At 57.9% G+C, this 57,671-nt stretch carries 48 protein-coding genes and 2 pseudogenes (2 of these 50 cut by a window edge); 11 read left to right on the top strand and 39 right to left on the bottom strand.

Annotated elements, in window-relative coordinates; translation table 11 throughout:
• From AB0P14_RS04595 to AB0P14_RS04520, 16 genes and pseudogenes are all read right to left on the bottom strand, one after another.
• Positions 1 to 770, bottom strand: the 5' portion of a protein-coding gene (locus tag AB0P14_RS04595) for a glycoside hydrolase family 3 N-terminal domain-containing protein (RefSeq protein ID WP_363838419.1). It extends 514 nt beyond the left edge of the window; 770 of the gene's 1,284 nt are visible here — the first part of the coding sequence; the start codon lies at positions 768 to 770; the stop codon falls past the left edge of the window.
• A 112-nt stretch (positions 771 to 882) separates the two neighbouring features.
• Positions 883 to 1,359 carry an SsrA-binding protein SmpB gene (gene smpB, locus AB0P14_RS04590; RefSeq protein WP_363838416.1) on the bottom strand — a complete coding sequence of 159 codons (477 nt, stop codon included), beginning with the start codon at positions 1,357 to 1,359 and terminating at the stop codon, positions 883 to 885.
• Between the two features lie 186 nt (positions 1,360 to 1,545).
• Positions 1,546 to 2,973 carry a peptidoglycan DD-metalloendopeptidase family protein gene (locus tag AB0P14_RS04585; RefSeq protein WP_363839338.1) on the bottom strand — a complete coding sequence of 476 codons (1,428 nt, stop codon included), beginning with the start codon at positions 2,971 to 2,973 and terminating at the stop codon, positions 1,546 to 1,548.
• A 136-nt stretch (positions 2,974 to 3,109) separates the two neighbouring features.
• A complete protein-coding gene (gene ftsX / locus AB0P14_RS04580) occupies positions 3,110 to 4,024 on the bottom strand; it encodes a permease-like cell division protein FtsX (protein ID WP_363838413.1) in 915 nt (304 codons plus the stop codon).
• Positions 4,021 to 4,932, bottom strand: coding sequence for a cell division ATP-binding protein FtsE (gene ftsE / locus AB0P14_RS04575; RefSeq protein ID WP_363838410.1), 912 nt, complete (start codon positions 4,930 to 4,932; stop codon positions 4,021 to 4,023). Before ftsE ends, ftsX begins: the two co-directional genes overlap by 4 nt.
• A gap of 396 nt (positions 4,933 to 5,328) precedes the next feature.
• Positions 5,329 to 5,769 carry a hypothetical protein gene (locus AB0P14_RS04570; RefSeq protein WP_363839396.1) on the bottom strand — a complete coding sequence of 147 codons (441 nt, stop codon included), beginning with the start codon at positions 5,767 to 5,769 and terminating at the stop codon, positions 5,329 to 5,331.
• A gap of 42 nt (positions 5,770 to 5,811) precedes the next feature.
• Positions 5,812 to 6,021 (bottom strand): annotated as a pseudogene (locus tag AB0P14_RS04565) (Fic family protein); the annotation flags it as partial.
• A 60-nt stretch (positions 6,022 to 6,081) separates the two neighbouring features.
• Positions 6,082 to 7,200 (bottom strand): peptide chain release factor 2, encoded by a 1,119-nt coding sequence (gene prfB / locus AB0P14_RS04560; RefSeq protein WP_363838407.1) that lies wholly within the window; start codon positions 7,198 to 7,200, stop codon positions 6,082 to 6,084.
• 56 nt (positions 7,201 to 7,256) lie between these two features.
• The gene (locus AB0P14_RS04555; RefSeq protein ID WP_363838404.1) at positions 7,257 to 7,697 is read right to left on the bottom strand and encodes a pilus assembly protein TadG-related protein; all 441 of its coding nucleotides are present in this window, start codon (positions 7,695 to 7,697) and stop codon (positions 7,257 to 7,259) included.
• On the bottom strand, positions 7,694 to 8,179 hold the full coding sequence (locus tag AB0P14_RS04550) for a hypothetical protein (RefSeq protein ID WP_363838401.1): 486 nt from the start codon (positions 8,177 to 8,179) through the stop codon (positions 7,694 to 7,696). The genes AB0P14_RS04555 and AB0P14_RS04550 overlap by 4 nt, the downstream gene beginning before the upstream one ends.
• A complete protein-coding gene (locus tag AB0P14_RS04545) occupies positions 8,160 to 8,594 on the bottom strand; it encodes a TadE/TadG family type IV pilus assembly protein (protein WP_363838399.1) in 435 nt (144 codons plus the stop codon). The genes AB0P14_RS04550 and AB0P14_RS04545 overlap by 20 nt, the downstream gene beginning before the upstream one ends.
• Positions 8,595 to 9,002: 408 nt before the next feature.
• On the bottom strand, positions 9,003 to 9,941 hold the full coding sequence (locus tag AB0P14_RS04540) for a type II secretion system F family protein (protein WP_363838396.1): 939 nt from the start codon (positions 9,939 to 9,941) through the stop codon (positions 9,003 to 9,005).
• On the bottom strand, positions 9,938 to 10,792 hold the full coding sequence (locus AB0P14_RS04535) for a type II secretion system F family protein (protein WP_363838393.1): 855 nt from the start codon (positions 10,790 to 10,792) through the stop codon (positions 9,938 to 9,940). Before AB0P14_RS04535 ends, AB0P14_RS04540 begins: the two co-directional genes overlap by 4 nt.
• On the bottom strand, positions 10,792 to 12,015 hold the full coding sequence (locus AB0P14_RS04530) for an ATPase, T2SS/T4P/T4SS family (RefSeq protein WP_363838390.1): 1,224 nt from the start codon (positions 12,013 to 12,015) through the stop codon (positions 10,792 to 10,794). The genes AB0P14_RS04535 and AB0P14_RS04530 overlap by 1 nt, the downstream gene beginning before the upstream one ends.
• A gap of 128 nt (positions 12,016 to 12,143) precedes the next feature.
• Entirely contained in the window at positions 12,144 to 13,508 is a 1,365-nt protein-coding gene (locus AB0P14_RS04525) for an acyltransferase family protein (protein ID WP_363838388.1), read from the bottom strand.
• The gene (locus tag AB0P14_RS04520) at positions 13,486 to 14,151 is read right to left on the bottom strand and encodes an acyltransferase (protein ID WP_363838387.1); all 666 of its coding nucleotides are present in this window, start codon (positions 14,149 to 14,151) and stop codon (positions 13,486 to 13,488) included. The genes AB0P14_RS04525 and AB0P14_RS04520 overlap by 23 nt, the downstream gene beginning before the upstream one ends.
• Before the next feature lie 422 nt (positions 14,152 to 14,573).
• Between AB0P14_RS04520 and AB0P14_RS04515 the strand changes: the two genes are divergently transcribed.
• The 4 genes from AB0P14_RS04515 to AB0P14_RS04500 all read left to right on the top strand — a co-directional run bounded on the left by AB0P14_RS04515 (position 14,574) and on the right by AB0P14_RS04500 (position 19,945).
• Complete coding sequence (locus AB0P14_RS04515; protein ID WP_363839335.1) at positions 14,574 to 15,881, top strand: bifunctional cytidylyltransferase/SDR family oxidoreductase; 1,308 nt, start codon at positions 14,574 to 14,576, stop codon at positions 15,879 to 15,881.
• A 549-nt stretch (positions 15,882 to 16,430) separates the two neighbouring features.
• Complete coding sequence (locus tag AB0P14_RS04510; RefSeq protein ID WP_363838385.1) at positions 16,431 to 17,516, top strand: methyltransferase domain-containing protein; 1,086 nt, start codon at positions 16,431 to 16,433, stop codon at positions 17,514 to 17,516.
• A 107-nt stretch (positions 17,517 to 17,623) separates the two neighbouring features.
• Positions 17,624 to 17,887, top strand: coding sequence for a hypothetical protein (locus AB0P14_RS04505; RefSeq protein WP_363838383.1), 264 nt, complete (start codon positions 17,624 to 17,626; stop codon positions 17,885 to 17,887).
• 54 nt (positions 17,888 to 17,941) lie between these two features.
• Positions 17,942 to 19,945 carry a DUF6541 family protein gene (locus AB0P14_RS04500; RefSeq protein WP_363838381.1) on the top strand — a complete coding sequence of 668 codons (2,004 nt, stop codon included), beginning with the start codon at positions 17,942 to 17,944 and terminating at the stop codon, positions 19,943 to 19,945.
• 170 nt (positions 19,946 to 20,115) lie between these two features.
• On the opposite strand, the pseudogene AB0P14_RS04495 reads toward AB0P14_RS04500, so the two are convergent.
• From AB0P14_RS04495 to galE, 3 genes and pseudogenes are all read right to left on the bottom strand, one after another.
• Positions 20,116 to 20,958, bottom strand: a pseudogene (locus tag AB0P14_RS04495) (IS5/IS1182 family transposase).
• Positions 20,959 to 20,970: 12 nt separating this feature from the next.
• Positions 20,971 to 21,357 carry a hypothetical protein gene (locus AB0P14_RS04490; protein WP_363838379.1) on the bottom strand — a complete coding sequence of 129 codons (387 nt, stop codon included), beginning with the start codon at positions 21,355 to 21,357 and terminating at the stop codon, positions 20,971 to 20,973.
• Positions 21,358 to 21,439: 82 nt separating this feature from the next.
• Entirely contained in the window at positions 21,440 to 22,456 is a 1,017-nt protein-coding gene (gene galE, locus AB0P14_RS04485; RefSeq protein ID WP_363839332.1) for a UDP-glucose 4-epimerase GalE, read from the bottom strand.
• A 771-nt stretch (positions 22,457 to 23,227) separates the two neighbouring features.
• Between galE and AB0P14_RS04480 the strand changes: the two genes are divergently transcribed.
• From AB0P14_RS04480 to pseI, 4 genes are all read left to right on the top strand, one after another.
• Entirely contained in the window at positions 23,228 to 25,387 is a 2,160-nt protein-coding gene (locus tag AB0P14_RS04480; protein WP_363838377.1) for a GH25 family lysozyme, read from the top strand.
• 374 nt (positions 25,388 to 25,761) lie between these two features.
• Positions 25,762 to 26,520, top strand: a complete 759-nt coding sequence (locus AB0P14_RS04475) for a hypothetical protein (protein WP_363838375.1) — start codon at positions 25,762 to 25,764, stop codon at positions 26,518 to 26,520.
• Between the two features lie 74 nt (positions 26,521 to 26,594).
• Positions 26,595 to 27,974 carry an oligosaccharide flippase family protein gene (locus AB0P14_RS04470; RefSeq protein WP_363839329.1) on the top strand — a complete coding sequence of 460 codons (1,380 nt, stop codon included), beginning with the start codon at positions 26,595 to 26,597 and terminating at the stop codon, positions 27,972 to 27,974.
• Positions 27,971 to 29,026, top strand: a complete 1,056-nt coding sequence (gene pseI, locus AB0P14_RS04465; protein WP_363838373.1) for a pseudaminic acid synthase — start codon at positions 27,971 to 27,973, stop codon at positions 29,024 to 29,026. The genes AB0P14_RS04470 and pseI overlap by 4 nt, the downstream gene beginning before the upstream one ends.
• A 167-nt stretch (positions 29,027 to 29,193) precedes the next feature.
• On the opposite strand, the gene AB0P14_RS04460 is transcribed toward pseI, so the two are convergent.
• From AB0P14_RS04460 to AB0P14_RS04425, 8 genes are all read right to left on the bottom strand, one after another.
• Positions 29,194 to 30,672: a GNAT family N-acetyltransferase gene (locus tag AB0P14_RS04460; RefSeq protein ID WP_363838371.1), complete on the bottom strand. Its 1,479-nt coding sequence runs from the start codon at positions 30,670 to 30,672 to the stop codon at positions 29,194 to 29,196.
• Between the two features lies 1 nt (position 30,673).
• On the bottom strand, positions 30,674 to 31,417 hold the full coding sequence (locus AB0P14_RS04455; protein WP_363838368.1) for a glycosyltransferase family protein: 744 nt from the start codon (positions 31,415 to 31,417) through the stop codon (positions 30,674 to 30,676).
• Positions 31,418 to 31,421: 4 nt separating this feature from the next.
• A complete protein-coding gene (locus AB0P14_RS04450; protein WP_363838365.1) occupies positions 31,422 to 32,549 on the bottom strand; it encodes an aminotransferase class V-fold PLP-dependent enzyme in 1,128 nt (375 codons plus the stop codon).
• 4 nt (positions 32,550 to 32,553) lie between these two features.
• Positions 32,554 to 33,540 carry a UDP-N-acetylglucosamine 4,6-dehydratase (inverting) gene (pseB, locus tag AB0P14_RS04445; RefSeq protein WP_363838362.1) on the bottom strand — a complete coding sequence of 329 codons (987 nt, stop codon included), beginning with the start codon at positions 33,538 to 33,540 and terminating at the stop codon, positions 32,554 to 32,556.
• Positions 33,541 to 33,712: 172 nt separating this feature from the next.
• Positions 33,713 to 34,498: a glycosyltransferase gene (locus AB0P14_RS04440; protein ID WP_363839326.1), complete on the bottom strand. Its 786-nt coding sequence runs from the start codon at positions 34,496 to 34,498 to the stop codon at positions 33,713 to 33,715.
• A 40-nt stretch (positions 34,499 to 34,538) separates the two neighbouring features.
• On the bottom strand, positions 34,539 to 34,892 hold the full coding sequence (locus AB0P14_RS04435) for a DUF2304 domain-containing protein (RefSeq protein WP_363838360.1): 354 nt from the start codon (positions 34,890 to 34,892) through the stop codon (positions 34,539 to 34,541).
• Entirely contained in the window at positions 34,889 to 35,560 is a 672-nt protein-coding gene (locus AB0P14_RS04430; RefSeq protein ID WP_363838357.1) for a glycosyltransferase family 2 protein, read from the bottom strand. The genes AB0P14_RS04435 and AB0P14_RS04430 overlap by 4 nt, the downstream gene beginning before the upstream one ends.
• A 748-nt stretch (positions 35,561 to 36,308) precedes the next feature.
• Positions 36,309 to 37,214 carry a glycosyltransferase family A protein gene (locus AB0P14_RS04425; protein WP_363839323.1) on the bottom strand — a complete coding sequence of 302 codons (906 nt, stop codon included), beginning with the start codon at positions 37,212 to 37,214 and terminating at the stop codon, positions 36,309 to 36,311.
• Between the two features lie 377 nt (positions 37,215 to 37,591).
• On the opposite strand from AB0P14_RS04425, the gene AB0P14_RS04420 reads away from it, so the two are divergent.
• Positions 37,592 to 38,755, top strand: coding sequence for a hypothetical protein (locus tag AB0P14_RS04420; protein ID WP_363838354.1), 1,164 nt, complete (start codon positions 37,592 to 37,594; stop codon positions 38,753 to 38,755).
• Here the strand turns inward: AB0P14_RS04420 and AB0P14_RS04415 are convergent.
• From AB0P14_RS04415 to AB0P14_RS04385, 7 genes are all read right to left on the bottom strand, one after another.
• On the bottom strand, positions 38,734 to 39,861 hold the full coding sequence (locus AB0P14_RS04415) for a glycosyltransferase (protein ID WP_363838352.1): 1,128 nt from the start codon (positions 39,859 to 39,861) through the stop codon (positions 38,734 to 38,736). The two genes, AB0P14_RS04420 and AB0P14_RS04415, sit on opposite strands and share 22 nt — an antisense overlap.
• On the bottom strand, positions 39,858 to 41,315 hold the full coding sequence (locus tag AB0P14_RS04410) for a lipopolysaccharide biosynthesis protein (protein WP_363838349.1): 1,458 nt from the start codon (positions 41,313 to 41,315) through the stop codon (positions 39,858 to 39,860). The genes AB0P14_RS04415 and AB0P14_RS04410 overlap by 4 nt, the downstream gene beginning before the upstream one ends.
• A gap of 118 nt (positions 41,316 to 41,433) precedes the next feature.
• Positions 41,434 to 42,555, bottom strand: coding sequence for a glycosyltransferase (locus AB0P14_RS04405; protein ID WP_363839320.1), 1,122 nt, complete (start codon positions 42,553 to 42,555; stop codon positions 41,434 to 41,436).
• A gap of 53 nt (positions 42,556 to 42,608) precedes the next feature.
• A complete protein-coding gene (locus AB0P14_RS04400) occupies positions 42,609 to 43,604 on the bottom strand; it encodes a Gfo/Idh/MocA family oxidoreductase (protein ID WP_363838347.1) in 996 nt (331 codons plus the stop codon).
• Positions 43,605 to 43,606: 2 nt separating this feature from the next.
• Positions 43,607 to 44,698, bottom strand: coding sequence for a DegT/DnrJ/EryC1/StrS family aminotransferase (locus AB0P14_RS04395; protein WP_363838344.1), 1,092 nt, complete (start codon positions 44,696 to 44,698; stop codon positions 43,607 to 43,609).
• Entirely contained in the window at positions 44,695 to 45,291 is a 597-nt protein-coding gene (locus AB0P14_RS04390) for an acyltransferase (RefSeq protein WP_363838342.1), read from the bottom strand. The genes AB0P14_RS04395 and AB0P14_RS04390 overlap by 4 nt, the downstream gene beginning before the upstream one ends.
• A gap of 36 nt (positions 45,292 to 45,327) precedes the next feature.
• On the bottom strand, positions 45,328 to 46,617 hold the full coding sequence (locus tag AB0P14_RS04385) for a nucleotide sugar dehydrogenase (protein WP_363838339.1): 1,290 nt from the start codon (positions 46,615 to 46,617) through the stop codon (positions 45,328 to 45,330).
• Between the two features lie 189 nt (positions 46,618 to 46,806).
• Between AB0P14_RS04385 and AB0P14_RS04380 the strand changes: the two genes are divergently transcribed.
• Positions 46,807 to 48,885 carry a DUF6541 family protein gene (locus AB0P14_RS04380; protein WP_363838336.1) on the top strand — a complete coding sequence of 693 codons (2,079 nt, stop codon included), beginning with the start codon at positions 46,807 to 46,809 and terminating at the stop codon, positions 48,883 to 48,885.
• Between the two features lie 102 nt (positions 48,886 to 48,987).
• Here the strand turns inward: AB0P14_RS04380 and AB0P14_RS04375 are convergent, their stop codons facing one another.
• The 5 genes from AB0P14_RS04375 to glf all read right to left on the bottom strand — a co-directional run bounded on the left by AB0P14_RS04375 (position 48,988) and on the right by glf (position 55,978).
• Entirely contained in the window at positions 48,988 to 51,099 is a 2,112-nt protein-coding gene (locus AB0P14_RS04375; protein WP_363838333.1) for an acyltransferase family protein, read from the bottom strand.
• 67 nt (positions 51,100 to 51,166) lie between these two features.
• Entirely contained in the window at positions 51,167 to 51,895 is a 729-nt protein-coding gene (locus AB0P14_RS04370; protein ID WP_363838331.1) for an ABC transporter ATP-binding protein, read from the bottom strand.
• A gap of 1 nt (position 51,896) precedes the next feature.
• Complete coding sequence (locus AB0P14_RS04365; RefSeq protein ID WP_363838328.1) at positions 51,897 to 52,775, bottom strand: ABC transporter permease; 879 nt, start codon at positions 52,773 to 52,775, stop codon at positions 51,897 to 51,899.
• A 6-nt stretch (positions 52,776 to 52,781) separates the two neighbouring features.
• A complete protein-coding gene (locus tag AB0P14_RS04360) occupies positions 52,782 to 54,779 on the bottom strand; it encodes a glycosyltransferase (RefSeq protein WP_363839318.1) in 1,998 nt (665 codons plus the stop codon).
• Between the two features lie 14 nt (positions 54,780 to 54,793).
• Positions 54,794 to 55,978, bottom strand: coding sequence for a UDP-galactopyranose mutase (gene glf / locus AB0P14_RS04355; RefSeq protein ID WP_363838325.1), 1,185 nt, complete (start codon positions 55,976 to 55,978; stop codon positions 54,794 to 54,796).
• A 276-nt stretch (positions 55,979 to 56,254) separates the two neighbouring features.
• Between glf and AB0P14_RS04350 the strand changes: the two genes are divergently transcribed.
• A protein-coding gene (locus AB0P14_RS04350) for an FtsK/SpoIIIE domain-containing protein (RefSeq protein ID WP_363838323.1) crosses the window boundary here: on the top strand, positions 56,255 to 57,671 show its beginning. 2,837 nt of this gene lie beyond the right edge of the window; 1,417 of the gene's 4,254 nt are visible here — the first part of the coding sequence; it begins with the start codon at positions 56,255 to 56,257; the stop codon falls past the right edge of the window.

Below are 57,671 nucleotides of genomic sequence, written 5' to 3'. Positions count from 1 at the left end.
CCTTGAGCGAACGCCAGCCCGTGACTCGAGACGGCGGCTGGCGTGTAACCAAATTCCCGGCCGAAGGTGCCAATAGGTGCATTCTGCGGGGCAAACTCCGCACTAGGCACGGTGTCCAGCACCGGAGCTAGGTTGACGTTGACGCCCACGGACGCCAGTTGCTGCCCCCAACGGGTCGACTCACTGAGCAACTCTGCTGGCGAAAGCTGCCCCTGTTCAATGGCCTGAGGCATTTCATCGAACCCGGGGCCACGCATGATCTGGACAAAGCCGCCTTCTTGATCGGTCGCCACAAACGGCCTCACCCCCACGGTGCGCGATCCGGAAATATGGGCCGTAATTGCAGCCACTTCCGCCCCGATCCCGGCTTGGCCGGCGGTGCTACGCCCCTTCATGAAAACATTTCCGACAAAGAGGGTGTCCAGCGCGTACAGCGAATTCTGATCCGCTCCGGTCACGGATGAGGAGACCATCAGTACCTGGCCCACTCTTTGTTCTAGGGTCATGGCGGCCAATTTTTCCGCAGCCAATCCCTTCACTCCAGAGGAAGGTGACGCACTGGAAGACGCTGACGCGGACGACGTCGGAGCCGAGGTGGCGCTGGAAGGCGGTGCCGACGTCGTGCTTGAAGATGGAGACGAGGGCGCCGAAGAGGAGCCAGCTAGGGGCGCATTGCCGCCGAAAATCTGCACCATGGCGACGGCGATCAGTGCCGCCGCTGCCAAGCAGGCTCCCACGATCCACCAGCGTTTACCACTCACCGCAGCCACGATCCGCCTTTCAGCCTTCAATTTCTCGGCTTCCCTTGCTTTAGCTGCCAGCTTAGGACACAGCTCTGACAAAGTGACAGGGACAGAGCTAAAAGGTACAAGAGAAGAAAATCTAGGCGGTGCCGCGGTTCTTTTCACGCATGGCACGCAGCGCCTCGCGGTTGTCCTGCTGCTCACGCAGTGTGTGGCGTTTGTCGTAATCCTTCTTACCGCGGGCAATGGCGATCTCTACCTTGGCGCGGCTGTCCTTGAAGTACAGCTGCAAGGGCACAATGGTGAAACCGGATTCGCGGGTCTTACGCTCAATTTTTTCCAGCTCTTCGCGGTGCAGCAGGAGCTTGCGGCGGCGGCGAGCCGTATGGTTGGTCCAGCTGCCGTTGAGGTATTCGGGGATGTAGACGCCTTCGAGCCACAGCTCATCGTTGTAGAACGTGGCGAAGCCGTCCACCAATGAGGCGCGGCCTTCACGCAGCGATTTCACTTCGGTTCCCATCAAGACCAGACCGGCCTCAAAGGTATCCATGATGTGGTAATCATGCCGGGCCTTGCGATTGGTGGCCACTACCTTCAGGCCACTTTCCTTAGGCACAGCAGGCTCCTTCTCGGATGGTTGGACGCACCAGCGGTGGCGCGAGGTTCAAGTCTAGCAACGTTCAGTCGCTAGCAAGGTTCTAGCAAGGTTAGAGTCTAGCAACGACAGGCCCGGCAACGGTCTTAGAACCGTCGGCCGAGCCTGGCGTGTGGTGCGGTAAGTAGTACTGAAAACAGATTCTAGCTAGAGCAGCGTCATGGGATCCACGGCTACGCCGTTGAGCCACGTTTCAAAGTGAGCGTGGCAGCCGGTGGAGTTACCCGTGCCGCCGGAGATCGCGATCAACTGGCCGCGGGTGACCTGCTGGCCTTGGGAGACCTGAACACTGGTGTTGTGATAGTACGCCGTCAACAAGGCGTTGCCCTGGATGACGCCGTGGCTGATCTTCACGCCGTTACCGCCGCCCCATACATCCCAGCCGGCGAAAATTACGGTGCCGGAGGCCGCCGCGTAAACGGGGGTGCCACACCAGGCGCCGAAGTCGATCCCGGTGTGAACGTAGCCGCCGGTGCCGTTGAAGTCGATGGTACCGGCAGGGGTCTGCCGCCAGCCGAAGCCGGAGGTGATGGGAACGTTGACGGCGAACGGGTGCTGCAAACCAAATGCGGACGGGTTTCCCGGCGCCGGCGGCACATAAGCCGGTGGTACATAGGGCGGCGGCACATAGTTACTGCCATTGTTCTTGGCAGCCTCAGCCGCGGCGGCTGCGGCGGCTGCGGCGGCGGCAGCCTGTTCCCGGGCAATCCGTTCAGCCTCGGCCTTTGCCGCGGCTGCAGCAGCCTCGCGTTCCTTACGCTGAATCTCTGCGATTTCGGCGGCAACAGCAGACTTTTGCGCCTGTACTTCCTTGAGCTTGGCCTGGATCCGCGGCTTTTCAGCTTCGAGTTTGGCGTTCAAGGTTGCAGAATCGCTGATGAGCTTATCAACGGTGGCTTTTTGCGTGGCGGCAGCATCGCGCGCCGCTTGCTCAGCGGCCAGCGCAGCCTCCGCCTGAGTCTTCAGGTCCGTGATCTCAGCTTCCACAGCCACCAGCCGCGCCTGAGCGTTTTGGTTAGTAGCTTTTTGTGCCGTTAGCTGTTCCAGCGCAGCGGTCTGGCTGCGCAGGGCCTGCTCGGCCAAATCAATGGAGCTGGCCAAGTCTGTGCCGGAGTCTGTGCCGAGGATCAAAGTCAGGCTCGGCGACAGTCCGCCGGCCTTGTAGGACTGGGCGGCAATCTGGCCGATCATTTCCTTGGTCTCGGTGGCTTTTTTGGCATCAGCAGCAATTTGGGTGGTGATCTTGTCTTTGTTCTGCTGGGCGATGTCGATCCGGGCTGCAAGCGAATTGACCGTGGCGGTTGCAGCGCTGACGCGACCTTGGGCCTCGGTCAACGCTTGCTGAGCTCCGGGTAGTTGCCCCTGATACAGCACCAGGTCTGCGGCTGACTTTGCCAGGCCGGAATCCACAAACTCCAACGACGCCTGAACGTCATGGGCCTGCTGCTCCAAGGCGTTGGCCTTGTCATTGAGATCGTCTGCCTGGGCTGGCGGCACAAGGCCCAACAGTCCCACGGCAAGGAGGCCAACCACAACAGCACCGACGCGGTGACGCAGTTGACGGACGCCGGGCATGCTACGCCCAAGCCGGGGGGATTTCACGGTTCCAATTCCCCCGCTTGATTTCGAATTCATGCCTCGAGCTCCTTGAAGATTGACATCAATAACACCAGTCACATAGGCATCTTGAGTAACAAGACCCCTACCTACCTTACACTTTCAGGTTTTTGCGCAGGGAAACGGCCGATGATACTCCGGCCAACACCACACCGAGCAGGATCAGCACGGGGTAAATCACAAAGGCATCGCCCGTGGAGATAAACGGAGTTCCCGTGTTGGAGGACGCCAGATAACCGTTGAAGACGAAGATCACAATGGAGAAGACCGCCCCCGATGCCAACAGCGCACCGATCGTGGCGGCAATGACACCTTCGAGCACGAACGGCAGCTGAATCACGGTTCGAGACGCGCCCACCAGGCGCATGATTTCAATCTCCCGAGTGCGGGATTGGGCCGAGAGTCTGATGGTGGTGGCAATGAGCAAGGCTGCGCAGACAGTCATGAGCCCGGCAACACCCACCGCAACAAGGGTGGCTATGTTCATATAGGAGAACAGCTTGTCCAGCACCTTGCGTTGATCCACCACCGAGTCCACTCCCGGAGTTGCCGCGAAGGTCTCGTTGATGATCTGGTATTTCGTCGGATCGGTCAGCTTGATGCGGTACGAGGACGGCAGGTTGGCAGCCTCGACCGAATCCACCATGGGCGAATTCGCGAACTGTTCCTTGAAGTGCCCCAGAGCATCGTCTTGGGATTCAAAAGTCCACGTCTCCACGTAGGGCTTCACGGCCGGCGAGGACAGCAGGCCCTCGATAGCCACCTTTTGCTCATCCGTGACTGGCCCGGAAACACAGTTGGTGTTGGCGGGGACATCGGTGCACAGGTAAATGGTCACCTGAACCTTGTCATACCAAAATCCCTTGAGCTGGCCGATCTGCATCTGCAACAGCCCGGCGGTGCCCACAAATGTCAGGGACACAAAGGTCACCAGAATAACTGAAATGACCATCGTCAGGTTGCGGCGCAGGCCGCTTCCCAACTCGCTCATAATGAAGGCAAGTCTCACTTTTTGTTCCCGTCGTGCTGGTCTTCGCCCTTGGTTGCGGCCGCATCCCCCAGCGGCGTCCCCAATTTGCGTTCAAGTCTTGGCGGCATGGCATCCTCCGCGGCGGAGTCGTCACCTGCCGTGGTGGCACTGGCTGCACGACGGCGGCGGGTCATGGGTTCGGCGTCGTCCGTCTTGGGAAGAACGACGGCGGGGAGCGCACCTGCCGCCGACACCACGGGGATCGCAGAGGTGTACAGCGCGGTGGCCTCATCACGAACCACTTGGCCGTGGCGCAGCTCTATGACGCGCTTGCGCATGGTGTTGACGATGTCGTCGTCGTGCGTGGCCATGACCACCGTGGTGCCGTTTTGGTTGATCCGGTCCAGGATGTCCATGATGCCGGCACTGGTGATGGGGTCAAGGTTTCCCGTGGGCTCATCGGCCAGCAGGATACCGGGCTGGTTCACAATGGCGCGGGCAATGGCCACACGCTGCTGCTCACCGCCGGAAAGTTCTGTGGGGGTACGGTGGCCCTTGTCTTCCAGGCCCACCAGTTCCAGTACGCGCGGGACCTCGGACTTGATGGCCGCACGGTTCTTGCCTAGCACCTGCATGGCGTAGGCGACGTTGGCGAAAACCGTCTTGGTCTGGATGAGGCGGAAGTCTTGGAACACCACGCCGATGCCGCGCCGGAATTTGGGCACGCGCCAGCTAGGCACATTGGCCACGTTCTGTCCGGCGACGTAGATCTGCCCGTGCGGGGTCCGGTATTCGCGCAGGATCAAGCGCAGCAGCGTTGACTTGCCCGAGCCGGAGGAACCTACGAGGAACACGAATTCGCCGCGTTCAACATCAAAGGAGACGTCGTCGAGCGCAGGCTTGTCCTTGCGATCGTAAGCAATGCTCACATTTTCAAAACGAATCATGACTTTTCGTTGCCCGGCCAGCGGATTCCACTGGCATGCTGACGGCCGGGCAGTTGTTTGGGGGAAGAAACCGCCAGCTTAATGACTATAGGCGGGCTGCAGGGTGAAAGCTGGTTCCGCCCCGGTGTGTCGGTGTGGGTGCTTGCTGTGAATGTGCCGGATTGGTAGCGGTTTGCTTGCGGGCCTGCTTGTTTGCGGGCTGTTTGATTGCTAGGCGTTGGGTTGTTGCGGGTTGCTTGGCGCTTGACTGCTGCGGGCTGTTCGGGCCCGGCGGTACCGGGCAGCGCGAACTTGGGCTGACGTTAGCCCCGAGATCGGTAGTTACACCGCACAATTGGTGGCTAAGTACCGATCTCGGCGCACCGTGACGGCCAATGACGGCCAATGGATAGATGCTTAGGATTTCTGCCGATGGCCAGCGCGCTTGGCAAACTGATCGATTGCTCCCAGAATTTCATCGCTACGCCAGAACGGCCGAAGGTTGTGTTCGGCCTTGGAGCTCAGGATTCCGGCGTCCACTAAGGCTTTCAGCGGAGGGTAAACGTTGGGTTGCTTCACCCCAAGCTCGAGAGCTGCCGTAGCCGAATCGATCACCGGGCGCTGAGCAGTGAGATCCAGAATTCGCCAAGCATTACTGCTCTTGCGCGCCATGAGCTTGTGGTTCCACGACTCCACCATGGTTTCAATTTCCTCGACCAGTTGCCGGGTGTTGGATACAGCACGTAGCGCAGCGTTCGCAAACGCCCTAACAATTGGGCTGACGTCCCCGGCCCTGTATGCCGTGAGTGCAGCGCAGTAGCCGTCGATGTCTGCCAGCAATCTTGCAGATACCGGCACTGCCACATTTCTCGTCACTCCTCGGAAACGGAGGATCGATTGTGCCAGAGCACGGCCTGTTCGTCCGTTCCCGTCTGCAAAAGGATGGATCGTCTCAAACTGGGCATGAGCTACCGCCACAAATACCAGAGACGGCACATCATACCGGGATGCGAAAGTCACAAGATCGTCAACCAGTGCAGGTACTCGGCTGTGGTGTGGTGCCGCGAAATCCGCGCCGCCGGGGCTAACACCTCGGGTGCCGATCCACACCGGCAGCTGACCGAGGCGGTGGAGACGTAACGCCGCCGAAAGCCAGAAATCCCCTAACGCTTAGTGCTTCTCGGCGTTCCGGTTGTCGGCACGCCAGCGGATACCGGCGTCGATGAAGTCATCAATTTCGCCATCCAGCACGGCACCGGCATTGCCAACTTCGTGTTCGGTGCGCAGATCCTTGACCATTTGGTACGGGTTGAGCACGTAGGAGCGCATCTGGTCACCCCACGATGCCTTGACATCTCCTGCCATGGCCTTCTTCTGCGCGTTCTCCTCAGCCTGCTTGAGCAACAGCAGGCGCGATTGCAGCACGCGCATGGCCGCTGCACGGTTTTGAATCTGTGACTTCTCGTTCTGCATCGACACCACAGTCCCGGTAGGAATGTGAGTCATGCGCACGGCTGAGTCGGTAGTGTTCACGGACTGTCCGCCGGGGCCCGATGAGCGGAACACGTCGACGCGGATGTCATTGTCCGGGATGTCGATGCTGTCCGTGGACTCAATGAGCGGGATGACTTCCACGGCAGCAAAGGAGGTTTGGCGGCGGCCCTGGTTATCGAACGGGCTGATGCGCACCAGGCGATGAGTGCCAGCCTCAACGCTCAGTGTGCCGAAGGCGTAAGGTGCTTTGACTTCAAAGGTGGCCGATTTCAGGCCGGCCTCTTCAGCGTAAGAGGTGTCCAGAACGGCGGTGGGATAGCCGTGACGTTCGGCCCATCGCAGGTACATGCGCAGCAGCATTTCGGCGAAGTCGGCAGCATCCACTCCCCCTGCACCGGAGCGAATGGTGATCACAGCTTCACGCTCATCGTATTCACCGGCCAGCAGCGTCACGATTTCCAGGTCAGCCAACGACTTCTGCAGCGCTGTCAGGTCCTTGGCCGCTTCGGCGAGGGAATCGGCGTCGCCCTCGTCTTGGGCCAACTCCACCAAGACCTCGAGGTCATCGATTCGGGCTTCCAACGTCCGCAGCTTTTCCAGCTTGGACTGGGCGTGACTGAGCTTGGAAGTGACCTTCTGCGCGGCGGCGGGATCGTCCCACAGATTGGGTGAACCTGCCTGATCCGACAAATCCTCAATGTCCTCCAAAAGCTTCTCCACTTCGGAGACCTGCTCGATGGAGGTGTAGGTCGCGCGTAGCGCCTTGAGTTCTGCGGGAAAGTCAATCTCTGCCATGATATTCAAGCCTACGGCATTTGCGGCCATGCGTTGATCGGGCGCGTGCGGGGCCGTCATAGGGCCAGATTGGCGCGCGCCGTGCTCCGCACGCTGATACTGATGCCTTCGGGCACCAGAAAGTTGATGAACAGTGGATGTACGACGGCGCTCATCCCCACCACCGCGGTCCTCCCGTCCCCGGCTCCCGTGGCGGAGTCCAGGACAATGTTGCCCAGTCCCTCCGGTGCATCGATTCCGGAAAGATAATTCTGGGCGGCCCCGTGGACACCTTGGGCGGTCAGCAGGGTGCCCGGGTCGCTGGAGGCACTGCCGCCGCTGAGTTCAAAGGTATCGGCGGCTGCGAGCGCAGCACCGTCGGCAAGGGACAGCAGCCTCTTGTGCCCTAAGTAAATGCTGCCTGCCGCTGCCACAACGGTGATGACCAACAGGGTGATCAACACATAACCGATCAGCAGGACCATGACCTGACCGGTCTCCTCGTCGTGCGTTTTCATTTGAACCGGCCCACTTTTTGCATGGCGCTGGACTCCACGGTTGCGGCCGTGAGGTTGACTCCTGGCACCGCGCCCACCACAGGGAGCTCTACTCTGAGCTGAACACGTGCGCGGACTATGGCACCAGCGGTGGAACAGCCGGGGTCGCAGCTGATGGACAAGGTGGCGGCCTCGGGATCAAAGCCCATGTCCTGAACAGCCAGCCGCACAGCATGCTCAGCTGCCTGCTGCGCTGAAGGGAGGTCTCGGTGCAGCACGAATACTTTGGCTGCCTGATCTGCCGCACCCACGGCAGCGTATGCTCCACCTTGGACTTGGCCCACGGTCAGGATCAAGTAGACCACCGGGACCATCAGCAGCACCGCCAGAAAGATGAACTCCACAATGGCGCTACCCTCTTCAGAACCGCCCGTCGCGGAGCCGTCGGTGGCTGTCAGTCCACCGACACTCCGGGGTGGGTGTTCATCGGGTGATGACGGCATGACCGCTCATCTCCAACGACCGCGCAGGGCCAAACAGTCCAATGAGTGGCATCGGGGCATTGATGGAGACTTCCAAAATGTCCAAACCGTCCTGCGTTTGAACGCTGACGGAGACGTCCTGAATGTAGTCCGGTCCCAGCGCCGCATCCACAAGGAAGATGGCCCGATCCCGAGCGTCGTCGGCGGACCTATCCCCCAATGCTCCATACCGGGCAGCAGAGGACGCGGCATCAGCCACGGTGTTGCGCACGTGCAGCACTAACGCCAACTGAAGCAGCGCCACAAAGATCACCGTCACCAACGCGCCCACGAGAACAAAGTCGACGACGGCAGCCCCGCCCTCACGAGGCTGGCCCCGGCGAGCTGGCCGAGGCTGCGGCAGACCAGCGGCCTGCACCCGCAGAGAAGCGCGCAACCGAGCTACGGCTGGACTTGTTCCATGGCTTGATTGAATAGCCCTTGTAGCGCGGGTCCGGCGATGGCCAGCAGCCCGGCCACCAGGACGGCACTCATCAATGTGATTAAAACCCAGCCAGGGACATCTGCTCGGCTTCGCCCCGTTGCCGGCCGCCAGTTCATGAATGGTCGTCGGTGTGGCCCCACCTCCTGCAGTTCTCCGCTCTGCTGGCCTCTGGGAACTCCCTGAGCTCCCTGATACCGCTGATACCTCTGATCCAACCGGTGCATCCATCCTGTGAACAGCACCGTTGCCGTTCCCACCGCTTTGTCGATGACGCGCATGATGATTCCTTTTCTTTTGTTGCTTCTCTTGTCCGCGTGAAGTTCCCTGCGAAGTCCTGCGTGCTGTTCCGTATCTGCCCATTTAGAAGCCCAACTGCAGCAGGGCCAGGCCGGGGAACACGGCGAAGACAACCGTCAGCGGCAACACGCCAAAAATTAAGGGCACCATCATGCCAATTTCCTTGCGGCCCGCCGATTCCATGAGTTCACGCTTGGCAACGTCTCGCACGTCCTGAGCTTGGGCACGCAGAACATCTGCCAGCGGCGTGCCTCGGTTAATGGCCACACTGATGCCATCTACGAATCGGGCCAGGGCCGGCACATTCACCCTGGCCGAGAATTGGTTCAGAGCCTCTACCAACGGCATTCCCGTACGAGTTTGTGCCAGCACGGTCCCAAATTCGGCCGAGAGCACCCCGGAGGACGACCGCGCGACCCGGTCCAAGGCACTCGCTGCGCTCTCCCCCGCACCCACAGCCAAGGCCATGAGCTCAGCAAGAGCCGGGAATTCGGCAAGCATCCGTGCCTGCCGGCGTTGGATTCTGGCGCTGAGCAGGTAGTCGTACAGCAGGTAGCCACCCAGCATGGGGCCCAACGTCAGGAACACAGCACCCATGAGGTTGAGGTTCCCTTGCCACAACAGAAACAGGGAGAGCAACACCCCGGCCACCAGCCCGGCCCCGGCAAAGAGCAGTTGGGCTGCCCGAAACTCCAAATCAGTCTCTTGCCGGCCAGCCTGGGCTAGGCGGGCACTGAGCCCGTGGACACTGATATTGATACGACCCAGCCGCTGCACGGCGTCCTTCATGACCAGCCGTGCTATGCGTTCCAGAGGCCCAAAGAGTGGACCAGGGCCCTCGTTGTCCAGAAGTCTGGAGTGGCTTGCGGCCGTGAGTAGTTGGGGTTCTACGCGTTGGGTGAAGCTTGGCTGTCGCATGGCTGGAAGTCTCACCATGATCAGCCAGAGCCCAGCCCCCAAGACAAGCCCGACGCCGGCCACCATCAGCAGGTGCCCCGTCATTGCAGCACCCTCTGTTCTTCCGGCAGCGCTCCAATGCGCAGCATGATGCGGTAACAGAAGACTGAGAGCGCCAAGCCGCCACCCAGCACAGCCCAGCCGGCCGCAGAGTTGTAGGCTGCAATGGCTTCCGGCCGGGTAGCCATGAGCATCAGGACAATCCAGGGAGCCGCAACGGCCAGCCGGGCAGCATTGACAGTCCACGATTGCCGGGCTTCCAATTCGCTGCGAGTTCTGGCATGGTCACGTAGGAATTCTGAGAGGGTGCCCAGCAGCTTGCCCAAGTCTGAGCCGCCCACATCACGAGTGAGCCGCAACGCCTCAATGATTCTGTCGGCAACCGGATCAGCCAATGTTGTTTTGAGTTTTTGCAGGGCGCCTTCGAAATGGCCGGTGGCCCGGTAGTCGGCCGCAAAGATCTTGAATTCCTCGCGGAGTTCAACCGGGCCTTTGCTGCCCAACTGGACCAAGGCTTCCGGAAGTGAGAGCCCGGCCCTGATGGCTGAGCGCAAGTGGTCCACCACATCAGGCCAGAGATCGCGCATGACTGCTGCCCGGCGTCGTGCTCTCATCTGTAACAGCGCAAACGGGAGGTAGGCGCTGAACAAGCCGAAGCACACGGCTATGGCCGGCGCCCCTGTCAGCGCAAAGACCAGGAGCACCACCAGCACGGCAAGCACCGCCGTGCTGGTGATCAGGGAGGCAGGGCTGACTTGGGGAACTCCGGCTTGGTGGAGTAAACGGGCCACCCTCTTGCGCTGGCCTGGCATGGCGCTGCGGGCGGGGGTGCTCCAACAGGCGGTCCAGATCAGGAACATGCCCAGACCAACGAGTAGGCCCAGTACCGCGGACATCAGTGCTCGCCCATCAGGGAGGCCACGTTGTAACCGGAGGCGGCAAATTTTTCCGGGGAGGGCATGGCGGTTTCTGATGCTTGCAGCTGCCCGTTGACGGTGTCGAAGACCAAGCTGGATTCGATGATGCCGTTTTCCACGCGGCGGCCCAAGGCGAGAATTTGGCCTACGGAGCGCCGGCCGTTGGGGGCACGGACGCAGTGCACCACCAGGTCGATGCAGGCAGCCACTGTGGGCAGTACGAAGGCGGCGGTGATGTTTTCTCCCGCCAATAGCGGCAGTGTACAAATCTTAACTACGGCGTCATGGGCAGAGTTTGCATGCACTGACGCCATCCCGGGAAGCCCACTATTGAGCGCGATCAGCATGTCTAGGCTTTCGGCCTCGCGCACCTCGCCCACAATAAGCCGGTCCGGGCGCATGCGAAGTGCTTCTTTGACGAGGCGGCGCAGCGGGATCTCGCCCATGCCTTCGAGGTTTGGTTGGCGGCATTGCAGGCCTACCACGTCTGTGAGGGGCAGTTTCAGCTCGAAGATCTCCTCCACGGTGACTACGCGTTCGCGGGAGCCGATGCCGGCGGCGAGGCAGTTGAGCATGGTGGTCTTGCCCGCTTGTGTGGCGCCGGAGACCAGAATGTTCAGTCCGCTACTGACGGCTGCACCCAGAAACCGTGCCGCCTGTGGCGTGAGGGAGCCCAGTTCCACCAGATGGTCCAGGCGGCTGGCGCGGGCTGTGAACTTGCGGATGTTCACGGCCCAGTGAGTCTGGGTAATGTCCGGGATCACCACGTGCAGGCGGCTGCCGTCAGGAAGTGCGGCATCCACAAAAGGGCTACTCAAATCCAGACGCCGGCCCGAACTCTTGAGCATGCGCTCCACCAGATCGCTCACTTGCTGGGCGGTGAAACGCAGATCGGTCAGTTCCGATTCACCTTGCCTAGCCACAAACACTTGGTGGGGCGCGTTGATCCAGATTTCCTCAATGTCCGGGTCATCCAGGAGCGGCTGCAGGGCACCGAAACCGGCGACGGCGTTGAACACGGTTCGTTTGGCGTCGGCAGCTTGAGTGAGGGCCGGGACTGCACCGAGGAGGGATCGTTCGCCGTAGTCGTTGACGGCTGCGTCAACCAAGGCGCGGACCTCAGTGCCTTGGCGCTGCGGGTCAAGGCCTTTGCGGCGGATGAGTTCACGGACTTCATCCTCAACTTGCGCCAGCGCATCCACTCAGACCACTCCCGCCCCTTTGCGGTGTTCGCACGTGCCAATGGTCAGGAGCCTAGACCAGAATTCCGACGCCACGCCAGAAGCACTTTTGGGGCTGTGGACAACGCGGTGCTTGCGGGCACTGTGAACTATTTGACGTCCCAACCTGTGGAGGCGGCAATGCGCTGGCCCAGGGCCGGGGCCATGGTCCGGGTGTAGTCCAACGTGAGGTGATTGTCGTCCAAGTAAACGAGAACATTTCCGGCCACGGCGAAGCAGGTTCCGTCCTTGCAGTATTGGTTGGTGAGGTCGATCATGTGGGCGCCGTCGATCCGGTTCAGCGACTCGGCGGGGTCGCTCGGGGCAAGATGATTGGCTTGTTCAAAGACGCAGGCATAGGCACCAGAATCACCGACACAGGTGGCCTTGTTTTTCGTGAACCGCGGGTTGTCACACACTCCGATAACTTTGATGCCGGCATCAAAAAATGTTCGAACGGCCGATTCGTAGCCCCGAATCACTGTCTCTGCCGACGAATCAGGAACCGCGTCAGTCGCAATTGTAAATACAGCATCGGGCTTCAACTTCAACACATAGTCCATGGCAGCCTTGTTAAAGTCTTGACACTCCGACTCTCGGCCTGTTGGTGAAGTTTCGCTGCCAAAGTCGCATCCGCCCAAAAGTAGCGAGACGAGCTGCCAGTTGCTCTGCTCTGCAACAGGCACTAGTGCCCCTGCAAATTGTTCGGCATGGGAATCGCCAACAACGACGATCGTCTTCTTAGGCTTGGACACAGCAGCGGACTGGTTGCACCTGCCCTCGAGCATTTTTTCATTGGGGAGGAACGCATCTTTACAAGCTTCACCTACTGAAACCCATTGCTGGTCCAATGCTGTCAATGCAGGCCTCATCGAAAGATCGGGGTCAGCGGCGTCAACAAAACAGGGCTGCAACGAAAGAGCTCCTAGATGGTTGCGGAGGACTTCAGCTTGTGCCGCTTGTTCCTGTGCCTGTATGGCTTGCTCATCTAGATGGACCTTCCACTGCCAAGCGCTCAAGGTTGCAGTACCTACGGCAATGCAAATGGCAATGGCCAATAGGGCCCGGCGCCGTTTCTGCTCTGTCCACTTGCTGCGACGGATCGGGGTGTCCACAAGTTTCGTGGCGATAATCGCACCCAGAATTGAAATAGGGATGATCGCAGTGCCAGCTCGAGGACCGGCCTGTTCACGCTCTGCGTAAACAAGAATGAAGACCAGCAAGGGCCAATGGAACAAGTACAGGGCATAGGAGCTGTCGCCAAACTTGACCGGCGGTTTCCAGCTCAGAAACCGGTCTGCCCCGAATTTGCGGTCCGTGAGGCCTGCCACTAAGACAAATGCGGCGGCGGGCGTAGGCCAGAGCGCCATGTATCCGGGAAATTGCTGGCCAACTTGCAGGATGATTCCACACGAAAGCATGGCAATGATGCCCACCCAGCCCACAAGAATCCTAGCTGGCCGGTTGAAGGTCAAGTAGGGCAGGGCTAAGGCAAGGAGAGAGCCAAGTGCAAATTCCCACGGTCATGTGCGGGTGTCGAAGTAGGCGAAGGCCTGGTTGCAATTTGTCGTAATGATGGAGAACACCAGGGAGACAGTGAAGATCGCCCCGAACATGTAGATGAGCAAGGGACGAATGCGCAGCTTTCCAACACGCGATACCTCCAGCCACAGCAAAAATCAACGGCCACAAGATAAAGATTTGGCCTTGAATGGATGGCGACCAGAGGTGCTGTAGCGGGCTCGCCGCGCTATGGTCCGTGGCGTAGTAGTCCACCGATTCCGCAGCAAGGCACCAGTTTTGATAGTAGAGAAGGGAAGCCCAAGTTTGTCCAAACATGCTGATCCAAACCGTTTGGGGCAAGAGCAGGTAAACGCCGATCAATGTCGCAAGGAGGGTCAAGACGATCATCGGCAACAGCCGTTTGAACAGGTGCGACCAGTATTTGAAGAGCTCTGGGGCTCGTCCACTCTCCAACTTGCGGGTGAATTGTCCGGTCAGCAAGAACGATGAAATCAGCAGGAAGATGTCAACTCCGCCGGAGATCCGACCGAACCACACATGATAGGTCACCACCATGAGAACAGCTACAGCCCGCAACCCTTGAACTTCAGGCAAAAATTTACGCTGGTCACTCCGTGGAGCGAGTTTTCTTTCGACGTCGGAGCGGAGTCGGCCCCGAGCACTAAGTTCAGCTCCCGTGACAAGCGACAGTCCAGACAACACCTAACGATTGGCAGCATCCGAAGCTGGACGCCGCAATAAACCCCCCGAAAAAGCCTACCTGCCATATCCGCCATACTCATTTTCTCTAGCTTTCGAGTGACCAAACGCACGCCATCCACCGCTGCGTTCTCTTGCCCGTCCTGCTAACTCGCAAACTCCAGAGTGGATTACTCTTGCAACTCGTGGCGCAGTTAACACAGCAGTGTTTACCCACTGTTCTCCCAATTTTCAGGTACCTCCCAGCTAAGCTTGGGGACGTACTCGGACAGGTCCCAGAGAAGGGCCCCGCAGGACTTGAGAGTGGTTCATTGCGCGTGGATTCTGTTATTCAAAGGCCAATTGAAGGCGTAGTCGCCGTAATCCTCGCCGGAGGCATCGGCGCCCGAGTTGGACTGCCGATCCCAAAACAGCTCATCCCGCTTGCAGGCCGAACCTCACTGGAACACACCCTTGCTGTTTTCGACAGCGCTCCGGGCATCGATTCCATAATCATCATGAGGGAAGAAAACCATCTTGGCGAGGCCGCTAAACTGCTGGGCTCAGGGCGCTTTGCCAAGCTGAAGCTTGTCCTCCCTAGCGGGATCACCCGCAATGACACCAGCCGGGCGGTCCTGGCTGCGATCACGGATATCAACGCTAAGGTTCTCTTCCACGATGCGGTTCACCCGCTGGTGGACCATAGAATCCTCCAGGACTGCATCGGCGCACTGGACAGCTATGACGCCGTCGACACCGCCATTGCATCAGCGGACACCATCATCGAGGTCAACTCGGAGAGCTGTATCTCAGCCGTCCCCCGCCGCAGTACTCTGCGCAGAGGGCAAACACCTCAAGCATTCCGGCGAGGTGTTCTGGAGCGGGCATATCGACTCGCTGCCAGCGACGCAAAATTTGAGGCCACCGACGATTGCTCAGTCGTCCTGAACTACCTCCCGAAGACTCCAATATTTGTGGTCAACGGCAGTGAAGCCAACATCAAGATCACAGAGCCCGTCGACATTCACATCGCGGACAAACTTTTCCAACTGCGAGGATTCTCCCATCCGGGGAGAAACATTTCCCATGGCAGCCTTGCAGGCAAGTCCATAGTGATCTTTGGCGCTAGCTACGGCATCGGCCGCGATCTTGCAGACATCCTGTCGGGAGTGGGTGCGGTAGTGCACAGCTTCAGCCGCACCACCACAGGCACGGACATCCGCCGCCGCGAAGCCATCACGACTGCTCTGAATCACGCCATGGCGACAAGCGGCCGCATTGATCACGTGGTGCTGACTGCCGGCATTCTCCATATGGGTCCGCTGACTCAACTGCCCGAAGACGAATTGGCAGAATCCATCGACACCAATCTTGGCGCACCCATCCGCATTGCCCAGGCAAGTCACCCTCACCTGAAGAATTCCGGCGGATCACTCCTGTTCTACACGTCAAGCTCGTACACTCGCGGACGAGCCAACTACGGGGTGGATTCAGCGACGAAGGCTGCCATCGTCAACCTGACACAGGCCCTCGCTGATGAATGGGCGGCGGACGGCGTGCGGGTCAACTGCATCAACCCGTCCAGAACGTCCCCACCCCCATGCGCACGGAGGCCTTCGGCCAGGAGGACCCCGGCACCCTGCTGAACAGCACTTTCGTGGCTCAAGCCAGCGCCACCGTTCTGGCCTCCACCGATTCCGGCCATATCTTTGACCCGCGCCTGCCAGAAAACGATCCCACCCAAACCTTCCAGGATGCCTTGCCGTGACCAACGAGACGCTCACGTCCGGTACTCTGACCGCGACCGCCGCCCGGATGCGGGCAAACTTTCCCGTATCCGGTGACCTATCCCTCATTGGCTCCTTGGCCTATGTGTTCCTGGGCGGCCGACGAATCTGGACATTCCGCATTGATGAGGAAAAGTGGGCGCCGGCGACTAACACCCTCGAGGTCGAATGGCCGGCCGCCCTGCTCCCGCACCTCTCCGGTGTGGCCACGGTGCGCTTCGAAGCATACGCTGGGCCCAACCACCCAGCCAGCCAGCCAGCCATCTGGCACAGGACGTACTGGATTTTGGTGGTGAAGGAGGCAAGCTTCAGCTCGTCGATCCACTCACGGGCGACGATCTGGTCGTCAACACCTAGGACCGGCTGGCGAAATCCTTTGAATCAGCTAACGAGGAAATGCAGAGGGAGGTGCTTCAGTCGGCTCACAGTCTGATTGCGCTACTCAAGAAATCACTCGGCCTGGAGCTCTTCATTACGGGAGGAACCCTCCTCGGCCTGGTGCGCGACGGAAAACTGATCGATAGTGTCGACGACGCCGATCTCGCCTACGTCAGCAAGCATGAAAACCCCAGTGACATTGCCCTTGGGTCGTACGAGGTGGAGCGGCTGCTGGCTGGGAACGGTTTCCAGACTGTCAGGCATTCCAGCGGCCACTTGCAGGTCATGTTTGGAGGAACGGCCTACACCGACGGCTATTACGTGGACATCTTCACCTATTTTAAGATTGATGGCTGGTTCTACGGCACCTTCCATGCTCGCGAAAAGACTGAAGACCTCACGGTTTGTCCACTCGGAAGGCTGGAGCACAATGGCTTGGAACTCACCATTCCGGCCAACGCTGGTCAGATGCTTGCTGCCATCTATGGTCCGAATTGGCTGACTCTCGATCCCGCGTTCACATTTGTCACGCCCGAGTCGGCAGGACGCCGCTTCTACTGGCGACTCAACCGCTATCACCCGTTCCGCGAGGATTGGGAGGACTATCATCGAGGCCTGATCAGCGCCGATACCCAAACAGAACCGTCAGCGCTGGCTAGTTGGCTAACTTCCAACCTGGAACCTGAGGCAGCTGTGCTGGAGCTCGGTTGCGGACTCGGCACCGATGCTCTGGCCCTCGCTGGATCGGGGCACCAGGTACTGGCGGTGGACTACAGCCGGTCTGCCATCGTCCGTGCCATCTCCAAGAACAACGCCGCCCCCGTTACGCCAAGCGGTAAATCACGCTTTGAGGTGAGAAACGTGAACTCGATTCGAGACATGGCAGCCGTTGTGACGAGCGCCGCCCGTCTCGCGGGTCCGGGGGCACCAGTTACGGTTATTTCTCGGAACCTATTTGACAACCTGCACTTCTTAGGACGTGACAACGCACTCCTGGACATTGCCCACCTGCTCAACCGCGGTGGCAGCGCGTATCTGCAAATGCGCAATCCCAAGGTGGGTAGCAAGCCCAGAGATAGGCACGAGCCCGATGGCGAAAACATTTTCGATCCGTAGTAATTCAGCGGTCATTTAGCTTACTAGGGTCTGGAAATTACGGCAACCAATTTTGTTCGGGAACCCGGTTCTTCTCTCAGCTACATTCATCGAAAGGTTCGCCAGCAATGAGCGTCTTCAACGTCCCCAAACAGATCGTCATGAAGTTTGTTGGCACCATCAGCCCAGACTTCGCGGACGATATTCGCACTCTTGCACATCAGCCCCAGGAAAATGAAGCCCTGCGTCAACGCCTCGACAAGCTTGAAGGTGACGTCAGGGAACTCCGAGGAACAGTCGATACCCTGAACCGGGACCTTGATGATTCCCGCCGCCTAAACTTGCGCGCGGCCGAGCTCATGGACATCGCCTTCAACGAACTGGCAAAGTAGCGGCAAGTCGGGTTGTTAGAATAATCTTCGACTTCTAACGAATGGAATACCTTAATGACGTGGTGGCAAGCGCTACCGGCCGTTTGTACTGCCGCCGCACTACTTTTCATCCCTGGCTTCATTTTGTCCCGCGGACTTGGTGCCAAGGGATTCTCCAGTTTCGCTTTTGCACCCTTGGCATCCTGCGGACTGGTCGGCGTGGCCGGCATTATTGGCGGAATTACAGGCATTCCTTGGTCAGTTTGGTTACTGGCCGGAGTTACCCTCTTGGCAGCTGCCGTTGGGTGGGGGATACATTACCTGCTGCGCACCCGGCTGACCCCAGTGGCGGCTTCCGCTGAGCCAAGGGCTTTGTCTTGGATAGCATTGCCCGTAATCATGCTGTCTTCAGCCCTGCTTGTGGCAAAAAAACTCTTGCCGGCCATGGGATCTCCAGATTCATTCGCGCAGGTCTACGACAATGTTTTCCATCTCAACGCCATCCGATACATTTTGGAGACCGGCAACGCATCAACTCTGGCATTGGACAGCATGCGGACAGGAAGTTCTGGCCTGAGCATTTACCCGTCAGTCTGGCATTCCTTTGCGGCATTGACATCGCAACTCACCTCTGTGAATGTTTTTGTCGCCGAAAACTCGCTGACTATCGCCGTCTCAGCCTTGGTGTGGCCGTTTGCTTGCATCGCGTTGGTAAGGAGCGTCCTCGGGCTGAAGATCGTGGCCATAACTGTTGCCGGCATTCTGTCTGCTGGCTTCTGGGTATTCCCCTACCAAACCATCCAGTGGGGACCGCTGTTTCCCAACACATTGGCTTACAGTGTCCTCCCCATTGCCGTTTTGATTGTAGCTGCACTGTTTGGCCTGACTAAGGAGAGAATCGCTAACAACTTCACCCTCATCGCGAGTTTGCTGGTGGGAGTAGCTGCCATGTTCCTGACCCAACCAAACGGTTTCAGCGCACTCTTGGCTTTCACCCTTCCAATGGCCGCCGGACTGGCTCTGAAAACTCTGCGGCGGGCTTGGGCCAATGACCGCCGGCTGCGCAGCGTAATCATTGCCGTAGCGTGGATTGGCGCCGCGCTGCTGGTATTTGTGGCGATCTGGACGGCCTTGCTCCTTAGCTACGACGACTGGAAACCGTCCAGAACATTCGCGGAAGCTGTCAAGGATGTTCTTACCGGGGGTCTTTTGGGGCGGAATTTCACCTGGTTGGCTTCCATGCTGGCAGCCTTAGGATTGGTGACCATCCTCGTACGTCGCCGCGGCGGGTGGATGATCGGCTGCATGGCGGTGGCTGGCGTCCTCTATGTGGTGGCTGCCTGGGCGCAGCCAGGCCCTTTGCGCCATCTCATCACGGGCAGCTGGTACCAAGACCCCTACCGACTCGCCGCTCTTGTGCCTCTTTTCACCATAGTTTTGGCAGCATGCGGAGCGGATGGAATAATCACTACTCTGAAACAAGCGGTTGGTAAGTTGATTCAAGACGGCCAGCGCTGGCCAAAATACTTTCGTGATTCACCGACGGCACGGCAACGCACGATCGGCGGTGTAGTAGTACTTGCCCTGACTCTTGCCGCCTTCGTTCCCCTTTCCCTTCAAGCCAATCATAAAGGCATGAATATGGTCACGAAGAAGATCTCGCAGTCTTGGTCGTACAATCCAGGCTGGATCGTTTCGTCCCCTGAATACAAATTAATGTCCCGTCTTGACGCGTCGGTCCCATCCGATGCCATCATTGCAGTAGACCCCTTCAATGGCGGTTCGTTGGCCTACGCAATTTCCGGACGCAGGGTCACCCAATACCACCTCAATCCTCCCCCCAGCAAAGACTTGGCACTCATTGCCGAAGATCTCGACACTGCCAAGCGCGGTTCTGAGACATGCCGCTTGGTCAACGAGGAAAATATCCGCTTCGTGCTGGACTTCGGTTCGTTCTATATGCTGGACGTTGCTGCAGCAAAGAAATATCCGGGTTTCGTAGAGATCAAGGACTCTCCAACGCTCAAGTTGATTGACCAACAGGATCATGCGAAGTTGTATCAAGTAGTTGGTTGTTAAATTAGCAGGAGCACCCTATCCAAACTCACGTTCCATACTTCTGCGGGCGCATATATCCGGGATTAATCTGGATCTTTTGACACTTCCTGGAGCATGATCTGTGCGCCTTAAAGCCCTCGCGCTACTTCCTGTCTAGGACCATTGACTGGCTAAGAAGCTGCGCGAATGGGTTAGGGCTGGCGTGTCGGGCGTGTGTCCCAATTGCGGATCGTCGACGCTTCGCGGATGAGTCGATGGGTGACGATGAGGGCGTTGGCTAGGGCGATGAAGGCCTCGACCACGATGGCGCGTTTTCGGTGCAAATGGCGAGTTTCCGGAATCCGCATGTGCTAGGAATTGGTGCGTTCAACGACCCCGGGGAGGTGTTCTGGATCGCTGTCGGGATACCCTGGTCGCGATGTGCCCCTCACTGCCGGGCGCCTCGAGGCGGTCCATGGTTTTTTGAGTCGCACCCTGCATCCAGGTACACTCGGATCACCTCGGCCAGGCCCTATCCGGACTGAGAGAGCGTATCGAAGTTAGTCCGTAGCAGTGGCGAGGCATGGCGATTCGCACCGGCGATCTCGGCTCCGAGCGAGGATACCCCTAGCCACGACCAGCACCGTGCTCTTGGTGCCCGGCTTGCCGCGGTCCGCCGGGATCTGGGACCGGCCTGATGCTTCACCGCCGCAAGGGGTCTTGGTGAGGCGCCCGTCCACCGCCAGGTCCTACAGCGCCAGGTGGACGATGCAGTAGTCGTAGGGCTCTAGTGCGATCTGCTCCAGCGCTGTGATTATGCTGACGTTGCTCCACGCATCGCGGCGGTGTCCGGATGTTCATGGCCGAGCAGTTAGAGCCGGATATTCTCTCGTAGGCAGATCCAAGAACGAGGACCTTGACGAGCTTTTCGAAGACAATCCGGGCCGGTAGCCGGGCCAATGGCAGACCAGCGGATGCTGGTCCACAACTGACGGGAGCAGCGCCTCGAATTGACTCCATAGCGGTTGGATGAGGAACGATGGTAAGGCAGGCACAGCGCTCCTACCTCACACGTTATCTTGGGCGAAAGCATGTTTATCAGACGCCGTGCCTGCCTTGCTCGATAATGACGTCGACTGCCCGATTAAATAGGCCACCAAACTGATCACCAGCTCCACAAGGAGGCGGTGATCGGCGCAATCTCTCAGCTGCAATCCTTGGTTGGCGGCTATCGGCGCACACAAAAAACCACCAGCCAGCGGCTTGGACGCACCAATGCGAAGCGCAAATACCAGCGCCGTCCGGCGTTGAAAGCCTGTCCGCCTTGAGACGCCGAACATGCCGGTGGCGTTAGGTAGCAGTGACTCCACGGTTTTTCGGCAATTGCTCGGACGCGGGCGGCGGCTACCAAGGAAATTAGCACCAGTGCCCGCAATGCCCGTGTCCGATGACATTCCGCAGCCCAACGTTGGCAATTACGGCTACTCAGTTTTCTGGATCAGGCCCTGACGGTCCCGAAGCAGTATTGCCGCGACCTTAAGACGTACGATATCCAAGCGGGTTGTTAAACTGCCAGCGCCAGTGGTCTTCGCACATTTGTGCCAGGTTTCGATGTGCCGACCAACCCAGATCAGCAAGAGCTGCCGAGGGATCAGCGTAGCTGACCGCCGCATCACCTGGCCTGCGCGGGGCGAACTCAAATGGGATTGGCTTGCCAGCTGCATCACCGAAAGCTTGGATAACTTCCAGCACGGAGGAACCGTTGCCTGTGCCCAAGTTCCAGCGGTACACGCCCTGATGAGTGGGCAGGAAATTCAAAGCTGCCAAGTGACCGGCAGCAAGGTCCATCACATGGATGTAGTCACGCACTCCAGTGCCGTCGGGCGTCGGATAATCGTTGCCAAACACCATTACCTTGTCACGGCGCCCAACCGCCACCTGGGCCACAAACGGTAACAGGTTGTTGGGGATGCCGCTGGGGTCCTCGCCGATGCGGCCTGACTCGTGAGCACCCACCGGATTAAAGTAGCGCAACAGCGCCACGCGCCATGTTGGGTCCGCGTGTCCCAAATCAGAGAGAATGTCCTCGATTTGCTCCTTGGTTCGCCCGTAGGGGTTAGTGGCATCTAACGGCATCTTTTCAATGAGCGGCACTTCCTCGCTGGCACCGTAAACGGTGGCGGAGGAGCTAAAAACCAGCGTTCTGACTCCATGTTTGTCCATGGAATCAAGCAAGTTCAGAGTGCCTACGATGTTGTTTTGGTAGTACATGAGCGGTTTGGCCACGGATTCACCCACGGCCTTGAGACCGGCAAAGTGGATGACCGCATCAAAGCTGCCTGTCGCGAAGAGTTCGTCAACCCCGTGAGCGTCCAGTAAATCCAGCTCAACAAACTCAGGGTGCTTGGCAGTGAGTTCTTCAACCCGGCGGAGTGACTCCGCCGATGAGTTTGCCAGGTTGTCCAAGACGACGACGTCGTGCCCAGCCTCCAATAGGCAAAGTACTGTGTGTGAACCTATATATCCGGCGCCGCCGGTGACCAAAACTTTCATGATTTCAACCATATACGCACGTCTCCAGATGTCGGTTGCAAACGTGTCTCATGACACGCGGCGGTCCAGGTCAAGCTCGGATGGTCACTGGCGGTGCCTCAGTGCTCACTGGATGACAGAATTAGGACTCAGGTGAATACGGGACGGGACGGCACAAACAACCAAGTAGCCGCTCAGCACTCACCGCGTTTGAATGAGATGGCGCCCGATCTGTCACCTCGAACATCGCGATGCAACACCATTCATACAGATCGTGTCGGCACGATACCGTGGATGTAGGCTGGCTGAAACCCCTATTCAATTTTCGGCCGTTGCTTCGGCATCGAACAACCATGGGAGAAGTCAATGCCTTCGAAACCGACGCGGCGCAATACCGTTGCCCGGAAACATTCAACTGTACGTACAGCGCCGCTATTAGTAGCTTTGGCCGTTGCCCTGGGCATGACTGTCGGATTGTGTACAGTTCCAGCCATGGCATCGGATACACCTAGTTATTCTCCACCACCGGCCGCCGCACCTGTCTCGACGCCATCCGAATTCCCAGCGGATGAACCTTCACTTGCAGCTGCAACGACAGCAACTCCAGCGATGGAAACTACAGCAGAGTCGAGTTCCGAAGCCAAGGACTTGGAAGAGCTGATCACCCAAAACGGTGCGTTTATGGGCCAGGGTCTTGCGAAGATGGAGCATGGTGCGAGCCCCCAATCTTCCCTAAGTGACGTCCCCTCGATGGCCAGGACTCTCTCGGCTCCGGCCTCACCGGGCGCCCCCTTGGCCACCACTTTGCCGTCGGGCATACTTGGTCTAGACGTCAGCGGATGGCAAGGCAACGTGGACTGGCCCGCGCAGAGCAAACTTGGCGCCAAGTTCGCCTACGTGAAGGCCTCCGAAGGTACCTACATGGTCAGTTCCCATTTTCAGCAGCAATACACCGGCGCCCACAAGGCAGGACTGATCCGCGGTGCGTATCACTTCGCCATACCAAATCAAGCAACCGCACGTAGCCAAGCAGACTTTTTCGTCAAAAACGGAGGTGGCTGGTCAGCAGACGGCATGACTCTCCCGCCCTTGCTCGACATAGAATACAACCCTTACTTGAGCACGGGCAATATTTGTTATGACCTGTCTGCAACAGAAATGACTAAATGGATCAAGACCTTTTCAGATCGGGTCCAAGCCCTTACCGGTAGGCTGCCCATGATCTACACGACCACTGATTGGTGGATGCAGTGCACAGGAAACTCCAAGGCTTTCGGTGCGAACCCGCTCCACATAGCGGCCTACAATAACAAGGGACCGGGGCAGATCCCCGCCAGTTGGACCAGCCATTCCATGTGGCAATTCAGCGACAACGGCCCGTTCGTTGGGGACTCCAACCTATGGCACGGCAGCCTTGCCACGCTAAAGTCTTTCGCAACCGACTCGAACTCCCACACCTCGATTTCCATGATCGCTGGAGATTTGACCACGGATGGACGAGCCGATCTAGTTACGCGCCGCCCCGACGGCAAGCTCATGCTGCAACCGGGCCTGGCCAACGGAACCTTCGGGGCTGAGTCCCAGATAGGAAGCGGCTGGGGCATCTATAATCTGGTTACGGCGAGTAGGGACTTCAATCGTGACGGCATTGGCGACATCTTCGCAAGGGATAACTCCGGCGCATTCTGGTTCTATGCAGGAACCGGGCAGGGCGGAGTACGCCCGCGAGTCCAAATTGGCGCAGGATGGAACATTTTCGACAAGGTCACACCTATTGGAGATTTCGACGGCGACGGACGCAGCGACATCGTGGCTTCAAAGATTGACGGCACCTTGATGCTTTATCGTGGCGATGGGCGCGGTGGCGTAGTTGCAGGAACTGCTGTCGGGGCGGGCTGGAATGCGATGGATACGATCGAATACTCCGAGAACATGAAGGGCAGCCGCAAATCGGAAATCTTGGGAAGGACAGACGACGGACGTTTGTACCTTTATACACTCACCGGGCATGGTGGCTTTGCGGACAAAAAACTCATCGGCCAGGGATGGGGCGTCTTCACCGATATCCTTGGTGGCTATGACCTGAACAAGGATGGGAAAACTGACATCGCGGTTAGGACCTCTGGCGGGGATCTCCAAAATTATCTTGGTGACGGCCAGGGCGGGTTCCTGTCCAGACTTCAGGTCGGCGCCGGCTGGGGAGCATTTTCAAAAGTTTGGGAGGCCGGAGACTTTGATGGTGATGGCAAGCCCGATGTTCTGGCCGCCGCCCATGGCGGTCAGCTGTACCTTTACCCCGGAAATGGTAAAGGGGGCTGGCTCCCCAGACGTCAAATTGGCAACGGCTGGCAGGTTTTCACCGCCATTGTCACCGTCGGAGACTTCAATTCCGATGGCAAGCAGGATATAGTTGCCCGGGCCGCCAGCGGAGACTTGTACCTATACCCGACCGACGGCAAGGGGAACTTCTCCCCACGCGTCCTCATCGGCCGTGGATGGGACATCTTCAATGCATTAGTTGCCCCTGGGGACTGGAACGGCGATGGGAAACCCGATCTGCTGGCGCGATCCAGCAATGGCCAATTGTGGTTGTACCCCGGCAATGGCAGCAAGGGGTTCCTTCCACGCAGCGTAATCGGCAACGGCTGGCAGGTCTTTGACTCTGTGGTTTCGGCCGATGACCTCGACGGCAATGGAACGGCAGACTTATTTGCACGCGGAACCGACGGCGTGCTCTGGTTCTATCCGGGCAAGGGGAACGGCGGATTCGGAACAAGATCCGCCATTGGCGCAGGATGGGGAGTTTTCCAGTCGTTCTCCGTTGTTGGGGATTTCTCCGGGAGCGGAAGAACAGCCATTTTATCCCGCAAGACAGATGGAACAATGTGGTTGTATTCGGTTGGAAAGAAGCCTTCATTCGGAAACGTGATTCTCAACGCAGGCCCCAATTGACGCCCATTGTCAGCCGCTAAGTAGCGTATCCTGAACCATGGCGCCCGCTGGAAAACGGGCGCCATTCAACACTCGAGTGAATCACAGGAAGTTTCCCTGCATTGGACATTCAAAACCATTTCTATGGACATTCCGCCGTCTACGCCGGGTACACGGGTTTGGCTGGGCCGCATCACGTGCCCGGACTAATCCAGCACGGCTGGACGCCTGTCTCCCCCATCAGCACCCACTTTGCAGATCTTGCTGGCAGCGCGCCGGCCGGTAACTTGTTTGTCTGGACACACGCGAGCCGGGGATGGTCGGAACAAGATGCCAAGTCGGAAACCGGATTCGCAACCACTCCCATCGGATCACCCGCACTGTACCTACTGGACATGATCCGGAACTCCGGTACAACACCAAAAGTCACCTTGCCTACGGTGGTTTTCCCGTTTCACGGCACCCGGCTCTTATCGGTTGACGGAGATCAGGCCGCATACGCCAAGGAGATTCTTGAACGGGAGGGCCCGTCCATTATCTGCATGCATGTAGACGACCTTCAAAGACCAGAGCTCGTCAAGGCCTGGTCGGATTCCGGACATAGGCTCGTTACGGCCGGTGAGCGGCGGGACCCTGATTTCCTGGCCCGCATCATGTGGCTGGTATTGAGCGCAGAGAAGGTGGTGTCAAACAGACTTGCAACGGCCCTTTTTTATGCGGCAGCTGCGGGTACGCGAGTGTCCATCTATGGACCACACTTCCAAATTTCCGGCATCACCGAAACGTCATCGGAAGAGTATCTTCGCAGGCTATGGCCTGAATTCTATGACCCGGAGCCTACAGACGCCGTCCAACTGCAAATCGCCAATGACGAGCTGGGCCGGGACTTCATGCTGTCGCCGGAGCAGCTCACGCAAACATTCGACTGGACAGTACGTTCACCAAAGCCATTCCTGCAATATTGGCTCCAGGCGCCGCTATCGAAGGCCCAGGCAGTCCTGGGCATTCGATCCAGGGACGTGCAGGAGGTTGTCAACGAAGTGAAATTGTCGCCTTGGCACTTCCTCAGGAACCCTTTCGAGCACTTGCCGAAGCCGTTGCCGCGGACTTCGAGTACCCGAGCGGTCGAACCCAACTTCATTGAGACCAAGTGACTCGCTCCCCCCATAAACAGCTATCCCATGGCAAGCAATCCCTCCTTTACCTTGGCGGAGCAGCTTTGCAGGGGATGGGTTCCCTCTTTATACAACCGTTCTCCATTCGTATTCTGGACGCAACTGAGTGGGGCAAGGTTGGGCTCGCTACCGTGATTCTCCAGGTAGGACAGGTCATTCTTTCGGCCGGTCTCCCATTGGCCATCACCAAGGCATATTACACCCCGGTTTCCGGGCACCTTCATGCCCGAGCAATCGCCGGAGCCAACTACATCGTCAGTCTGCTGATTGCAATCATCGCAGCCATCGCACTGGCTGGTTCACTCACCCCCGACAGCGGTGGGTATGGGTTTGTCTGGGCTATCCTCGCAGTCGGACTGCTCAGCACCGTTGTCGGCGCACAGGCCGTCCTGCGGGCTCAGGAGCGGCCGCTTGCGTTCATTCTGCTAAGCGGCGGGGCCTCACTTGGATCCCATTTGCTGGGTCTTTCTGCGATTCTTGTTTTTGGACACTCTGCCTCCATTTATCTAGCAGCGTTCGCCATCGGTATGTTAGCAACAGCCAGTGTCGGATTCTGGCTAACACGTCCAGCATGGCCGTCCGCGGCCTGGAAACAGGTGAAAATTGCCTTTCGACTTGGACTTCCCGTCATGCCGCACAGCCTCGCCATCATTTTACTTATGCAGGGAGATTCTTTCCTCCTCCAAGTGAATCAGGGCAATGAATCAGTTGGCAGATACGTAGCTGCTGCAGCCTTTGCCCTGGGACCGTTCGCAGTTTTGGCCGGGCTGAACAACGTTTGGATGGCCCGCATCATGCAGGCAAGCCAGGGCAGGAACTTCCAAGAAGTGGTTTCGAGCGTGGCCAAGGAAGGTGCATGGATTAGCTGCATTGTCGCAGTAGCCGCTTCATCGGCGGCTACATTGGGCATTCACATTCTGAAGGGTGACGACAACACTGTCATGCAGCTTGCAAAAGTGCTGCCCTTGGCCACTGTCGGCTATGCCCTATACCTAGTTTGTATGTCTGTACTCTTCGCGATGCACAAGACTGGTTCATTTGCCATAGCATCCCCACTGCTGGCCGTTATTGCTGGTTTTGCCGCTTTGTATCCCGCCCGCACCAACGACCTTGTGCTCTTGGGCCTGGTCAAAGGGCTGGCTTTCGTCGGACTCGGATTGATATTTCTGTGGCTTGTCCGGAGAGCTAACGGACCCCGCGTCCAAACCAAGTTCTTCATGGCTGCTTTGGTCACCAGCGGCACCGCAACTGGCCTGTTGTTTCTTCTGCCAGATAGTCTATTGGTTGGAGTAGCGACGGTCGTGATCGCAGGACTCATTGCAGCACTGTTTGGTGCGATTTACATGAAACGCAACAAACGCATGACTGCTTTCCCCGGTGGGACACCCACCCCAAGCAACTTCAGTACTTCGAACAGAAAGCAAGGGAAATGAAGACTAGAGAGTACAAGGTTGAGAATCACACGATCGGGCAGACCTCCCGTCCGTTCATTATTGCCGAGGTCTCCGGAAACCATAACGGAGATTTGCGGCGGGCTCTCGACATCGTAGACATGGTCGCAGAGAGTGGGGCACAGGCAGTGAAGCTGCAGACCTACACTGCGGATACAATCACTATCAATTCGAACCGCCCTGAGTTCATGATCTCGAAGGATCACCCCTTGTGGGGCGGGAAGAACTTGTACCAGCTCTATGAGGAGGCACACACTCCGTGGGAGTGGCACGAGGAAATCTTCTCCCGGGCCCGTTCCAAGGGTCTAGTTCCGTTCTCCAGCCCTTTTGATTCCACTGCCATCGAATTGCTTGAGTCGCTGGATGCGCCGTTGTATAAGGTTGCATCCTTGGAAATCGGTGACCTCCCGCTCCTGCGCCGCATTGCCCGCACTGGCAAGCCTGTCATTTTATCAAATGGCGCGGCCAGCATGACAGACATGGACAGGGCAATACGCACCATCAGGGAAGAGGGCAACGACCAGATTGTACTTCTGGCCTGCACCTCGTCGTACCCCGCCTCGCCTAGTGAATCGAACCTCAGGACTATTCCGGTGCTGGCCAACGCTTTTGACATCCAGATTGGCCTGTCAGATCACACCATGGGCATTGGAGCCGCAATTGCGGCCGTTGCCATGGGAGCGACAGTCATCGAAAAGCATGTCACGCTGAGCAGGGCCGACGGCGGCGTGGACTCGGACTTCTCACTGGAACCGCATGAACTCAGTGCACTCGTGACCGAGAGCGAGGTTGCCTGGCTTTCAATGGGATCGCCCAGCCTGAAGGTGACAGATGGGGAATCCGAAAGCCTGCGGTTGCGCAGGTCTCTGTACGTCGTAGAACCCGTCAAGAAGGGCGATCTCGTCACGGCGTCCAACGTTCGTTCCATCCGCCCGGCAGGCGGCTTGGAACCAGACATGTTTGACACGGTGGTTGGCCGACCATTCACCGCCGATTGCCAGCCAGGTACTCCTCTGACGTGGGCTGTAGTCTAGCAATCCTCGGAAACAATGGGTGGGCTGACGGGATCACAAGCATCCCGATAGCCCACCTGGCTTGCAGCATCGCGTGTCTGCATTAAGGCGCGCTGACTAAACGTCGAATTGGGCGACGTCCCCCTACAACTGCTGGTCCCGATCAACAGTGAGGTCCAGTTCCCTGACTACGGCATGCGCTTGTCCAAGGAGTGCCACGGCAGACCCTCGACAACTTTCATTGATCCGCTGTAGCCGGCGGCTTTGAACAGACGATAGGAAGCCACATTCGTCTCCAGCATTTCTGCGAACAGCCGGGCATCCGGATGAGTGGAAAACATCGATTTCTCTCCCGCTGAGAGAACCACCTTCCCCATTCCACGGCCCCGTACATGCGGTGAGACTGTGATGGACACTTCCCAACGCCCATCTTCTGGGGTCTGGGCATCGAATCGCACTGTCCCGATCGGTGCTAAATTGTCCTCGACAATGAACAGCAGCCTGGTGGGATTATTCAGAACGCCTTCCAGCCACGCAACATGGCCTGCCCACGAGAGTTCGCCCGTATTCCGCGATACATCTCTGACACTGGCATCGTTGCGCCACTCAAAAAGGGTTGAGGCATCATCGATTGTGGCAATTCGGGCAACAGGACCGTCCACTGATTTCACTAACAGGGACCACTGCTCCACAATATTACGACTGCCGGAACCGTCAATCAGACTCCGTGCCCGTTGCGCCCTCGCATCACGAACAGACCCCGATGATCCGGCTTCAACCAGCATACGAACAATCGTTTGTCTGTCCAGCTGCCCTTCAACAAAGGTTCCAAGGCCGACAGACATTCCATTGGATGTGGCATATAGGTAGTTCTCACGTTGATTCTCAACAACTTGAAGAATAGCCATCGCCGTCCCGAGATAGGCCAGTTCCCAGATGGTGGTGCCAGACGCAGTGATAACAAGGTCCATCTCGGGGAACAACTCGGGTATGTTGGGACCCGGTGAATGAACCAACACATCCTGCACCAACTCGGGATCCCATGAGGCGACCGTTTCAGGATCTGCGACAACGTTGCATTCCGCACCCAACCCAGTCTCAAGCCAGCATTCAAGCATGAACATAGTAAGGTCGCTCGCGTCGGTACCGCCCATGATAATCATGATGCGCCGTACACGGCCCTCAAATGCGGCTTGTGGGGCGTGTGCAAGGCCAAGAATGGATTGCCGTAACGGAATGGCCTTGCGGCCCCGGTAAAGCCGCATACTGCCGTCAAAAGGCCGTAGTGAGAGTTCACTGCCTGGCGAGGGGTCAACCACCAAATCGGCAGCGCGTCGACCGTTGCTGCCATCTTCCATGGAAGACAGCAATATCCCCGCCGAACCCAACGCATCGCGCAAGTTGCCCTGCTCGGCGTATGTGTCGACGTGAACAATGTCAGCCTTTCGACAAACAGCCAAGTCTGCAAGATCAGCCGGGTGCCGGGGAGCTGGACGAATAGTGTAGCCCCTGGTACCAATCATTTTCAGCCCAGCCGGGTTGTCGATGTCTCCACAGACCTCGATCTGCCAACCACTGGCGATAGCCGCATCGGCCAAGGCCAGTGATCTGACTAGATGCCCCAGTCCTTGGTTCTTGGATGCATCAAATCGCAGGATTGCCAGCATGTCAGCCTTCAGTCAGAGTCTTCTGTTCAACATGGGCATTCAAGGAAACAATGTCCGGGAAATCCTCAAGTACGGTCACCACATCCTGCCACGAAGGAGGTACAACACTCAGGTGCGGAACGAGGGCGTCAAGAAGGGCTGCGTCCTCGTCAGTGTCAAGAGTCACGCGATACTGTGAGCTTCCCGGCGTGAACTGGAGTGAAGCCAGCCTGAAGCCGGCACCTTCCTCGTATATCGCACTGGTGACGTGTGCTCGATGGTGTTTTTCTGTCCGAACATCCACTGCCTGCAATGCCTTCGCCGTCGCCAGTTCAACGTCCAGTCCCCGAGGCAGGGAACGATTCTGGGTGGTCGAGACATAATCCAGGAGGTCCGGATCATTGCGCCAAAGAGACACAACTTGCGAAATAACCCGTGGATCCAACAATGGGCAGTCGGCAGTCAAACGGACAACAGCATCAGCGTTGGTCTGTTCGGCAGCAAGGAGGTACCTGCTGAGCACGTCGTCTTCGCTGCCCCTCACAACCTTAACGCCCTGCGACAGGGCAAAGTCGGCGATTCTATCGTCTTCAACGGACACCGATGTAGCGATGACAATCTCATCAATGCCGACAGACTCACGTGCTGCCCTGACAACCCAGCCCAGAACAGGCGTTCCCGCTAAATCTCGCAGTACCTTGCCTGGCAACCGATTGGAACCCATCCTTGCCTGGATGACCGCGACTACCCGTGGAGAGATATCCATGACTCTAGTCGCCCATGATCTCGAGCAGGTTTTCAATGACCATGTGTACCTGATCGTCTTCAAGCCCCGCGAAAACCGGAAGCGAGAGCTCTTCGCTGTAGTATTTCTCAGAGTTTGGACACATACCGCGCTTGTAGCCCAAGTCCTCAAAAACCGGATGCCAATACGCCGGTATGTAGTTCACTTGAACACCGATACCCCGTTCCCGAAGTTTCAGGAACACCTCTTTGCGGCGATCCGCAGGAACTCGGAGCGGATAAAGGTGCCAGGCTGGCTCGGCACCCTCAACAACACCCGGAAGCGTCAATTGATCATGGCCTGCAAAAGCAGCGTTGTAAAGATTGTGGATCTCTTGGCGACGGGCACGGAAGGCCCCCAAACGTGAAATTTGGCTGAGTCCAAGAGCGCACAGAACATCTGGAAGCCGATAGTTGAGACCGAACTCATGAACTTCCTGGTGCCAAGGTCCCTCGTCGGGATAGCGCAGGAGTTCTTGCTCCCGGATCAGACCCTGCCCCTTGAACCGACGAGCACGGAGTTCAAGCTCCCGGCTGCCCGTCACCACTGCTCCACCTTCGGCAGTGGTCATGTTCTTGGTCGGGAAGAATGAGAATGTAGTCAGATCAGCGTTCAACCCAACAGGTTCACCGTTGAGCGATGATCCGATTGCATGGGCCGCATCTTCTAAGAACAGGGCACCATGGGAGTGCGCCAACGACTTGAACGCATGACCATCGACCGGCAAACCGGCATAGTCGACGGCTGCAATAACCTTCGTCCGTTCCGTGATGGCCTCTTCCGCCGCCTGCAGGGAAAGGTTACCGGTGGATTCCTCGATGTCTGCAAAGACCACTTTGGCACCCATTAGCGCCGCAGCGGCTGCTGTGGCCACAAAGGTCAACGGCGTAGTGACCACTTCGTCACCGGGCTTAATGCCGGCCGCGGCGTAGGCCACGTGCAGGGCGGCCGTGCCTGAGGTCACTGTTACGGCAGCTGTGCCCCCCGCGACTTCAGAAATCGCAGTTTCAAATTGGTCGACGAGCGGTCCTGTTGTCAGCCAGTCGCTGTGGAGCGACGCGGCGACAGCCGCGATGTCTGCTTCGTCAATGGATTGGCGACCATACGGCAGCACTGGCTTAGAACCCTTCCGCAGTGATCATGTCCTGAAGTTCTGGCACGCTGAGGAATACATCGTTTCCGTCTGACTGGTAGCTCCAGCCGTCTTCCACACCCTCGGCATCCGCGGGCACTTCATAGCCCCACCCGCCAAGATGCGGCATGACAATATAGCGGTCACCCACAGAGACAGTGCGCCTGGAATCATCCGCAGCAATCATTTCCTCATGCAGCTTTTCGCCGGGTCGGATGCCAATTTCGTGGGTCGCCGCGTTGGCGTCCACGGCCTGGGCCAACTCGACAATCCTGACCGAAGGGATCTTGGGCACATAAAGCTCCCCACCCTGCATCAGTTCGAATGAATCAAGGACAAATTTCACAGCCTGGCTAATCGTGATCCAGAACCGGGTCATGCGGTTGTCAGTAACAGGCAGAGACTCACCCTTTTTTGCCATCTCTTCCCAGATGGGAACAATGGACCCACGCGATCCCATCACGTTGCCGTAGCGGACAACACAGAAGCGTGTGTCGTAGGCAGCCGCATAGTGGTTGCCTGAAATGAAGAGCCGGTCGGCACAAAGCTTCGTTGCTCCGTACAGATTCACAGGACTGGAAGCCTTATCAGTCGACAAGGCAACGACCTTCTTGACTCCCGAGTCAATGGCCGCATCAATAACATTTTGGGATCCCTGGACGTTCGTCTTCACGAACTCAAACGGGTTGTATTCCGCCGTGTCAACCTGCTTCAATGCCGCAGCATGAATAACGTAGTCAACTCTGTGGAACGCGCGCTGCAGCCGGTCCTTGTCGCGCACATCTCCGATGAACCAGCGCAACCTGGGGTCATCATTGAACATGCGCCGGCACTCGAGCTGCTTTAGCTCATCACGACTAAAGATGATCAGACGCTTAACGTCATGATTCTCCAAGAGCTCTTTCGTTAGAGCTTTACCCAGCGAGCCGGTACCACCGGTAATGAGTACAGTTGAACCACTTAGCAGGGACATCCTTATAACCACCTCAAGTCAAATTGCAGGTTGCACATTCATCGCCAGACACCAATTCGGCTCGGCCATATGCGCTCTTCAGCTTACCAGACGCTTGCGCGTCGATTTCGCTCACGACACCGACGACCATGCCTTCCTTTGCACCGTTAAACAATGCAGCAAAACAAGGGAATTATCTCGAGGTCAAAGCTCGAATCTTCCGTATGAGGGCAGGAGGAAGGTAGTACATCATATACAGGGCAGTGCCGAACGCCACATCCCGAGACAACTGTGAAAGTCTGGATTTTCCGAGCAGTCGTGCCAGGATTCTGCGTTCGCGATAAATGACCTTTACATACGTTTCTCGTGGGTGCACTCCTCTGCTGACCTGATTCTCATGAATTCGGTATTCAAGAATCATCGCATCGATATTGGCAATTTTTCCTACTGCGGCCAGTCTCAGCCACAAATCGTAGTCTTCCATTTGCCGCAGTTGGCTATAACCGCCTACTGCTCGATAGGCTTCACGCCGAAACATGACAGCAGACTGTACTACGACATTTTGCTGAAGAAGTCTGCCCCTGACGTCGCCACCAGGCCTGTGTCCAAATGCACCAATTCGTTCACCGTCGTCATTTACCCAAGCCACCTGTCCACTGACCGCCACGGTTTCGGGATGGTTGTCGAGGTAATTTACTTGCAGTGCCATGCGTCCTGGTAAGGCGATATCATCTGAATCCAACCGCGCGATATAGCGGCCCCTCGCCGTTTCGCAAGCCACTTGAAGCGCGAATCCAACACCGTGCGATCTCTCGGCGTGTATTAATTTCACACGCGGGTCAACACTCCACCCCGTATCCTGCGGCAAGTCCACAGCATCGAGATAAACGATTAGCTCCAGGGCAACCCCGACTTGACTGAGAACGGACTCGACAGCTGCGTTCATCCACGGACCGACCCTGTTGGTCGGAATGACCACTGAGACGTCTACGCTGGTTTGAGAATCTTGCCTATCCACGTTATTTCTCTTGCGCTTCCCAAGGCTTAGGTGTTTCGTCGATGGCAATTCTTCGCGCCAGCTTTGTCACCGACATTTCCATGCTTCGGTGCCGCTGGTAGGTGGTAGCCATAAAGATTAACAACATGACCACAGTCCCGTAGAGGACTAAATCCGTGCCACGTCCAATGCCAAACCATCCCGCAATCGTCGTCAAAACGTTGGGAAAAAATATTGACAATGCCGATAATATGGCGAATATGCCCAGCAGGAGTCGCCTAACCGCAAGGTGTCTTGCGTTTGATCCTCCCCTCATGAGTGCTAGGGAGATCACAATAACCGATATTATAAGTATTATCTGAATAAGAATCTTCATCGTTGCCCCATGAATAGTTCCACAAGAATATTGACCGCATTTAGCAAGGACTGACCCTTCGCCTTGGAATAATCCGTATAAATTATTTCGACGGGGTGTTCCACATATCTCGGTTTCATTTCTGCGAGTCTGTTAACTATTTCGGACGCATGAGCCATGCGATTTTGAGTCAATCGCATATTCTTTGCTACATAGGGGTTGAAAGCCCTCAATCCATTGTGGGCATCGGTCAGGTCCAGGCCTGTCGACATCTTCGACTGCAGCGCTGCAGTTTTAAGGACGATGCGCTTCATCCTTGATATCTGGGTGCGGTCATCAAGGAACCGTGAGCCCAGGACAATGTCAGCCTCATCATTAAGAACCCTCTGTGACATTTCAAGGGCGTCTACGACTCGATGCTGACCATCAGCGTCAAAGGTGACGATGCAGCCAAGCTCCGGATCCTGCAGCGCATACTCTATGCCTGTTTGCAGTGCCGCGCCCTGGCCTAGATTGATCGGATGCTTGACTACAACGGCACCAGCAGCAGCTGCAATTTCAGCAGAATCGTCCGAACTACCGTCGTCAATGCAGACGATATGCTTAAATGTTGGGTGCAAGCTGCGGACAACGTCGCCGACAACTGTGCCCTCGTTGTACATCGGGATGACAATCCACGTTCTATTCACCAAATTATCCTCCCATAAGATCGCCGTTCTGCCGATTCGTGCCGAAGTTCCGGCTCGACTCTGGACCATTGAATGGGAAATTTCTCCTCAACTGAGTACGGTTCCATGTGGAGTGCTGTGCCAGTCTGTGCAGCGACCGTTGACTACTTGGGGGCAGCCCTTAGTCAACTTCGCATTGGCTCGGGGGTGGTGGTGTTCGGGCTTAAACCCACAAGATGGCGGGAGCATTGCTGTCGAACTTCACTTGCTTTCGACGTGTTGCACTCTCACGCGACGGTAGGATCTGCTGATCAAGTGTCTTGACGGGAGAGCGACTTGCCGCGAATCATTCCCGGCAGCAGGACTTTGGCGCGGAAGTTTTCGCGTCCTTGCCGAGCAAGTACCTGCCTGAGGAGCGTTCACTGTACCTGTAGGATCTGGTCGTTAAAGGGCAGCTCAGTCGATCCTGCCGATGATTGAACGTGCGAATGTTGATCATCAGCAATTGCACCAGTTCGCTGCGTTTACGATTTGGGCACTGGGACCAGTCCAACGTCGTTTGGTGCACTTGGCAGGGAACGAACATTTGGTACGCAGTCCTCACGCTCGCGCAGTAAGGGCTGACCACATAAAACATGATCAATGTATTCCGTACTGATTTAGGAGTCCATCAAGTCAAACCTAACAAAATAGCACAAGCCTGAACGTTGCCTCGTCCGTGTGCAAACTCAGCGCCCTGGAATCTTGCTCATGGCACTTCATCGTGAATTCATGACCTTCGATCAAGTGCCGCCCTAAGCAGTTGACGTAACTGGCTGTCGACATCCAGATTGTGCTGTAACTTTCTGGTGAAAATCTTGGACACCAGATTAGCGTCTCGGTGGTTCTTGATGGCGTTCCGGAAAAATTCGCTCCCTTCACTGGCTGTCAATGAGCTTTCCAAAAGCTTGCTGTCGCATGCAGTCATTGCACGACGGTAGGCCGGGGCCATTCCCTCAAGGATTCCTGCCGCAGCCTGAACTGCAGCCAGTTCCTTGCAGGCCCAGTCGTGCTCGGGACCGCGTCGACGAATGGCACCGATGAGGCTCGTCCGGGCAATTTTGCTTGCAATGGACTTGCGTTGACGTACTGACAGGTTCTGCAGCCATTCTTCGGGAAGCACTGCCATGGCCCGGAATTCATCGTTCAGTGGCAGCAAACGGTCCGTGACTCGATCTTCAGCGCTGTTGCCGAGCACATAAGCAGGCCCATTTTTGGGAAAGAGAAACTTTGCGCCTGAAAAGTACATCTGAAGGCCTAGGGCAAGATCCTCTCCAGTGCTCAGCCCGGGCACATAGCGAACATCCCCCACCCCGTCGATCGAAGATTTCCAGAGTCCTCGCATGGATGTTGCGTACGCGAGCCCATCTTTCACCGGGTCCAAGTCACGAACTCGGCAAGGCCGGGCACGTGGCGTCTTGATGATGCCCCCTGCCTCGTGCCTTACCGGCGCTATGACTGCATCGGCTTGTTCAGCCGTAATCTGCTGATACCACCAGCCCAGTGCACCTGGTTCCAGATAGTCGTCGGAATCAAGCATGCACATATAGGTCCCTGTCGCGGCATCCAATCCGGCATTCTTCGGTCCAGCCGGGGACGGAATGCCGTCGTTCAGATGCAGGAATCGCAGATTCATGCCAGTCGTGGCGCCAATGGCAGCTTGGATGTCCTTCACCGGCAGATTATGGCAGACCACAGTGACCCTGACCGAAGGCCCGAATTCCTCCACCCGGCACGATTCAATTGCCCGCATGAGCGGTCTGGCGCTCGAATGGACCGCAATAATGACGTCTATGTCCGGGTCTGGTGGAGGCCCTGCGGGAGGACGTGACGTTTGGGCCGAGGATTGCTGGGAGGAATAGTCATGCACATCGTCGATTCTACGTGGACAGACAGTCGGTACCCGGTACTGGCGTAAACTGGCTGGAGCGCTTCGCGGCAGCTTGTTAGAGGCCACCTTGGGCTGCGATTGTTTATCCCGGCCACCAATCTTGACCGTTCAGAAGGACTCCAGTGAAACCGCAGATTCTGTGCATTTCTTTTTCAGACATCAATGCGGATTCGAGGGTTTTGCGGCAAATCAAAGTTCTAGCAGAATTCGGCGACGTAACCACACTCGCCTATGGCGACAGACCGTCAGGCGCCGTGGATCATCTGGAAGTGGACACCTCACTGCCTTCCCTGCCCCAGACACCGTTGGGTGTCCTTGGGCTGGCACTCCGGCTCCACAAGGTGGTGGAACTTAGTGCGCCGGCGGTCAAGCAGGCCCTGGCACTGGCAACCGGCAAAACCTTTGACTTGATTGTTGCCAATGAAGCCCGTGCACTGCCGTTGGCCCATCACCTTGCCTCGCAATCCGCACTAAAAACTCCTGTATGGGGCGACATGCACGAGTGGGCTCCTGAGGAACGGGCACACATTTTGCCGTGGCGCCTGCTTGTCAAGCCCTACATGACCCATGTTTGCCAGACCTACATTCCTTTGACCGATGCTGTTTCCGCAGTGAATGGTTCAATTGGCCGCTTGTACGATTCCCGCTTTGGCGGTTCATCGCGCGTAGTCCGGAATGCTGCACCGTTCCAGGTCCTTGCTCCGTCTCCCATGCAGCCAGGCGTGATTCGCCTTGCTCACAGCGGGGCCGCAGTCCCCGGCAGAAATCTGGAGGGCATGATTCAGGCAGCCATCGATTTGGGTGATGGGTACACACTGGACCTGTACCTGGTCAAGGCCCGCGATGGCGGTAAATATTGGGAACGGCTGCGGGAGCTGGCTGCAGGAAATTCGAGGATTAGATTCCATGATGCCGTGGCACCCACCGAGCTGGCCGCGACGTTGAACCAGTATGATGTGGGGATTTTCAGCCTTCCGCCCATGACCACCAACCACCAACTCATGCTGCCTAACAAGTTCTTCGACTTTGTCCAGGCGCGGCTGGCCATTGTGTTCAGCCCTTCTCCTGAGACTTCCACGCTGATCGAAGGTCATTCACTGGGCAGGATCGCTGCCGATTACTCCACCCAGGCATTGGTCGACGCCGTGAAGTCGATGAGCCGGGATGACATCCAGACGTTTAAGGAGAACTCGCACAAGTCGGCCCAGGCGCTGTCATCCGTAGAAGATGAAGACGTCGAGCGTTCAATCCTGCAGAGCCTGCTTTATCCCGCAACTGCGGAGTAGTGCGCAGCAAGCTCGACGGCACTGTTCTGCAGGCTGCGTTCGTTGACCACGAATTCCCGCGCCGAGGCTCTCATGCCCAGGTACTCGTCGGTGCCCAGGCCCAAGATGTTTGCCAGGGCCTCACGAAGGCCGTCAATGTCGTTTTCTCCGGCCAGAAACCCGCTCCGGGATCCCACCATTTCAGGGGTGCCGCCGCTGGCGTAGGCCACCACGGGTGTTCCGCATGCTTGTGCTTCCAGCAGCACCAGCCCAGCAGCCTCCCTTGCACCGTTTGACTCGCGGCTGGGTACAGCCAGAACCGTTGCGCGTTGCAGGTTGCTGAGTACTACTTCACGGGCGAGCTGCCCCAGGACACGTATCCGTGGATTTCCCGCAGCCGCCTGTGCAAGGGTTTCATGGTGTGTGCCGCGCCCAATGATGACCAGATCGTGTTCGTAGGTCCGCTGCAGTTCCCGTGACGCCTGCAGCAGGTGCAGGACACCCTTTTGGTCGTTCAACGCGCCAACAAAGAGAACCACCGGTCGAGCCGACGAACGGCGATCCGTGTTTTGCATCCCAGAGTCTGGCACAAAGACTTCCGTGTCCACGCCCTGATAGTGGACCGTCATGTTCTTTGCTGAGAATCCGTTGTCAACAGCCTTGCCAGCCAAGTAGTTGCTGACGGCAAGGACCTTTGAGCTGGTGGCCTGAACAAGCCCTATGTTGTGGTGGTGCCAGCGCTGCATGGGTGTGTGCGCCGGCTTGCCGGCCACTACAACGTCGGAACCATGAAGTGTTGTAATGAGCGGTGCCTTGGCGCGATTGGCGGCGCGCACCGCCGGCCATGACCACGTTGCAAAGTGCTGGTGGACAACGTTGGGCCCGAACTTTTCGATGGCCCTCGACATGGCCGGCATGACGAGGGGGAGGTATCTTTCCCGGGCGGCAAACGGTTTACCGCGGAACGGGGCGAAGTCCTGCACGTCAACGCGCACTCCGGGGTCCGTAATTTCTGCTGCCATGGTGAAGAACTTGAAGTCAAAATCCTCACGCATGATCTGTGCATGGGCCACAGCAAAATAGGTTGGTGGAATCAACAGCGAACTTTTACTCAATGCTATTTTCACGATGAAACTTTCCTTGTCCGCAAGCGCCACAGCAACTGTATGTCCTTGAGGGATATTAGGGACCACGCGAACAAGAATGCGACCGCCATGACAAGTCCCACCCACTGCGGCGGGTTGGCGGTGAATGTGTAGGCAAGGCCAACGGCAACAAGGGCAGTCCCGGCAGCAAGCCGGGAAAACAGTCCCGCCCATTTTTGATTCTCCAACAGCCAAATTCGACCGATGGGTAGGGTCGAGGTGCAAACAGTCGTGACCAGATAGCCCACAACAATCGCCATGACACCCATTGATGGCGTCAGCACCACCCACAGCAGCACCGCCAGAACAAGCCCGCAGGCCGCCACAATCGAGACGAATCTGGCACCTTCAATGCCTTGGGCATTGAGCCTGTTGACAGCTGCGACGGGAAGCGTTGTAAACATGACAGCAATGAGCAGAAGGGAGAGCATTTGTGCTGCCCCAGCGAACCTCTCGCCATAAAGCACCTGGAGCATGAGGGGGGCCGCCAGCGCCATCGCCCCAAACACGGGAAGCATAGTGACCAGCAGCCCCCTCGTAACAAGATCCGTCTGCGTCTTCATTGAGGTCTGGTCTCCCCGTCCTCCGGCCTCCGCCATCGTGGGGAACAAGACCTGGCTCAGGGTGCGCGCCACCATGGTTGCCGGCGTCGCCAGACTGAGAGCCGCCGCATAGAGGCCCGCATCGTGGCCGCTGCCAACGAGTTTGGCGGCAATCATGGAAAGCTGCAGGAGCCCCGTGCTGGAAACTGTGCCCAAAACGCCATAAATAACAAACCGGTTCATTTGCTTTACAAAGGGCTTGTCCAGTTCCGCGGAACCGCTCTTAGGCCAGCAAACAATTCCATAGACACCATAGGACAACGCCAGCGGAACCAAGAGCACTGCGTTGGCGCCCAGAACCAGCACCAGCACCAGCATGACCAATGAAGCCGCCGCGCTCAAGGCGTCCCAGATCGCAGCCCGTTCAATCTGTCCTGCACCATATTGCACGCCACGGGTAAACGACCATGTGGCATACCCCAAAAGTAGCAAGCCGGCGCTGAGGGAGGTTCCCAGGTCAGCGTGCAGGACGGTCAGGCAGATGCCCACGGTGGCCAGGGCCAGCACAGCCGCGCTCCCCAGCATTCTTCTGCCCAGATAGTTGGCCACTGCCTGCGCATGGTCCATCTTCCCGGCCCCACGCATTTGGGCGACAAAGCGAGTGGCAGCCTGTCCAGAGGATGTGGGCCACAAAAGACTCAGCAAAAGGGCCACGGACATGGCCGAGTTGACTGTGCCCAAGGCGACAGGGCCGAGAAAGCGTCCAAGCAGGATGTTGTAAAGGAATCTCACTAGCCCCTGGGAAAGTGTGCCCATAAGACCAAACAACCATCGCCTCGAGAGTGCTGAAGTGGCCGATTTACTGACGTCGGTTCGCCGTATGAATCTAGACATTACTTGAGGGACATCCTTCGGCAAGTAAAAGGAGCAGAAGCCACCTGGCTGGCCGTGACATCTACGCCGTCGTGGATACCGTTGCTTCCAGTGCTCCTTCTTCCATGTTCGGTCCACCTCACCCTGGACAATGTGCCGGGCCCGTTGCTGCCAAGACAACTCCTGCCGCAGTTCTCCCAACAGCGGTTAGGGAATAGTTTTCTTCCACCCAGTCGGAAATTTGGAGTCTTTGGCCCTGGTCTACTGGTTGTACAAGTGCTTCACGCATCGCCGCGGCAACTTCACTTGCATCCCAGTCGCACGCCTTCCCCAAATTGTTGGCGGCAATCAGGTCTTTTAAAGGTCCTACGCCGGAATATATAGCTGGAGCGCCGGCAGACAAGCCTGCGAGGGCCTTCGTCGCGAAGGCAAAATCGTAGCCCTTGTTGGGCCGGACTGAAGCAAGGTTCGCCACTGAACTCCTGAGCCACGTAGCAACAATCTCACCAGACGCCGGTGGATTGAATACTATTTGGGATCCCGCAGGTGCTGCTCTTTGGCGCAGAATTTCCAACTCAGTGCCTTGTCCAAAAATGATAAGCCGAACATCAGGGTGGTCCTCTGCCACGGACAGAAAGGCGTCAATAAAGACCCCTGCCCCTTGAATCTCCGACATAGTGCCAGCGTAGACGAAGTACTTACCTTCCGCTTCCATGTTCGGCCCTGCAAGTCGAAAGATGGTGGTGTCGACCCCGGTGCCCACATTGTAAATACTGTCATTTCCACCAATAAGTGCCGAGACTTCAATCTCAACACCTCGTGAAACTGCCATAATGGACTTTGCTTGCCTTAGAACTAAACGCTCAAGGACTGTCAACACCTTCAAGATTGGTCCACTAACGCCAATGCCCTTCGCTGCAGACGATGAAACATCTGCAGAAAAATACACAAACGGCGTCAGCTTCAGCGCAGTTGCCACCGCCACCATAAGCCCAGTGGTCGGAGGTGGTTCGACAACTACGACGTCTGCTTTTCTGCTGAACAGCAATCGAAAAAATAGCGGAATGTCAAAGCTCAAATATTGCACATAGCCGCGTACATTTCCACCGGGATCTCTCAGGACAGGCCAGCGCCGAACCCTGTATGGGTGCGAGACTGGATCCGAGCCTTTGGGAGGCCTCGAAGTCATGATTTCCACTTCAGCTCCCGTGCTGTACAAGGCATCAGCGAGTGCTTTCAAACGGTATGACGCTGCCCCCACTTCAGGCGCAAAAAGCCTGGATACTATGATCACTCTGGGGGACGTTGAGGAGCTCACTGTGCAATCAGTCTAACGGACTCACCCGTCCGGGATGATTCCAGGACGGCTTCGGCAACGACCAGAATTTCTTGTCCCTCTGCCATTGTCACTACGTTTTGCCGCAGCCCCAGGACCGCGTCACGGAACGCCTCAAGTTCTGTGCGCAGCGGCTCCGGCTTAGCAATCGCCAACCTCGTCATGTTACCTTCGGATACTCCGCGGAAGGCTCCAATGGAATCCCATTCCGTGGCAACGGTGCCATTCTCGTAGAACGTCAGGTCCGCCGTCAGCGTATCTGCCACGAAGGCACCCCTTTCCCCGGTGACGATGGTCATGCGTTCCTTCATGGGTGAAAGCCAGTTCACCAAGTGGTTGGTGATGATGCCGTTCTTCAGCTTGCCGGTTGCAGCCATCATGTCCTCGTGGGGACGTCCACTGCGGGTGGTGGTCTGTGCAAAGATTGATTCGAAGTGGCTCTGGGCCAGCCATGCGGTCAGGTCAATGTCGTGGGTGCCAAGATCCTTGACCACGCCCACATCTGCGATGCGGGCAGGGAACGGTCCCTGACGGCGTGTGGCAATCTGGTAGACCTCACCCAGTTCGCCGTCGGCAATGCGCTTGCGCAGCGACTGCAGTGCGGGATTGAATCGTTCAATGTGGCCGACGGCCCCCACTAAGCCCTTCGCTGCAAAGGCTTCGACAAGTCGCTGACCGGCAGGGACGCTGGCTGCGATGGGCTTCTCCACTAGTGTGTGCACGCCGGACTCGGCAAGGGCCATTCCGACTTCCTCATGCATGCCGGTGGGAACTGCTGCGACAGCCATGTCGAGACCGGCTGCGATGAGCTCCTCAACGCCGCCCAGAACAGGAAGACCCCTTGCCACACCATGTGGATCGCCGTATGCGTCGGCCACGGCCACCAAGTCAATGCCCTCAACTTCGCGGATGACGCGTGCGTGGTGGCGACCCATCATGCCCAGCCCGATGAGTCCAACGCGAAGATTCGCCATGTTTATGCACCGCCCTTCACAATGGTGTTTACGGCCGTGACAATGCGCTCGAGATCGTCCTGCGTCAATGACGGGTGAACCGGCAGTGAAAGAACCTCTTTGGCAGCGATTTCGGTGTTCGGCAGGTCCTCAATACGGTTGAAGGACGGGAGCCGGTGGTTCGGCACCGGGTAGTACACACCGGAACCGATATTGAACTCGGACCGCAGACGCTCGTGCAGCTCATCCCGGCCTTCACGAACGCGGATCGTGTACTGGTGGTAGACGTGCTCGGCCCCGTCAGCAACCTTGGGCGTTCCTACACCCTCAAGGTTTGCCGAGAAGAATGCCGCGTTGTCCTGCCGTTGCTTGGTCCAACCCATGACCTTGGTCAGCTGCACACGGCCAATGGCAGCGTGCAGGTCGGTCATGCGGTTGTTGAAGCCAACCAGTTCGTTCTGGTACTGGGTTTCCATGCCCTGGTTGCGCAGCAGGCGCAGATTCCTCTCAACTGTGGCGTCCGATGTGGAGACCATGCCACCCTCACCGGAAGTCATGTTCTTGGTGGGGTACAGGCTGAACATGCCGAACTTGCCGAAGGTGCCGACCTTCTTGCCGTTCAATGCCGCACCATGGGCTTGTGCCGCATCCTCGTAGAGGTCAATGCCGTGCTTTTCTGCCAGAGCAGCGAAAGCCTCGGCGGCAAAGGGGTGCCCGTAAAGGTGCACTGGCATGATGCCCTTGGTCTTCTCCGTGATCAGGGATTCAACATGGGCCACGTCCAGGGCGTAGTAGTCCAGTTCAATGTCGGCAAAAACGGGGGTGGCACCGGTCAGCGCAACAGAGTTGCCCGTGGCTGCAAAGGTGAAGGAGGGAACAATGACCTCATCGCCCGGGCCGACCCCAGATGCCAGCAGCCCCAGGTGCAGGCCCGAGGTTCCTGAGTTGACGGCCACGCTGGCGCGGCCGTCAAGGAGAACATCGGAAAATTCCGTCTCAAAATTGGCCACCTCCTGACCTTGCGCCAACATGCCAGAGGCCATGACGGCGTTGACCGCTGCCCGCTCTTCCGCACCGATGATCGGTTTTGCTGCGGGAATGAAGTCCTGGCTCATGCGTTGCCTTCTGCCTCTTTCAGGGAGTTTGAATTCTCAATGTATTTTGCACCGGTTTCCGGGCATACCCAGAAGCCGCCTGCTTCCGCAAGGGGGAATCCTGCCTTGCCAACCCAGCCCAGACGGCGCGCTGGGACGCCTGCCATGAGGGCGAACGCGGGAACGTCCTTGGTCACCACGGAGCCGGCGGCAATGGTAGACCAACGACCAATCGTCAAAGGGGCAATGCACACCGCTCGGGCCCCAACGGAAGCCCCGTCCTCAATCGTGACACCCACAGGGGTCCAATCATGGGCGCTCTTAAGCGAGCCATCAGGGCTTACTGCGCGAGGATAGGTGTCATTGGTCAATACAACGGCCGGCCCAATGAAGACCCCGTGGCCCAAGACTGCCGGTTCGTAGACGAGCGCGTAGTTCTGGATCTTACTGTTGGCTCCGATTTTTACGCCGTTGCCAACGTAGGCGCCACGGCCCACGATGCAGTTTTCGCCAAGAACGGCGTCCTCACGGACCTGGGCAAGGTGCCAAATTTTGCTGCCTTCACCAATAATGGCCTGGTCTGCAACATCAGCGCTGGGGGCAATGTAACTCATGCTAATTCTCCTGATCGGATCCGGCTGGGGATTCCCTTAGGCCTTGCCAATGACACGATAAGTCACGCCGGGCCACTTCTTAGCCGAGCTTACCCGGCGCCCGTCAATGAAAGCTGTGAGACCGGGCAGATCGGCAGGGCCCAGCTCCCGGTACTCGGCATGGTCGGACTGGACTACTGCTGCGTCCACGGGCTCACCGAGGTGGTAGGCGACGAATCCAAGCTTGGCCAGTTCCGCGTCCGTGTACATGGGGTCGTGGACCAGTGCGATGCCGCCACGACGGTTGATGGACTCAACGGCGTCGAACACGCCTGAGAACGCCGTCTCCTTCACTCCGCCGCGGTAGGCCGCACCAAGCACGACGACGCGTGCACCGGTCAGGTCCCCAAAGGCACCTTCCAGGAGGCCGATGGTGTAGTCAGGCATGTCTGCGTTGGCGGCACGGGCGGCGCGGACGACGGTTGCGTCGGGGTCGTTCCACAGGTATAGACGGGGATAGACAGGAATGCAGTGCCCGCCCACGGCGATGCCGGGCTGGTGGATGTGGCTGTAGGGCTGTGAGTTGGAGGCAGCGATGACCTGGTAGATGTCAATGCCGGTCTTTGCGGCGAAGCGGGCGAACTGGTTCGCCAGGCCAATGTTCACGTCGCGGTAGGTTGTCTCGGCCAGCTTGGCCAGCTCCGAAGCCTCGGCGGAGCCGAGGTTCCAGACGCCGTTGGTGCGGTTAAGATCGGGGCGGTCATCAAAGTCCAGAACAGCCTCGTAGAATTCGATCGCCTTGGCGGCGCCAGCTTCCGAGAGCCCGCCAATCAACTTGGGGTACTTGCGCAGGTCTTCAAAGACTCGGCCGGTCAGGACGCGCTCGGGAGAGAACACCAAGTGGAAGTCCTTGCCCTCAACCAAGCCTGAGCCTTCTTCGAGAGCAGGCTTCCAGCGGGTGCGGGTGGTGCCAACGGGCAGCGTTGTCTCGTAGGCAACCAAAGTGTTGGGGGTCAAGTGGCGGGCCAGTTCGGCAGTTGCCGCATCCATCCAGCCAAAGTCGGGCTTGGCATCGGAGTCAACAAACAACGGCACAACCAGCACCACAGCGTCGGCGCCCGGGACAGCGTCGGCATAGTTCGTCGTCGCACGCAATCTACCGGCCGGGACCAGTTCGGAGAGCATTTCCTGCAGGTGAGCCTCGCCAGGGAAGGGCTCGGTGCCCGCGTTGACCAGATCGACCACGGTCTGGTTGACGTCAACGCCAACGACTTCGTGGCCTTTGGAAGCAAACTGGACAGCCAGTGGCAGGCCGATCTTGCCGAGTGCTATCACTGCAATCTTCACGATTTACCAGCCTTCTCTCTTGAGTTTTGGTTACGTAGCGGCGAACGATGGTTCCGGCCCGTGGCTTCCAGAATATCCGTCTTTGCGGATGCAGCCCCTAAAGTGCGAGCCATCCCACAACCTCCGGTGCGGGAGCGGTCCCGCCAAAAAGGATGCAATACACGCGGGGGACGAAAATCACATCTACCCATGGCCGACAGCCAAAGTGCAAAGTGTAAACTGATTTGTTGGGCGCGAGAGGAACAAAAAACCCATATGACCTGGTGGCAAGCAGTACCGGCAGTCCTTGCAGCGGCTGCTCTTTTAGCTGTCCCAGGTCTTATTTTTTCATATGCCATCGGCGCCCGGCGATTCATGCTTGTGGCCATGGCGCCGCTGAGCTCAACAGGCCTTGTGGGACTGTCCGGCATAGCCAGCGGCTTCTTCGGGATCAGGTGGGATGTCTGGTTCCTTGCCGGATTCACTTTTTTGGCCAGCGCGATTGGGGCTCTGCTCCGACGGAGATTCCGACATAGAATTACGCTGGTTGAACGCCCCACTGGGGGCCTTTGGACAAGCACACTCCCTATCTTGGTGTCGTTGGCGATTCCAGCGCTCCTGATTGGCAAGTGGCTGGTGGCCAGCATTGCGAACCCGAATCGTTTTTCACAGGCCTACGACAATGTCTTTCACCTGAACGCCATTGCTTACATCGTTCAGACGGGCAATGCCTCAACATTTACCCTCGGACAAATGATCAGTCCCGGAAACGCGATTGCCATCTATCCTTCCGCCTGGCACTCGCTGTGTGCCCTGATTGTTGACCTCACCAATGTGAATGTGATGGTTGCGGAAAACGCGCTCACACTCATTGTTTGCGCTGTTGTGTGGCCATTGTCCTGCATTGCCTTGGTGCGTGCGACAGTTGGCACGAAGCCTCTTCCCATCATCGCTGCTGGGGTTCTTGCCGCCGGCTTTGGGGCTTTTCCGTTCCAGCTCGTCCAGCGGGGCCCGCTGTTCCCGAATCTCTTGTCCTATGCCCTGCTGCCAGTCGTTATCGTTCTGGTTGCAGGCCTGGTCGGTGTGTGGCGTGAGAAGCTGCTTGACATTTTCGCCTTGCTGATCCTCCTCCCGGTTGGTGTGGCAGCGCTCTTTACCGCCCAGCCGAATGGTTTTACCGCCCTCCTGGCCGTCTCACTGCCACTGCTCCTCGGATTCTGGCTGCGTTCGCTACGGAAGCAACAAAAAGCGGGCGCCACCCGTCAACGCCTGGCGTGGACGGCCGCTACGATCCTGCCTGGCGCAGCCATCTTTGCGCTCATTTGGAATGCGCTCTTGATTCCCTTCCAGCAATGGCAGCCGATCAGGTCCTTCCCTGAGGCAGTGACGGATGTGATAACGGGCGGCCTTCTGGGAAACGCACCAACGTGGCTGGCCTCGGTCCTTGCCCTGGCAGGCGTGGCAACAATCATTGTCCGGCGCCGTGGCTATTGGATGGTGGCTGCCTTTGTTCTGTTGAGCACCTTGTACGTGGTCGCCGCATCAAGCCCGAAGGGGCCATTCCGGCATCTGCTTGTAGGCAGCTGGTACGAAGACACCCCCAGACTTGCCGCGCTGGTTCCGCTGTTCACCTTGGTGCTTGCGGCAGTTGGAGTGCACGGCATTGTTCAGGCGATGGCCAAGACCGCGCAAACAGTACAGTACACAATTTGGAGTAAGCCTTCGCTGGAATTCATTCCGGTTTCGAGCGCTACGGCAGCAACGGTGACAGGCTTCCTTGTGCTTGCTCTGACGCTGGCTTCGCCTATTGACGGCAGCCCAGGTCTGTTCCCGCGCACTTCGTCCGTCACACCGCCCATTTCACAACTGTGGAGCACCGAGGCCAGCACTCTCCTGTCAGTAGACGAGTATGTACTTTTGGCGCGGCTGAACCAGTCGGTTCCACAAGATGAGGTCATCGCCGTCAATCCTTTCAATGGCGGATCGCTGGCTTATGCCGTTGCCGGACGAAAGGTGACGCAGTACAACTTGACTGCTTCCGGTCCAGGCGATGACCTTTCGGCCATTGCAGCGTCATTGGCATACGCTGAGCCGAAATCCGACGTCTGCAAACAGGCCAACGCTGGGAATATTCACTACATCTTGGACTTCGGGAGCAGCTATATCGGGGTCTACGAGGCTTCGCTGCTGTATCCAGGATTTGTCAATGTAGGCAGTTCCCCGCATGTCACCCTTGTAGATCACGAAGGCGAAGCCAAGCTCTACGAGCTGACCGGCTGCAAGCCTTAGGAATCGCCCGCCGTCCTCGTGGGGAACAACCGCCTCTGGCCAGAACCCAAGGCTTCTCCCAGTGAACTGCCATTGCCACAACTAGCGCACCTCACACTAGGTTCAGAGCTTGCGCGCTATGAACGGGGCCATGAGCGCGGAGAATTCACCGTTCAGATGATCCTTGTCAAAGTAGACGGGCATATTACCTACAACGGCATAGCAGAGCTTCTGATCGCAGAAGTGATCCGTCAAATCAACGAGTTTAACCCGCTCCGAGTCCAGCGACTTAGCCGCTGCAATCAGAGGGTCGGAAGGTTGGGCAATCTTACGGTCGACGGCACATCGGAGCGGGTCATTCGGGTTCAAGGTGACGCAGTTGCTATCTCTGACAGATCCGTTTAGTGGTGGATCTGCCAAAACGACCACGTCACTGCCTACGGCTGCCCACCGTAGCCAGAATTTTGGCAATCCCTCAACATATTGTTCCTCCTGGCTGCGCCGTGAACCATCGTCCAGTTGCTCCTCTCTGGCAAAAATTGAATAGAAAACCTTGCTGGGCTTTTCCTCTTCGATCATCTTGGCAATCGACTGGGATCCCGTAGTACAGGCTTTGCTGGCCTTTTCGTCAGTTTTGCCCCTGAAACCCTTGAACGATACGTCGGCAACAGGGCAGCCGCCGAGCAGGGCATAGCTTAGTTTCCATTTGTTGACCTTCGCCAACTCCATGACCGCCAGTTGCCACTGTTCGGCGTGTGAATCACCCGTCAGCCAAACAGACTCTGCGTCCATGCTGCCATCAGAATAATCACATAGCCCAACCACATCCACCCCAGGGCGCTTGCGGCTGGGGTCTACTGCGCATCCCGGAGCGGAAGCATAATACTTATTGGAGTCCCCCATGACTGTCACTGCAGCGGGACCCAGCGCATCTTCACACTTGGCAGTCATCGGCAGTGCTGCGGGACCGCTGCAGGGGTTTTCAAGCAGCTGCGCGGCTACAACTTGCGCCTGCCCTTGCTTGAACAGTGCACCTGCAACAAGTCCCGAAGAAACCAGTCCCAGGATGACAATTCCCACGCCCATCGCGGCAAAGGTCGCCCGTGGCCTCACGCCTAGAATTCTCCATGCCCTGGCTTGATCTTCAACGAGGATTTTAGTTCCCCACGCAAGCGGCAGGCAAAGCAGCAGGACCGCGAGCTTGTGCCATGAATTCAAGGGTTCTGCCAGCACGAATGGGGCAACGACGATCATAGGCCAGTGCCACAAATAGATGGAGTAGGAGATGTCGCCGACCAGTTGTACCGGTTTCCAGCTAACGAGACCTTTGAGCGGGGCCTTGGATTGGTTCATGCCCGCGGCAATTACAGCCACGGTTCCCATGACTGGCAATAGGGCTGTCCACCCGGGGAACTGTGTTTCGGGGCCAAATCTGAAAGCAGCAACAATGATCGTTAGCCAGCCAGCTGCCGCCACAGCGCTGCTGGCAGCACGGGAAAACACAAGCTTGGTGGCAAGGAGTGCCAGGAGCCCGCCGAAGGCGAACTCCCAGACGCGCACAGGCGTGGCAAAGTATGCCGGGCTCGGGTTCATGGCCGTGAAATAGACAGAGAAGATGAGACTCGCCATGGCCATCATCCCTACCCCAGCAGCCAAAGCTGCACGGGGGTTAAGGACTTTCCTGCCAAGCACATATAGTCCATACAGGGCCAGCGGCCAGAAAAAGTAGAACTGTTCCTCCACTGACAATGACCAATAGTGCTGGGCAATGGTGGCCTGATCATTCAAGGCCGAATAGTCAACTGATTGAGCGGCCAGGGACCAATTCTCGATGTACAGAACACTCATCATTGCTTCTCTGGCGGTCTGAGTCCACTGGGAGTAGGGGACCCAGAGGTACACAGCCAGTGAACTCACGGCCAGAACCAGGAAAGCCGCGGGCAGCAGTCGTTTGACACGGCGAGCATAAAACTTTCCGAGGTCAATCTTGGATGTTGCGGATAGCTCCTTGAAAAGGTGGGTCGTGATCAGGAATCCGGAGATCACAAAGAACACATCGACGCCGACGAAGCCTCCGGTCATGCGATGCGGCCACAAATGGTTCAACACCACGAGCCCCACTGCCAGAGCTCTCAGGGCTTGAATGTCGGCTCGAAAGACTACACGCCTGGGGCGTACCAGCTCCGGCGATTGAGGAGTTGGCCGTCCTGATTCTGTCCTCTGCTCCGCGTTCACCAGGGCATCAGTCCGATCTTTGAGAAACCATATTCCACACCGGCGCGGATGGAACTTGTTTGTCGCTTCATTGACCGCGCATCTTGGCGACGGCGTCGTGAATGTTGCCGTCGAAGCGCACTTCCCCATGATCCAGCAATACTCCGCGGTCGCAGATTCGCGATACCAGGTCCAGGTCATGGCTGACCACAACGAGTGTCTTACCCTCGGAAGCCAGCTCCTGGATTTTAGCGATGCACTTTTTCTGGAAGGGTTCGTCTCCCACAGCAAGGATCTCATCCACCAGGAAGACTTCCGGGTCGGTGTGAACAGCCACCGAGAACGCCAGGCGGAGGTACATGCCCGAAGAATAGAATTTTACTTCCGTATCGATGAACTGGCCGATCTCGGCGAAGTCCACAATGGATTGGAATCGTTCATTGATCTGATCCTCGCTCATGCCCAGAATGGCACCGTTGAGGTAGACGTTGTCACGGCCGGAGAGATCGTGGTGGAAACCAGCGCCCACCTCAATCAAGCCGGCCACCCGGCCGCGTGTGCGGACAGTCCCGCTGTCCGGGATCATCACTCCGGAGATGTGCTTCAGGAGGGTGGATTTGCCGGATCCGTTGAATCCCAACAGCGCAACAGTTTCGCCCTGTTTCACCACCAGGTCCACACCTTTCAGGGCGTGGAACTTTTCGGAGAGCTCCCCCTTGCGGCCCTTGATCAACCAAACGAATGCCTCTTTGATCGATCGTGAATGGCGCAGCACAAACTGCTTGTCAATGCCTTTTACTTCGATGGCTGTTGTCATCTTAAAGCTCCTGCGCGAATCGGCCTTCAAGCCTGCGGAAGGTCAGCTGTCCCCACAAAAGGACAACTGCTGACATGCCTAATGCCACCGGAATCCAGAAGGACAACAAGTTGGGTGGGATGCTGGCACTCTCATCAGTTGTGGGCATCCAGAACGCATAGTGGAAGGTTTCCACGGCCACAGTGATGGGGTTCAGCTGATAAATGAAGAACCAAAAATCACCCAATTTCCCCTGCACCATAGTCCAGGAATACATCACCGGTGATGCCCAGGTGGCGACCATCAGGAGCATGTCAACAAAGTTTTCCGAATCTCGGAAATACACGTTGGCAGCACCAAACAACAGCCCCAGGCCGGTGGCCAGCAGCGCAACGATGATGAAGCCCGCCACGGCAGCGACAAGCTGCAGCAGAGAGGGATGCCATCCGCTGAAGAGGCAGGCAACAATCAGGATGACCAACTGCGGAAAGAAGTGCACAGCCGAGACCCACACCGAAGCTACTGGGAACAGCTGCCGTGGAAGGTAGATTTTCTTGATCAACCCCCCATTGCCCACGATGGAGCGGGACGCGTTTCCCAAGGCTTCGGTGAAGAAGTTGATCAGAACAATGCCCGAGAACAAGTAGATTGCATAATTGGGCAATCCCGACTTGTTCGTCGGGCTTTGTTCCAACCCCATGAACACACCGAGCGCCACATAGAAAACCACAAACTGAACACCCGGCTTTACATAGGACCACAACAGTCCCAAGACAGATCCGCGGTACCGGACTTTCAGTTCCTTGCGGACCAAAAGCTTTAAGAGGAAGCGTGCCCGCACCACATCTGCCAGTCCGCCGCTTACACCGGGGCGGACCAGCTCACTGTTCGTTTGCGTCATGTGCGGTTAGTTCTCGCTTTTTTCACTATGAGCAGCGAAGGTCTTCTCCCACGCCTCAATGGAGGTGATTTCACGCAGTGCGTTCTTGTACTGCAAGCTGAGCTTGTGCCAGTCCTTCAGCAATGCCGCGTGCAATTTGGCGCTCTCGGCCATCATTTTGCGCAATTGCTTGGGATCGCGCTTGTACCAAGAGGCACCAGTTCCTTCAGCGTTGGAAACTACCACTGAATCGTACTGGGACATGCGCCACCAGCGGTTGTCCTGGTGAGCCACATTGGTCTGCGGCCGTTCCTGGCTCGATTCCGCGACCGGAAGCGAGAGCTGGCGGATCACGGTCTTGGCAGCCCACGGTAACAGGCCGACGTAGGAAGGAGGGGTTACACCATGTCCGCGCTTGGGGGGCTTGTCCATCTTCGGCGCCGGGTAGGAATCCGGATCGGCAGAGAACTGGGAGTCGGTGTAGCCGCTCATCATGGAGCGGATTTCCGGCAGCTTCCCCGGCAGCAGGCTGTGCAGCTGGTCCGGGCCCCGCAGCAGGTCGCGGAGAGCCATAATGCGGCCCTGGGCGGTTGCGTACTGCATGGAAACCAGGTGCTTGACATCGAAGGCGTAGGACTGGCGAACCACCTTGCCGCCAAACTCGTAGGGGCTGTGAATCAAGGCTGCAATGAACCGGTTGCGGGCATGGAAGTAAGCCTGCCAGCCAACAAGGTCATCCTTGTCGATCCAGGAAACATGCCATACTGCTGCACCGGGCATGGACACCGTAGGGAAACCTGCGGCCTTCGCGCGCAAGCCATACTCCACGTCATCCCACTTGATAAAGACAGGCAGGGACAGTCCGATTTCGCGGATCACCTGGGTGGGAATCATGCACATCCACCAACCGTTGTAATCCACATCCACGCGGCGGTGCAGCCAACCGGTGTGGCGCAGGTTCGAGCCCACAAAGTCGTGGCCCAAGGTCATCTCGTCACTAGGCAGATCCGGCTGGAACGCGTACGGGTTGACGACTTCACCGAAGGTGTGGAGCACCGTGCGGTTGTAAAGATCGAACATGTGCCCACCCACAATGGTGGGGGTCTTGCACAAATCAGCAAAAGTCAGCAGTCGGATGATGCTTTCCGGCTCCACAACAACGTCATCATCCATGAGGAGTGCGTAGTCGCTGCCGTTCTCAACGGCCTCGTACATGCCGCGGGCAAAGCCGCCCGAACCGCCCAGGTTGTCCTGGTTGATGATGCGCAGCTTGCCGGCGAGGGCTTGCGACACCTCGGCAAAGCCTTCGGCATCTGCGACCTTCTGAGTGCCCTGGTCCACCAGGATCAGTTCCTTGACATGTTCCAGTGCCTGAGGGTTCTCAGAAAGGAGGCGCAGGTTGTTGATGCAGAAATCAGTTTTGTTCAGCGTGGTGATTTCCAGCGTGATGGTGCCGGGTGTCTGCGCCTCGCCTTCGGACTGCCATTCGGCGCCCTTGAGTACCAGCGGCGCAGATCCCGCAACGAGATCAAACCAGTACCAGCCACCGTCGCCAAATGGTTTCAGAGAAAGGTCAAAGTTGCTTTCGGCTTCGCCTTCAACGCGGACGGAGTCTACGCGCTGCAGCGCACCGCGGGCGTTCGACTTGTAGACGATCACAGCACCGACTCCAGAGGTGGCTACGCTGAGCCGAACACTGTCCACAGTGGTCCAGCGTCGCCAGTAGCTTGCCGGGAAGGCGTTGAAGTAAGTTCCAAAGGAAACTCGCTCGCCGGGGCGGACCGAGGTTGAGTACCGGGACAGAAAGTCTTCAACGTGGACTTCCTTGCTGGGGGCGCTCACCGTCTGCGTCAGGCCGGCGTCTCGCATGGTGTTGCCGGCGCCCACTGTGGGAATCTGCACACCCATGGCGCTGCCGGTGTCCATGTACAGGGGCGCCGTGTCCATCTGGCTCTGTTCGGGCAGGATGACCCGCTGGAGGGTGCGCCACTGCTGGGACTCGCGTGCCGCCGTCGTGTTTTCCATCTTTTCAGCTACGCTCACGCGTCAACTCCTCCGCTTTGCAGCTTCGTACCGCCGGTGAAGTGCGGCTTGATCTTGTTGTCGTACATGTTCAGGGCCGAACCGATGGCCATGTGCATGTCGAGGTATTTGTAGGTGCCCAGGCGTCCGCCGAAGAGGACGTCCTTTTCGCCGCGGGCTAGGTCGCGGTACGCGAGGAGCTTGCTGCGGTCATCGCTGGTGTTTACGGGGTAGTACGGCTCGTCGCCCTTTTCGGCGAAGCGGCTGAACTCGCGCATGATGACCGTGGCGTCCTTGGTGTAGGCGCGTTCCGGGTGGAAGTGGCGGAACTCGTGGATGCGCGTGAACTTCTGCTCCTCATCCGGGTAGTTCATGACCGAGCAGCCCTGGAAGTCCTCAATGGGGAGAACTTCCTGCTCCAGATCGATGGTGCGCCAGGACAGATCACCCTCGGCATAGTCAAAGTATCGGTCCACAGCGCCGGTGTAAATGACCGGAACCTGGCCGGTGACGGCCTTGCGGCCGTACACGCCGTCATCAAAGAAGTCGGTGTTCAGCACAACTTCGATGTTCGGGTGATCCGCCATGCGCTCGATCCACGCGGTGTAGCCGTCTACCGGCAGGCCCTCGTGGGTGTCGCTGAAGTAGCGGTTGTCATAGTTGTAACGGACAGGCAGGCGGGAAATGATCTCGGCCGGCAGGTCCTTGGGGTCCGTCTGCCACTGCTTGCCCGTGTAGTGCTTGATGAACGCCTCATACAGGGGGCGGCCAATCAGCTGAATACCCTTGTCGTTAAGGTTAGTGGGATCCGTGCCGGCAAGCTCGCCCGCCTGCTCCTGGATCAGCGCACGCGCCTCACCCGGGCCCATGGACGAACGGAAAAACTGGTTGATGGTGCCCAGGTTGATGGGCATCTGGTAAACCTCGCCCTTATGGGAGGTGTACACCTTGTGCTGGTAGTTGGTGAACGCGGTGAAGCGGTTCACGTACTCCCACACGCGCTCGTTGGAGGTGTGGAACAGGTGCGCGCCGTAGCGGTGCACCTCAATGCCGGTCTGCGCCTCGTTCTCACTGTAGGCGTTGCCGCCAATGTGGTGGCGGCGGTCCAGGACGGCAACCTTCAGGCCCAACTCGGTGGCGGCACGTTCTGCAATGGTCAGGCCAAAGAAACCCGAACCGACGACGACTAGGTCAGCGTTCACAAACTCTCCCGTAATGCTTGGTGGTGATGTATTGGGCACAGCAGTGCCATGGTCTACCTCCCTAGGTTACCTGACCGTTATCTATGGACCCTGCATACGTGGCCACGCTCACAGCTTCGCTGTTTACTTCCCCCACAGCTGGCGTGTCCACTTTCCGTCCTCACAAAGCACCATGCCCGACCCCACCACCTCGCACCACTCTTCTAGGCTCGGACTGAGAAGGCGGTTACGGACCGGGCAGGCAGTCCTGTCGAGTTGGTCTGGCAGGGAGGAGCGATGAGGCTAGAGATCACACTGGTGGCTGGGGCTTCTGCGGAAGACGCGGGTTTTTCGACGCAGGAGCTCAGTATTTTGTGGCCGCCCGGTGCTGCTGGGGCAGGATGCTCCGGCGTCTCTCTACGGCAAGCATTGGAATTGCAATGGCCAGGCTGTGTCTTCACAGTGGCCGGACAGCCGCTTGACACGCTGACTCCCGGAACCGCACCTTTGTGCGACGGGGCAGCGGTCGTTGCATGGCCTGCCGGCACGGTGCCCGTAGTGGTTGAAACGCACGACGCGGCAGAATCTTCAGGGGCTGGGGCTTTGGCACTTTTGGTTGTTTGTTCAGGTCCTGCCGCTGGAACTGTCTTTGCTCTGCAGCGAGGGACGTACAGTCTGGGCCGAGGGAAGTGCCGGCTGCATCTGCCAGATCCTGCTCTGTCCCGGCACCACGGAACCTTGGTGGTGGGCTCCGCACGTATCACCTTGACGGCGACTCACGGCTCCTCGGGATTCTTGCTTCATCGGCTCGCAGACGGGCCTACGGCGAGCGCCCAAGCCATCAATGGCACAGTAACTCTGGAGACCGGGCACCGCGTCGGCTGCGGGAACTCCATTGTGGAGCTCCGACTTCCCCCACAACACCCCACCGACGCTTCACTGCTGAGCTCCTCAGTGTCCGCGCGAATTGCCGGTTCTTCTTGTGCTGCTGCTGGCGGCGTGTCGGCTCGAGGCTCATCCGCGACTGCAACGACCGCTGCTGCCGGCCTACTGAATCTTTCAGCCACAGAGACTATTGCCGTACCCCATCTGTCCGGGTCTTCCCGCGCTTCATTAGCGATGCTGCTGACAGGGCTGCTTCCACTGTTGTTGGGCACAGCGTTGGCAGTGTTTACGGGGTCACCGATGTTTCTGGCCTTCGCTGCCATGGGAGCGGTGACCGTGCTTGTTCCGCTGCTTGGCGGAGGCAGACGCCGCAAAGCGTTCCGTCTCGAGGTCTCACGCGCCGTTGACAGCGACACCGAGCGGGCCGAGCGTACATTTCCTGACGCCGCAACTCTCGTGTTGGAGCTCGCAAGCATCCAACCCACCACTGTTGCGGGGCCAAATTCCTCATCTCCGCTTGACCTTGCCATTCGGGTGGGGGTTGCATCCCGTGCCGCACAAATCGCCCCGGAAACTCACGATCCGGGGTTTACTGCTCCTCGCCTGCACGCGCAGCCCTTCACCGTTCCTTTAAGCGTGGAGCCCACGACCATCGGCGGTCCCGGGGGACCAGTTCTGGCTCTGTTGAACTTCGTTTTGATGCAACTTGATGCGGCAGCTATCCCAGTGGTTTTGTGGGGTCCGGCGGACAGCCTTCCGTGGGCTGCCCGATTCCTGCCCCACACCCAAGTCACCCTTTCCGCAGCTGCCACGCAGCAGGCGCTCGCCA

Origin of the sequence: Specibacter sp. NPDC078709 (genome assembly GCF_040686795.1) — a bacterium.
Taxonomy (GTDB): Bacteria; Actinomycetota; Actinomycetes; order Actinomycetales; family Micrococcaceae; genus Specibacter.
The sequence above is the reverse complement of the archived record's forward strand: the minus strand, read 5'-3'. Positions and strand labels throughout refer to the sequence as shown.

Bases quoted from the DNA above. Each gene is read 5' to 3' on its own strand.
- AB0P14_RS04585 (WP_363839338.1), bottom strand. From the start codon at position 2,973: ATGCCCGGCGTCCGTCAACTGCGTCACCGCGTCGGTGCTGTTGTGGTT.
- ftsE (WP_363838410.1), bottom strand. From the start codon at position 4,932: ATGATTCGTTTTGAAAATGTGAGCATTGCTTACGATCGCAAGGACAAG.
- prfB (WP_363838407.1), bottom strand. From the start codon at position 7,200: ATGGCAGAGATTGACTTTCCCGCAGAACTCAAGGCGCTACGCGCGACC.
- AB0P14_RS04555 (WP_363838404.1), bottom strand. From the start codon at position 7,697: ATGAAAACGCACGACGAGGAGACCGGTCAGGTCATGGTCCTGCTGATC.
- AB0P14_RS04550 (WP_363838401.1), bottom strand. From the start codon at position 8,179: ATGCCGTCATCACCCGATGAACACCCACCCCGGAGTGTCGGTGGACTG.
- AB0P14_RS04540 (WP_363838396.1), bottom strand. From the start codon at position 9,941: ATGACGGGGCACCTGCTGATGGTGGCCGGCGTCGGGCTTGTCTTGGGG.
- AB0P14_RS04535 (WP_363838393.1), bottom strand. From the start codon at position 10,792: ATGTCCGCGGTACTGGGCCTACTCGTTGGTCTGGGCATGTTCCTGATC.
- AB0P14_RS04505 (WP_363838383.1), top strand. From the start codon at position 17,624: ATGAGCGTCTTCAACGTCCCCAAACAGATCGTCATGAAGTTTGTTGGC.
- AB0P14_RS04500 (WP_363838381.1), top strand. From the start codon at position 17,942: ATGACGTGGTGGCAAGCGCTACCGGCCGTTTGTACTGCCGCCGCACTA.
- AB0P14_RS04490 (WP_363838379.1), bottom strand. From the start codon at position 21,357: ATGTCATCGGACACGGGCATTGCGGGCACTGGTGCTAATTTCCTTGGT.
- galE (WP_363839332.1), bottom strand. From the start codon at position 22,456: ATGAAAGTTTTGGTCACCGGCGGCGCCGGATATATAGGTTCACACACA.
- AB0P14_RS04475 (WP_363838375.1), top strand. From the start codon at position 25,762: ATGATCCGGAACTCCGGTACAACACCAAAAGTCACCTTGCCTACGGTG.
- AB0P14_RS04470 (WP_363839329.1), top strand. From the start codon at position 26,595: ATGGGTTCCCTCTTTATACAACCGTTCTCCATTCGTATTCTGGACGCA.
- pseI (WP_363838373.1), top strand. From the start codon at position 27,971: ATGAAGACTAGAGAGTACAAGGTTGAGAATCACACGATCGGGCAGACC.
- AB0P14_RS04460 (WP_363838371.1), bottom strand. From the start codon at position 30,672: ATGCTGGCAATCCTGCGATTTGATGCATCCAAGAACCAAGGACTGGGG.
- AB0P14_RS04455 (WP_363838368.1), bottom strand. From the start codon at position 31,417: ATGGATATCTCTCCACGGGTAGTCGCGGTCATCCAGGCAAGGATGGGT.
- pseB (WP_363838362.1), bottom strand. From the start codon at position 33,540: ATGTCCCTGCTAAGTGGTTCAACTGTACTCATTACCGGTGGTACCGGC.
- AB0P14_RS04435 (WP_363838360.1), bottom strand. From the start codon at position 34,892: ATGAAGATTCTTATTCAGATAATACTTATAATATCGGTTATTGTGATC.
- AB0P14_RS04425 (WP_363839323.1), bottom strand. From the start codon at position 37,214: ATGAATCTGCGATTCCTGCATCTGAACGACGGCATTCCGTCCCCGGCT.
- AB0P14_RS04410 (WP_363838349.1), bottom strand. From the start codon at position 41,315: ATGTCTAGATTCATACGGCGAACCGACGTCAGTAAATCGGCCACTTCA.
- AB0P14_RS04400 (WP_363838347.1), bottom strand. From the start codon at position 43,604: ATGGCGAATCTTCGCGTTGGACTCATCGGGCTGGGCATGATGGGTCGC.
- AB0P14_RS04395 (WP_363838344.1), bottom strand. From the start codon at position 44,698: ATGAGCCAGGACTTCATTCCCGCAGCAAAACCGATCATCGGTGCGGAA.
- AB0P14_RS04390 (WP_363838342.1), bottom strand. From the start codon at position 45,291: ATGAGTTACATTGCCCCCAGCGCTGATGTTGCAGACCAGGCCATTATT.
- AB0P14_RS04380 (WP_363838336.1), top strand. From the start codon at position 46,807: ATGGCCGACAGCCAAAGTGCAAAGTGTAAACTGATTTGTTGGGCGCGA.
- AB0P14_RS04370 (WP_363838331.1), bottom strand. From the start codon at position 51,895: ATGACAACAGCCATCGAAGTAAAAGGCATTGACAAGCAGTTTGTGCTG.
- AB0P14_RS04365 (WP_363838328.1), bottom strand. From the start codon at position 52,775: ATGACGCAAACGAACAGTGAGCTGGTCCGCCCCGGTGTAAGCGGCGGA.
- AB0P14_RS04360 (WP_363839318.1), bottom strand. From the start codon at position 54,779: ATGGAAAACACGACGGCGGCACGCGAGTCCCAGCAGTGGCGCACCCTC.